This window comes from Mesorhizobium sp. M0923, from assembly GCF_040319365.1.
Classification (GTDB): domain Bacteria; phylum Pseudomonadota; class Alphaproteobacteria; order Rhizobiales; family Rhizobiaceae; genus Mesorhizobium.
In genome coordinates this window covers 1-42970 of sequence record NZ_JAMYNW010000036.1, presented here as the reverse complement: position 1 = coordinate 42970, position 42970 = coordinate 1, and the positions used below count along the sequence as shown (strand labels likewise).

Genomic DNA, 42970 nt, shown 5'->3' with positions numbered 1-42970 from the left:
CGACGCCGGCAAGAAGATCGTCGGACGCAAGCGCCATATCGCAGTCGATACGGATGGGCGGCTGTTGATGGTCAACTTGACGCCGGCCGATATCTCCGACAGCGCCGGCGCTCAGGCGATCTTGGATGGTATCCGCCAGCGCTGGCCCTGGGTGAAGCATCTGTTCGCCGACGGCGCCTATGATCGGCTAATGCTCATGGACAAGGCCGCCTATCTGGACTTCGTTCTGGTGCCATCGTCGTCGTAGCTCCTCCTTGATCTCCTGGAGCTTCGCCCGCATCCGATCCCCGGGTCTCGTCCGTTGAAGCTGGAAGAGGCCGCAACGGGATCGTAAAGGTCTCCGATTTCCCAGCCCGCGTCGCTTACGATTGACCGCCGCAAAGCGACCAAACTCAATCAGGCGGGTCTTGTCCGATGGAGCGTCAGCGTGAACTCCTCAAGCCTCGCATCGCATTGCATCGAGGAAACGACGGGCGTCCTCCTCTCGCTCGAAGCCGACCACCACATCGTCCGCATAGCTCACGATGATCATGTCGCCGGTGTTCTCGCGCTATCGCCAGCGCTTGGCCCACAGGTCGAGAACGTAGTGCAGGTAGATATTGCCAAGGAACGGCGAAATCACCGACCCTTGACCCGTTCCCCTGTCATCGACGGTCATGATCCCGTCTTCGAGGCATACCCGCCTTCAACCACTTCTGGATGAGGCGGATAATGCGTTTCTCGCCGATCCGATGTTCCAGGAAGCGGACCAGCCATGTCTGGCTGACAGCCCCAAAGAAGTTTTGGATGTCGGGGTCGATGATCCAGTTTACCTGCCGCTTGTCGATTGCTGTACACAGCGCATCCAACGCATCGTGCGGGCCTCTGCCGGGCCGAAACCCGTAGGAGAAGCCGCAGAAGTCACCTTCGTAGATGGCGTTGAGCACGATGACGGTCGCCCCTTGGACAATCTTGTCTTCCAGAGCCGCGATCGCTAGCGGCCGCCGCTTCCCGTCCGCCTTCGGTATATGTCCGGCGCGACGGTTACGGGCGATGCGCTCCCCGATGAACTCGTTTTTGCAAATCTATGAGCCGAGGCTCGAGGTCTGCCTCGTAGTCCTGCCACATCATCCCATCCACCCCGGGGGCCGGCTTGCGCCTGAGCGCGAAGAACGCCGTGCGAAATGCATCGACAGTGAGGTGGTGGAGGAGCGCGGTGAGCCAATCCTTCTTCCTTAGCCTTGCGGCTTGTACGCGATCCAGCGACTGGGTCATGCGAGCCCGGCCCTGTGTCTGGTGCATTGCGTTGCTGTTCCGCGTTGCTCTTGGTCCCCGGCCTTGGCTCCACCAACTCCGCCACCGGTTGCCCGGCTTTGTTCGTCCGCTTCACAGCTACTATGCCAGAGTCAGACTTCTCCGTGTCGTGCATCAGCGGCTAAGGGCTCCTCGCCTTTCCGCTGCGGACCAGGTTCTCAAAAGAGGCCATGGCCGACCCGGAGATCTCCCGGTTCCCGTGCAAAGAGCGTCCATGCATGCCAGGGTCCAAAAGATCCGCGCCGGATTGGTGGGGCACTCGCACAGCGCTCATGCTCAAACCGACCGGTTGCTCGGGCGGGGGCGGGCGGGTCTCTCGGCCAATCCCGTTGTCGAGTTCGTCGGTCGGCGGGTTTCGCGGCTCATGTGCCCGTTTGCACCGCCGAAAGCCTCCATTGTCGCCGAGAACGCCACGACTCTTCGGACCACCGGATGGGTGAGGCGGATCTGGATGGTACGGCCGATCAGCCGATGCGGAACCGAGTAGAAGGGGTTGTGATCTCGACGTGGTAATAGGATGCACCTGGCGACCTTCCATTTGACATTGTTCGAACGGTCCCGCCGGCTGGCCTCAAGGCTGCCCGCTCGATCTCCTCAATCAGTTCCCGGCGAGGTTGGCCGACATGGTGCATTGGTCGGCTTTAGCGAGCGGAAAAAAACCACGTTGATGGAGCACCGTTCTCGATGGCCGCGAGCGGGTAAGATTTATTTCCCCTCGCAATGACCATTTCACAGCCCGCGTCCGTGGCAATCCTTGCTGCCATCAACTTTGTCACCATGCCACCCGAACTATGGCGAGCGAGGGAATGACCCGCCATAGCCTCTATCTCGGGAGTAATGCACCGAACCTCTGTCACCAGACGGGCTGCGGGGTTGTCATGTGGGTTTCCCGAGAAGAGGCCATCTACGTTGGAAAGCAGAACGACAACGTCAGCGTTTACCATCTGCGCGACCCGTGCCGCTAGCCGATCATTGTCGCCAAAACAGAGCTCCGCCGTTGCGGTCGTGTCGTTCTCGTTGATAATGGGCACGGCGCCCACTTTGAGAAGTTGTTTAAGGGTTGAAGCCGCATTGAGGCGGCGATGCCGATCATCTATATCTTCGCGGGTCAATAGTATTTGCCCAACGCCAAAACCATGGCGTTTGAAACTCTGTTCATAGGCACGCATGAGTTGAACCTGACCAATAGCGGCGGCCGTTTGCTTTTCCTCAACTCGCAGAGATCTGTCCAGATGGTTGAAGTGACTTGAACCGACCGCGACAGCACCAGAGGTGACGATGATCACCTGCTGCCCGCGTGCGAAAAATCGGACCACATCCTCTATTAGCGTCTCAAGCCAAGGACCGCGTATCTCTCCGGTTTCTGGATCGCCGATCAGTGCTGAACCAATCTTCACTATCAGCCGGCGAGCCGAAACCAATCGGATCGCTGCCGTTGATTGTTGTTGCACTGGAAGTGAAGACACGTCTCCCGATCTCACCTTTCCTGAGCGTCACGGCCTTGGAGCGTATAAGGGCGCACGAGGCGCCCTTTATTTCAGATCGGCTGCCCAAGCCAGCGCTTGCTTCGTGGTCGGGGCTACACAAGCCGCCTTTCGTTATCAGAAGCGGTAGGTGACACCTGCGCCGATCAACCAGGGATCGAGCGCGGCCTTCCCCGTCAGCTTCGCGCCGTCCACCGTGACGTCGAAGTTTGGCTTGAGGAAAAGCTTCTTCACGTCCAAGTTGACGCCCCAGTGTTCATCGACCATGTAGTCGAACCCGACCTGCAGCGCGATGCCGAACGTGTTCTTAACCTTGAGATCGTCGGCGCTGCCGACATCCTGGTTATAGAATATCGTGTAGTTCACGCCGGCGCCGACATAGGGCTTGAAAGCGCCGAAGTTGGTAAAATGATACTGCAATGTGAGCGTAGGCGGCAGCAGCCAAACCGTGCCGATATTGCCCAGCCCGCCGATCGTTCTTTGGCCCTCGATGCTTGCATAGGTGGTGCCGAGTATGAGCTCGGCGGCGATGTTGTCCGTGAAGAAATAGGAGATATCAATTTCCGGTGTCACGGTGTCCGAATAGGAAAGACCGGAGCCGGGCACTGCATTGACGTAGCCCGAATCCTCAGTGATGACTCCCAACGCACGCAGGCGGACCTGCCAAGGGCTTGGGGCTTCCGTAACCCAAGCTCCTGCCTGCGGGCCGCTCGCGGCTTGCTCAAGGTCCGCGGCGACGGCCTGCTGTCCCAACACAATGAGGAATGCCGCCACTGCTACTTCCCGCGCCACGCCCATTTGCTTTTTTGCCATGATATTCTCTCCTTGCTCTTCAGAAATGACGCACTGCACTGTGAAAACTCCTGCTCGAATTGATTGAGGTTGACTGAGCGCCCCTGCTCATTTTGAGTGAGACTGAGCACCCGTTATTTGCGCCCTGCTCGCAATCATCGATCTGTGCTACTTTGTTGAAACGTTGCTCTTGCTGGTCCCGGCCACCTATCGAACGCTGTGGGCGTGCCAGCCGATCACACTGCGAAGGAAATTGGTGCCCATGGCAATGAATGCGGCCCGCTCCCGATTGTTCTTGCCGTAGCCGTGCCCGCCCGCGCCGGGCTCGTAGAAGTAAGCGGGATAGCCAAGAGCCTGCAGCTTTGCGGCCATCTTACGCGCGTGGCCCGGGTGGACGCGGTCGTCCCGCTTGGTGGTGGCGAGCAGGATCGGCGGATAGGGTTGTCCCGGCGTTGCGGCGTGATAGGCGGAGATTTCCTTTAGGAAAATCCATTCCTCCGGCTTGTCGGGATCGCCATATTCGTCAATCCAACTCGCGCCCGCCAAAAGCTTGGTGTAGCGGCCCATATCGACAAGCGGCATTTTGCAGAACAGCGCGCCGAAACGCTCAGGATAGCGGGTAAGCATATTGGCGATCAGAAGGCCGCCATTCGGAGCCGCCGTCGGCGGCAATCCGCCTCGGCAGCGTAATGCTCCTTCGCACGAGGTCGGCGGCAACGGCGGCGAAATCGTCATGGGCGAGACGCTTGCCCTCCCTGCGCCCGGCATCGTGCCAACGGGTGCCGAACTCTCCGCCGCCCCGGATGTTCGCAACCACGCACGTGCCGCCGCGTTCGAGCCACAGCTTGCCGAGCGAGGAGTTGTAGTGGGGCAGGAGCGATATGCCGTACCCGCCGTAGGCGGTGAGGTGAACCGGGGCATCCCCGTTCCCGTTCGCCGGACCGACCTGCGTGTAGGGGATCATCTCCCCATCGGTCGAGACTGCCTCGTGGCGCGTGACCACCAGCCCGAATGCGTCGAAATTCTCCGGGTTGCGCTTCAGGATTACTGGAGCGCCGAGAGGCGGCGCGGCATTGAGGTCTAATAGGAGAAGCTTCCGCGGCGTGATCGGGTCCTGAGCCGAAACGAGGACCTCTCCATTGGTCTCGTGATGTTCCGCATCGAGCGACCGAAGGTGAACAGTCCCTTCGGCGGGCACGGTGTCCAGCGCTCGGCGCGTCCATACCTGGCGGTCGGGGGTGAACATCTCGAAACGTGGATCGAGGTTGACGAGGTAGGAGATAATGAGCTTCCCGTTATTCCAGAAGAATGACTGCAGGGAGCGCCTGTCGCCTGGTTCAAAGAGGATGGCAAAACTGCGCTCGCCGGCAATGAAGGAGGGAAGCGAGATGCCGATCAGCGCGTCCCCGGCATGGGTCATCCCTCCCACTGTCCATGGCTTGCGCGGCTTTACCGCCAGCCAGTCGCCGAAGCCGCTCCACGAGGCGTCCCGAGGAAGGTCGATCCGCATCTTCGGCCCGCTCCTGTCACCGATTCGGCCGATCTTCTCAAAGAAGGTCGACTGCTCGATGAACCAGACGCGCTCGCTCTCGGCGGTGCGGTCCAGATGGCCGGACACGCCGAGGGATTCGGAACCGGTCTCGAAGATTACCGGCGCGGTGAGCGGATCCGCGCCACGCTTCCATAGCCGCACGGTGCGCGCGTAGCCGGAGCGGGTGGCCATGCCAACACCAAGCGCACTAGAAAGCAGAAGCGTGTCAGGGTCGAGCCAATTAACCCCGCCCTTGGCCTCCGCGAGGTTGAAACCGTCGGCGACGAAGCTAAGAGACCCCAGATCGAATTCGCGATGCACGACCGCGTCGCTGCCGCCGCGCGACAGGCGCAGAACGGCTCTTTCCCGTCTCTCCGGCTCAAGGGATGCGCCGCGCCAGATCCAGTCCTCTCCGTCGCTAGCGGCGAGGGCGTCCAGATCGAGCAGTAGCTCCCACTGGGGATCAACTTTCATGTAGGCGGCAAGGGTGGTCCGGCGCCACAGTCCGCGCGGATTTCCGGCATCTTTCCAGAAATTGTAGAGATACTGGCCGCGGCGCCTGCTCAAGGGGATCTTGTCAGGACGATCGAAAATCGCTGTCAGGGCGTCGTGGTCCCGCTCGAATTGCGTTCCACCGAAGTGCTCCAGGGTCCGGGCCGACTGGCTGGCGGCCCAGTCAAGTGCCGGTTCGCCTTCTACATCTTCGAGCCAAACATAGGGATCATCGTCGGGAGCATTCAGCGTTGGGCGGAAATCGAATGCGGTCATCCCCGGCTAACCCGAAGAGTGATGTCGCCTGGAAAACAGGCGCAAAGTCTTCCATCGGCCCGGCAAAGCTCAGTTTTCGTGGCTGCGACCGCATGTTCGTTGCGCATGATCATGGGATGATTTCTCCTCTGTCCGTGCCGCAGCGCGTTTTGCGGACTGCGTTGCACGTGTCGTGCCAAACGAGAAAATCATTTCACAACAATGACATGGCTCTGATTGCGGTGTGTCTCATGTCCGACTTTGTCGAAGATCCGACAACGAATGCAGCCGTGACCGCCTGATAGAACCTCCCGTGCCAGCTCGGTGGGCACTGCGGAACAAGCAGTGAAGCTCACCGCGAAACTGGCCGAGCTTCGGATCGACATCGGCGACGGGGCGATCGACGATCCTTACGTCGCCGGTGTCGGGCGCGGCACAGCCTGAGGAGCTCCGCGGCGGCGATCATCGAATAACTGCGTTTACGCTGGCTCCATCCTGGCCCACCGGTGGGCGCGCAAAAGACCGCTTTGCCGCCTCATCTCTCCGCCTGGATTGAGTCGCAGCGACCGAATGGCGCACGTGCTTTTGGAACCGGCAGAGTGGTCATAACGCAATTGGCTTCCGGCTATATTTCCAGAGATTCGACAATCCAGTTGGTGAAGGCCCATATCGCGCAATCATTGATGCGCTTAGGTCTGGGCATGCGCCCATCCGCCAACCATCTCATCAAGAGCATCCAACACCAACACAGAGAATTGCTTCCCCATGAGAGAGGCCTCGCGGCGGACGTGAGATTGCGTCACTCTTCCATGATCGCGGCCTCCGAGGATGTCGGGATCGAGCCAGTGCAACGGCACGATAGGGCGAAGGATCTGGCAGCTCTTGCAACTGCCGACCTCGATGAACAAGGCATATCGCGATCTGTCCGGCAGAGACACAAGGTTCTGCACTGTTCGTTCATGAAGACGTCGTGCTGGTCTCCATAAGAAAAGTATTTTGGTGCAGAAGGTGCCCGGTTAGCTATTCGGAAAAAGGTGCAAATCGGGCGCCGCCGTGAGGCGTCCCCCTCAATGTCGGATTTCCGACAGGATCGCAAATCCGCCAACCCATTGTTTAACAAAATTTTCCTTCTCTGGCACGGCCCGTGCATGGGACTCTGCGAACGCATCAGCGAGACGTCCTCCATGATCATGCGCACCGAAAATGCCTTCGCCGCAGTGAAGACCGCGCTCTCGCCTGCCATCAAGCCGCCGAAAGGCCGGCGCGCCATGTTTAAGGCGGGCGATTGCGCCGGCTTCAAACACCTGAATGGGCTTGGAAAGCGTCTCGCGTGATGGCGACGCGGGCATCCAGACGGGCGGAAAGGACATAAGTTGTTGCCCCACGTAGCCGGTATGACCCGTCGATTGTCACCGCGCTGGAACGCTCGGGTGTACATTCGACAACCCGGACGCGCAGGACAATTCTCGCAAATCCGGTCGGCACCGGGGCTCGAAAACGCCCGCGAGGGGGAGCCCAATCGCTGTGGCCGATATTCGCCGCGAACAAGCCGCCGAGTCGGAAAAATCTATAGGAGCAAAGCAAGTGGAGTTATCTTGCGTTGGAGTCGGTGCTGGGCCGTCTAATTTGAGTCTTGCGTGTCAGATACACGAGCAAATTGGGCGAGGGGCGCTGTTCCTGGATCGGCAAGTCGACTTCCGTTGGCATCCCGGCATCGCTTTCGATTCCTCAGAGCTCCAGGTGAGCCACTTTAAGGATCTGGTCACCCTAGTGAATCCGCGATCAGCCTACACTTTCGTAAACTACCTGTACGAGAACGGGCGTTTGTACCACTTCCTGAACGCACAGTTCGAGGCTGTGTTCAGAGCTGAGTTTGAGCAGTACCTGAACTGGGCCTTCCACAGGAACCCACTTGTCCATGGCGGCGAGACCGTGCACGAAATCCGCTTTGACGGCGCGTTTCGGGTGCGGACCGATAACGCGGTTCTCGGCGCCAGAAACGTCGTGATTGGCATTGGCAAGCAGGCGCAAATCCCGCCTCAGTTTCAGGGCTGGATTGGACGCAACCTGTTCCACTCATCTGTTTTACTGCACATCCACCCTGAGGTGCGGAGAAAGCATGTCTGCGTGGTCGGCGGAGGCCAGTCGGGAGCCGAGGTGATGTTGCATCTTGTCGGCCTGCCGAAAGAACGGCGGCCTGCCTCGATCACTTGGGTCTCGCAGCGCGAAAACTATCTGCCTCTGGACAACAGCCCGTTCACAAACGAGTTGTTCATGCCCTGCTTTTCGGATCGTTTCGCGGTGATGAGCGAGTCGCAGCGTAAGCTGCTCCTGCGGCGTTTCGTGCTTGCCTCGGACGGCATTTCGGAAAGCACGTTGCGCGCGATCTATCAGGCGCTGTACCGCCACGCATTTTTCGAGCCAAACCGATCCGACATCACACTGCGGCCGGGCTGCACCGTCTCGCACTGCATCAACGCCGGCGCGGGTCACAGGCTGACCCTGCAGCACGGCATGGTCGAGGTCGAAGAAGTCACGGCTGACATCGTCATCCTGGCCACCGGTTACGAGAACGCGGTGCCAGACTTCTTGAAACCCATCGCGCACCGGCTGGAGCAGATCGACAATGAATTAGCTATTCGCGAGGATTTTTCGGTGAGCTGGGACGGACCGCGTGACAGACGCATCTTCGTACAAAACGCGAGCCTCGGGCAGCGCGGCCTGGCCGATCCGAACCTAAGCCTGCTGGCCTGGCGCGCGCGCCGCATCCTCGATAGCCTTCTTGGGCGCGCGCCATGCGCGAACCCCGAGCATCCTGGCTTCATCAGCCATACCTCGATCGAGAGCTGGCCCGCCCCCGCAGCCGAAGAAATGGGCAGCGGGATATGACTCACAGACTTTTGATCATCGGCGGTGGCATCCTAGGAATGATGTCCGCCTCCGCTGCGGCGAAGGCCGGAGGCTTCTCCGAAATCATCGTGACCGAACAAGCCCTTGGACCAAGCGGCGCATCGCATTATTCTGGGGGCGTGCATTTCCCCTACGGTTGTCAAGACCGTACCAGGTCGCTCACTCGAAAGAGCGCCGTGGTCTTGGCGGCCATGGCTGGGTCGGCGGTCAGCGGATGGTGCCGGCCTTTAGCGATGCGTGTCTTGGCTGGACCGGGTGAAGCGATTGATCTGGCCCAGTTTACGGAACCCCTGGACCCGGCTGAGCCTGACATAGGCAGTCTCGCGCCGAGCTTCTGCGGACAATATCCGCCGGAGCGGAACGCACTTAGCATCGCCGTCCCACATGACGTGAGTCCGTCTCCGTGGACCCGCAACTTGACCAGCGCCCGACTGCCCTAATTGGGATGTCCGACCAACCAGTCTTTCCAACAGGAGGCTTTTCGCATGTTGACTGATGCACAAAGAGAAAAGTGGCAGAAAGACGGATACGTCAGGCTCGAAAGCTTCTTCGCTCCAGCGGCTCAGGAAGATATCTCTACTTTTGTCGAAGATATGTCACGCTGGGATGTCAGCGATGATAAATGGCTCATGTGGTTCGAGAAGACGACGGACAATCGAAAGATCATCTCCAAGATCGAGAATTTTCTCGACTTCCATGATCCATTGCGTCGTTTGCTCTTAGAAGATCAGCGCATAAAGTCAGCGGTCGGGGATTTGCTTGGCGAAGATTCGCGCAGGCTCAAGGAGTTGCTGATTTTCCACTACCCCGACAGCGGCGGCTATCTCCCGCATCAGGACATTTATCACATTCCACACAAACTCCCCGACCGGATGGTCCATGCGGTGGTTGCCATAGGCATCGACGACGCCGACCCGGAAAACGGCGGGCTTTTCTTCAGCCCCGGCAACCACAAGAAGGGGGTGTTTCCCATGGATGCCCGTGGGGTGATCGATCCTCAAGTCGCCGAAATGTTCTCTTGGGAACCCGCGGTATGGAAGGCTGGGGACATCTTCATCTTCGACGATTACGCACCGCACTACTCACGACCGAACAAAAGCAATCGTTCTCGGCGGACACTCTACTTGGTGTTCCAGCGTGCTTCAACCGGTGGACCGACCCGCGCTGAATATAACGTGCTTAAGCGCGCCCTTAACCCGCCCGAGGGCAAAGTGGCCGATCTCGACAAACTCAAGCCCCCAAATGGCATCTTCTATCGCGATTGAGCTCACGCAGCCAGGCGGAGGCATGCACACGAAACTGATCGACCGCTCAAAATGCGGGAGAGGATGGCGTTCTGATTTGCGGCTCGCGGAGCATCGACCGCAGCCTGTTAAGACGCTTCGGCACGTGGATTGTGGAGGTTGCCGCAAGGGGATCTTCTGTGGCGCCTACAGCCCGACTAGTGCCCCCCTGGTCGCCCGCTTGGCGACCAGAGCTGCACTATCCTGGCCGGGGCCGCCAACGGGTCTGGCTACCGTTTCTCTCCACGAATTCACGGGAGGCTGTTGGTTGGCAGCCGAACGTCCCACTGCTTCAACAGCTTAGGTTCCTTGTCATGCGCAAATACACGTTTTCTCGAACGGAGCTGTCGCGGGCGTTCGGTATCGACATGGCCACGCTTGGAACGGGAAGCCCTCGCACGGGGTTTTCATTCGGAAAGGTTGGACCCGGCGTCACATCCGAGCCCCATCGGCACGACGAAATCGAGGCCTTCGTGATCCTGTCAGGATCGGGCAAGGTCAGGACCGACCTTGGGGAAACCTCGGTCGAGGCGGGCGATGTCGTTCTGTTCCACCCTTTTGAAGCGCATGTGCTGCGCAACGACGGAAACGAAGACCTAGATTTCGTCGATGTCTACTGGCGAGACGGCGAGGCCGCCCTTGATGCCGCTGCAAAGACCACGGCTCCACGCGGGCCGATCTTCGTCTTCTCCACGCCGCCAACGCCAAATGGCGATCTGCATCTGGGGCATCTTTCTGGCCCCTATTTCGGCGCCGACGTCTATACTCGTTTCCTGCGCATGAAAGGATTCGAAGCATATCACCTCACTGGAAGCGATGACAACCAGAGCTACGTCACGACACGCGCCGATGCCGATCAATCGACGCCTGCAAACGTGGCGCGCTATTACGCCAACGAGATTCGCGCCACGCTTGCACTTCTCGATTGTGACGTCCACAGCTTCCAACCCACAATGGGCGATGACGGTTACGGCGAGTTTCAAGCCGCGTGTTTCCGCAGTCTTCTGAGCAGCACGGCGGTAGATCTGCGCCAGAGCCCTGCGCTTTTCGATGCTGTGACAGGCCACTATCTTTACGAGCCGGATGTTAGCGGCCTCTGCCCCGATTGCGGCGGCTCCGCCAGTGGCAACATCTGCGAGGAATGCGGCGCCCCAAACCTTTGCCACGACTTGGGTGCAGCCCGGTCACGGCAGTCTGCCGAGGCGCCGCTGGTCGGCTCCGTCCGCCGCCCGGAACTTGCCTTGGACCGATGCTACGACAATATCGACCGGCATCTAAGGGCGTCGGGCGTCCCGCTACGGATCTTGGATCTCTTCGCGCGCCTACGCCGACGCGGCAACTTTTCAGTGCCCATTACCCACCCCTCGGACTGGGGCCTGCCGGCCGAAGGGTTCCCGGGGCAAGTGATCTGGGTCTGGCCGGAAATGGCCTTCGGTTTTCTTTACAACATCCAGGCGCTCGGCCGCTTGCTGGGTCGCGACTGGAAGGCGGCCATGCCCGGCAACGACTGGCAGATTGTCCATTTCTTCGGCTTCGACAATTCGTTCTACCACGCGCTACTCTACCCCGCTCTTTACGCCGAGGTCTTCTCCCACTGGACGCCACGCATCCACTATCACGTCAACGAGTTCTACCTGCTCGACGGCAAGAAGTTCTCAACCAGCTGCCGCCATGCGGTCTGGGGCAAGGAGGTTCTGAGCCCAAAGACAGTCGACGTCGTGCGCCTCCATTTGGGCCTGACACGCCCGGAAGGTGAGCGGACGGATTTCACGCTGGACGCGCTGCGCCGCACCGAGAACGAGGTGTTCCGAGGGATTTGGCTGAACTGGCTTGATGCGTTGAACCAGGAAATCAAGCAGGATTTTGCCGGCCGTGTACCCGATGCAGGCGACTGGAGCCCGGTCGACCGCGCCTTCTTTGCTCGGATAGAGATCTATCGCGCGACGATGGAGCGCGCCTATTCGGACGAAGGCTTCTCGGTCCGGCGCGCGGCCGCTCAGGTCTGCGATTTCGTGCGCGATTGCGTGATCTACCGTCGGGCGCGAGACTATGCGGCGGCGCGACGTTTCTATCCCGCCCGCAATCGGACTTCGCTAGCCCTTCAGACGACGGCCGCTGCGATCCTGGCACCGACACTCGCTCCGCTGATGCCCCGATTCGCCAGAACGCTGGCGCGAGGCATCGATGGCGTCTCAACCGAAACATGGCCCCGGTCCGTCCAGCGCCTTGCGCCCGGGACGCGCTTTGATCTCGGACCCGTGTTGGTGTTCTACGCCAAATCCGGCAATCCTCATCTCGATGAGGAGGAAGCACTATGAGCCCAAAGGTGCACCAGTGAGCTATCCCAATCTCGACCAGATCTGCGCAGCAATCAAAGCCGATGATGCCAAATATCTTTACTCGCTGTCACTGGCGACCGAAGCCGCTATCAGACGGTAGAGACCAGATTGGCGGACCTGAATCAACGCATCGTCGACACCCTGGCCCGCGCCTTCGAGGATCGCTCGGCCGATCGCTTCCCAAGCCCTTGCTGTTTCGTGCCGCAAATGCCGTGTGGGCTCGACTGCGCTGACCAACCTCTTCGGCATCGCGGGATTTCCGTCCTCCAGCCGGTCAAGACTGTCATGCGGTTCGAGGCGTTTGGTCAACCTGGCGCGCCCTGGATCGTGCGCCGATCACCGGAAATGTCGAATGCGAATGCCTGCCTGATGGTATCTTCGATTCTGTCCGAGCCTGTACTGGCGCGGCAGTCGGCCGAAGAACAACTGAGCTACTGACAATCGGAAGGTAGCAGGTTAACAATTCTGCCCCAGAAACCGGATATTGCGCACAACCAGCGTTCACGATCGCGATGGTGCACAAGCTTCCAACCAGACCCGCGCAACGACAGCCCGTCGCCTGAAGATAGTCGGCGAGGGCCGCCAAATCCCTCGCAAGCGTATCCTCCGTCACATGCACGCCGTCTTCGCCGACAATGCAGACGCTTGTCTCGTCGAGAGATAAGTCCAGCCAGGGTGCTCCTTCAGGATTGCGTGTTTGCTCGGGTACGGAGCCGCCCCTTATTTCCCAATCGAGGAGCGATCCTACAATTCACATATTTGGAGATCGCTCGCTAGGTTACCCGGTCTGTGAACCCTGCAAGCCGAAAATTCAGATGCCGCCCATGCAGAGATATTTCATTTCGAGGTAGTCCTCGAGGCCATGGCGGGATCCCTCCCGCCCGATGCCGGACTGTTTTATCCCACCGAACGGCGCCGCTTCTGAAGACATCCGGCCGGTATTTACCCCGACCATTCCATATTCCAAGGCCTCGGCCACACGCCAGACACGCTTCAGGTTGGAGGCATAAAAGTAGGCCGCGAGGCCGTAGATCGTGTCGTTGGCCTCACGCACGACCTGATCCGCATCTTTGAAGCGAATAATCGGTGCCAGCGGCCCGAATGTCTCTTCTTGCGCGACGGTCATCTCGCTGGAGACACCGGTCAGGACTGTCGGTTGGAAAAACGTGCCATTCGTGCCGATGCGTTTGCCCCCGCATCGAATTGCGCCGCCTTTGGCGACGGCATCGGCAATATGGGATTCGATCTTGGCCAAAGCGTGCTTGTCGATGAGCGGTCCAATGTCCACTCCGGGAGCGAAACCGTCACCAATTTGAAGTTGGCGAGCCCGTTGCACGAATTTCTCGACGAACTCGTCGTGAACGCCCGACTGGACGTAAAGGCGGTTCGCCGAAACGCAGGTCTGGCCGGCATTGCGGAACTTCGCCTGGATCGCACCCTCAACCGCGGCATCGACATCGGCATCATCGAAGACGATGAAAGGTGCATTGCCGCCGAGCTCAAGGCTGACTTTTTTGATCTGGTCCGAGCACTGGCGCATGAGAAGGCGCCCGATCTCAGTCGACCCGGTGAAGCTGATCTTGCGGACCTTGGGATTGGTACAAAGTTCACGGCCGACCGCGTCACCTTCGGACGCATAGATCAGGTTGACGACGCCTTCGGGAAAGCCAGCCTGATGGGCGAGGGCGAACATTGCTCCCGCCACGAGCGGCGTCTGTTCAGCGGGCTTGAGGACGATCGTGCAGCCCGCCGCCAAGGCTGGCGAGATTTTGCGCGCCACCATCGAGGCCGGGAAATTCCATGGCGTTATCGTGCCAACAACTCCGATGGGCTGCTTGATTACCAGCATTCGGCGGTCCATCGATGGTGCGGAGATCGTCTCGCCATAGACGCGATTGGCCTCCTCGGCGTACCATTGCAGATACGCCGCAGCATGCGATATCTCCGACTTGGCTTCTGCAAGCGGCTTGCCCATCTCCGCGGTGAGAATCTCGGCGAGATCGTCGGCGTGGTCGATGATCAACTGATGCCATCGCCATAGAACGTTGCTGCGCTCACGTGCGGTCAACCCTGCCCATCCAGGCTGAGCGACATAGGCCTTGTCGATCGCAGCGCATGTCTCCTCGACACCCATGTCGGGTAGTTCTGCCAGCACTTCGCCAGTCGACGGGTTGAGGACCTCGAATGTCCGCTCGCTAGTCCGCGTGCCAAGTGCCGGCAGGCGATCAATGGGTCCAAACAGGTCAGGGGATCTCAGGTGACGGATCATCGGCAGGCACAGGGGCAATACCGGATTCCTCCTCAACGCAGCAGGTATATATAGCAGGTGCGGTGTGTACTCCGCGACGTCCGGGTTCCTTATAGGGCCTCGGCCAGACAGCTGGTAGACCACGGTACCAACTGGAAAGGGAGGATACCTGAATACGCTAGAAGATGCCTCGCGGTTCTACTAGTCGAACGATTGAACAACGGACATCGGCTTCGCCAGCCGCGCGGAGTGGATGCTGGTGGCCTGCGCCTACAACCTGCGGACCACGAATCGGCGACTCTATCCACTCGAAGAGAGGCTGGCCTGAGGAGGAGCGCACCCCAATAATGACGCCTCAACCGGCAAATGCCTGGCAAGGCCCGCGAAAACCGCTCCTCGGGGCTTTAACAGGTCCCGTTTACCGGGCGAGCGCCCGCAAGATGAGAAAGAGGATGGAGAGGAACAGGGTGGCGAAGGCGCGCCGAGGGAAGACCCGCCGGCGCATTTGCATGGGGATGGAGCTCGTGATCAATTCCCCGCCTGTTGCTGCGGCAAAAGATAGCCTGTCGTCGAATGGTCGAGCACCAGATAACGGGCGGCGACCGCCTTGACCTCGTCGGTGGTGACCTTGCGGACGCGGTCCGGCCTCTCGAGCACGTCCTTCACATTGCCACCGGTGGTGAGCGTCTTGCCATAAATGTTGGCGATGTGGTCCAGCTCGTCGTGCGCAAAAATCACCGAGCGGATATAGCGGTCTTTGGCCTTGTCCAGCTCGTCGCTGGTGACGCCATCCTTGGCGATCCGGGCGACTTCGGCAACGGCCGCCGCTTCGAGATCGACGAGCTTTGCATCGCCGCCCGGCGAGCCGGAGATGGTGAAATTGGTGTCGTCTAGCATGGTGCCCTGGAAGGAGGCGCCGGCCGCCGAGGCTATGCCTTGCTTGACGACAAGCTCCTGATATAGCCGGCTGCGGTTACCGCCGCCGAGGATCTCGGCCAGCAGGTCGAGCGCCTCGGCCTCGCCGGGCTCTGCCGTATGATAGGACGGCACCACCCATTGAGTGGAAAAGCTCGGCACCGAAACGCGCGCATCGGTCAGCGTCACTGTGCGCCTGGTGTTCTGCTCCGGCTCGACCGGACGGTTGCGCGGGGGCAGGTCCGGCCCGCGCACAACCTTGCCATAGGTCTTCTCGGCCAGCGCCTTCACCGTCTCAGGCTCTACGTCGCCGGCCACCACCAGCACGGCGTTGTTCGGTCGGTAGTATTTGTTGTAGATGGTGAATGCGTCGGTGCCGTTCAGCTTCTCCATCTCCTGCATCCAGCCGATGACCGGAATGCGGTAGGGCTGGTTCTGCCGCAACGTCGCGTTGACCTCCTCGTCCAGCAGAGCATGCGGGTTCGTCTCTCTGTGCCAACGGCGCTCCTCCAGGATCACGTCGCGCTCGGTCTTGATATCATCGTCGTTGAGGATGAGGTTGAACATGCGATCGGCCTCGAAGCCCATCATCTCACCCAACGCCGAGGGCGCCACCGTCTCGAGGAAGGTGGTGTAGTCATAGGCGGTGAAGGCGTTATTGTAGCCGCCGATGGCCGAGACGGCTCGGTCGAACTCGCCGGCGGCGTGGTTGGTCGTCGCCTTGAACATCAGATGCTTGAGGAAATGGGCAAGGCCGGATTTGCCGGGTGGCTCGTCGGCGCTGCCGATCTTGTACCAGACCATATGAGTGACGATCGGCGCGCGGTGATCGGGGATGACGACCACTTCCATGCCGTTGTCGAGCAGAAAATCCGTCACCTTGCCGCCGTCGCTGGCGGCCAGAGCCGGAGAGGTCGTCACTAGGGCCAGCGCGGTGGCAATGAACGCCTTGCGCAGCCAGGTGGACGATCGATGGCTCCGGTTGTGGTGGCTGGTCGAAAGGCAAGGTTCGAGGCAAAGTGATTTGTTCCTCATTTTGATGAAGGCGCTGCGTCCCCGTCTCCCCGCGTGGGAGGATCGGCGGGCAGCGCCGAGCCAGATGAATAAGTTCTTCATGGGGCCAGGCCTTACTCGAGCCTCATCTTTGGATGGAACCAGGAGACTTGCGGCGGTATTTCTTGGTGAGGTGATCATGGGACGGATTCTCCTTGGTCCGCGACGCCTTGCGGATGACCAAGCATGCACCGTGCCAGATCAGAAAACCGTTCGAGGCAGTGGACAAATCGGGCTCTGCCATGTTGCGCATCCGACATTGTCGGACATCAGACAGGGCCGAACGCGACGCGCGCGCGGCTGAGAATATCTTCTTCGTTCGGAAGACGATTAGGCGCGCTGCCGGGGAGGGGTATAGGATGCGCTTCGAATGGCCGCTGCACTGACGGTGAGAATGGAGATGTTGGTCGCCCCAGCGGAACCCTGTCCTCGACAGCTCGATGCTGAAGGGCAGAGGCGTGAGCAGCCCAGCCAACTCGAGCGCGAAGCCTGCTCGCGCGCTAGGACGGATCTGATCCAAAAATCGGCGAGTTGGGCGATATCCGCGAGGCGACGGAAAACGAAGATCGTAAGAGTCGGGCGGGAAAAAACGATGCGGTTGCGCGCTTCTGGCGTAATGCGCCTGCCGCGAGGCCGTTGAGCCTGATGAGTTGCTGCGGGAAAGGGGAGTGTTTGCGCGGGACCTTGGTCAAACGTGAGAAACAACCGTCGAGCTCGCCGTGGATAGGGGGCATGCAGGCACGTTTGTCGCTGGAGGACAGCAGCACGGAAGCTGTCCGCGCTTGCCGTCGTCGCTGGGTACCAAACAGAAGAATTTGGCGGTCGCGATCGAATTCATCTGCGTAAATACCGCCTGGCTGTGCTCGGTTTGCCGGCGAACAGATTTTGCCTTCTTTGCGGCTGCAAACGCATCCCTGGCGGCGTGGTCCCTAAGGTCAAGAGCATCGGGTGAGTAACAGCCTGATCCTGCTCAATCTGATGCGCGCCAACCGCCTCGCCGGATTGTGGAACCGCTCGCGGGTAGCTTCTACCACAAACAGCAAGGTCATGAAATCAAGTAGGAAGTCGTCGATCGCTTGGGCGATTGTTTCTGACTTGCCCTTGAACTGGTCCAGCAAAACGCGCGCGTTATCGATCGCTTCCACGCTGGTGGCATCGATTAACCCCTCGACCCTCTTGAAACAATCCAATTCGAAACTCCTTCAAGTGCTTGCCAAGCCGTTATGCACGAAGGTAGCTCCGTGAACTACCTGGCCTTTGACCTGGCGGCCTTACGTCCCATGCCTCCAAGCACCAGCCATAGACGTGGCGCTGAGGAGCGTTGGAAGGATGGGGCGCTTCCGGCCATGCTCGAGCGGTAGTGTAGGACAGTGCTTGCTGGCGACTACGGCCAAAATGGAGTGCGCCAGCTGATCGGGGCTTAACAATTTTTCGCTTTTTGCTGCGCCCAAGTCTCGGCTATGAGTCGGGCAGGCCTGATGGCCTGCCCACGTTGCAATTGTTAAGGAGGAACACGTATATGCCTACTGGAACGGTAAAGTGGTTCAACAGCACCAAGGGGTTTGGATTTATCCAGCCCGACAATGGCGGTCCGGATGTTTTCGTCCACATTTCCGCTGTCGAACGCGCGGGCCTCTCGACCCTCGCTGACGGCCAGAAGATCAACTATGAGATCGAGCAGGATCGCCGCACCGGCAAATCCTCCGCTGGCAGCCTCAGCAAAGCTGGTTGAAATTTTCTCCTGCGTCTTGGCAAGAGTGGGCGCGTAGGTCCGGAGGTCCTCACGGCCGCTCGATAGGAGCGAGCAAAAACAGAGGGCAGCAGATTGCTGCAGACGTCGCGAATTCCTCATGAAACAAAGTTGTTTGAAAGGAAGGCGGGGTTGGGCCCCGCCTTTTCATATGACGCGCAGATTATGCCGATGGCTGCAACGCTCCAGAACGAATCTCGATCGCCGAAATCAACCCGCGACCTTCTTGCGGGTTCGCTTCGTCGGACCCGGCTCCGGCGCTTCCGGCGCTTTCGGTTTGCGGCCGAGCCCCATCGTCTTGGCCAATGACGAGCGCGCCGCGGCGTAGTTCGGCGCGACCATGGGATAATCCGCCGGCAGGCCCCATTTGGCCCGATATCCATCCGGCGTCAGCCCATAGTGGGTCGACAGATGGCGCTTTAGCGATTTGAATTTCTTTCCGTCCTCAAGGGAGATGAGGTAGTCCGGTGTCACCGACTTCCTGATCGGGACTGCAGGCGTAAGGGCAACCGGCTCTTCTGCAGAGACACCTCCGGCCGTCCCTTTCAGAGCCGCGTGCACTTGGCCGATGAGGGCAGGGAGATCCCCCACCGGGATCGGATTGTTGGAGACATAGGCTGAGACGACATCGGCCGTGAGCTCGATGAGGGTGTCGATGTTTTTTTCGGCTTCTTCTGTCATGAAACTCTCCAGGCGGCGTGAAACACAGTCGGCGAAGCGTCGCTTCATAGTGGCGGTCGCCGCTGAAAGCAACAAACGTCTCGACATGATTATTGCGATGCTCGTCCAGCGAGATCTATGGCGCGGTATCCGCCGTCGTGACCTTTGATCCGCCCGTTGTTGGCGACCTGCCGCGGTCCTTGCGCGTTTTCAGGCGTCTCGGCCGTAAGCTTTGCCCCGAAACGACCAGTAATCTCGAAACGAAGCGGGCTGTTTCTGTTCGCCATCCTCTTTTTGGCTGTGAAATCGGTGGCAGAGCAGTGGCCGCTTCCTGGTGGCGCGTAGAGGAACTATCAAGCGTTGATTCGCAATGGTCGAAACGATGTAGATTCATCCGGTGAGCCGCTCTCGCAGCAGGATGTTAGGGATTGGCCCGCTGGTAAACCGAGGACATCACGCCGCTGCTTTGCTGTTGAACCCCTATCGCTGTGACAACACATTCCGCAATGGTGGGCGCGTGTAGAGGAGGCGCCTGTTCACGCAAAGTAGCGGTTCAGCAGGTCGGGAAGAACGAATGAGCTCAGGGACTTTCAGCAGCCCACTTTTCGTAAGGCGTGCAGCGCACATCGTGCAAGAGATTGCCAGTCCTGCGGATGCTATCGATTTTCTCAACGAATGGCCAGAACATCGCAGAGACCGGATCTACGAAGCCGCCCCCAGGGCGTGCTTTGATGCATACAACGGACGAATACCTGCGAGCGCAGCGCGCAAGACTTTTCCCGCTTTGGGGAACAGGTCGCTATGTTGGAAGATGCAACCTCCGCGATGCAATGGCTCGCTGCCTGCATGTCGGGCAGTGGAAAAGCGCAAGTATAGGCGTCGCAGTCGTATGTGAGGCTGGAGCGGGTACGCCGACGAGGTTATTATATCGAGATTTCGCCGGCAGCTGGAGCGTACTATAGCGAACAAACAATATTTTGCGCCCTTTGGCGGTGTTAATCATCTTGTTGTATTTGTAAATCAGCTTCTCGCGACAGGACTGCAACGCTTCCGATGTTAAATCACTGCGTGGGACGTGGTTCTCTAAAATTCATGATGATAATTGCCGTGTAGTATTGCAAAGCAGTTGTCCTATTGAAGCAAGATGATAAACGAAGCCAAAATTGTGCTCCGTCGTCTGCCAATATTCGCTCGATGGAGGCTATAGGCCTCACAAGTCAATCAAAACAGCTACTCGGGCGCCCTTTGAAATTCGTTTAATTTCGCTCAGCCCAACGGCCCTCCACAGTCGAAAATAAGATTGTCCCGCAAAGGGTGCTACAAGACGCGATCGCGGATCGATTTCGGCCAACGTCGATCTGGCGAAGGCACGCCGGAAATCGAGCAGGACCTGCAGCGGAACAGATAACCCGAACCGAAATCTGACACGGCGGCGGACCCGATTTCTTCATGGTAGAAGGCGCAGAGAGAACCGGAGCACGGCTCCGGCGCCGCCGCTTGCCGAGCAGCGATCCTCCGCCTCCCTGAAATCCAATCGAGAAGAGCGTTCAATTCCCGGACGGTCCAAGCTCTGCCGCGAAAACAGGTGTCAGACCCCGGTCCTCTCCCGCAGCTGATCTAGCGCAGGGCGTTCATGGGCTGCGCATCCCAGAGTGGCTGCGTGGACGACGCAGGGAGATCATTTATGAAAATCCTATTCAGTACGATGGCTGTCCCCTTGCTGGCAGCCACTGCTTTTGCTGCGGATTCGATCCCCACAGACCTCAGAGAAACGGCACTGGCCACCTTCAGGGCTTTGCCATCCACCACGCCGGCAGTCGCCAATAACCCGATCACCCCGGAGAAGATCGCTCTCGGCAAGGCACTGTTCTTCGATCCACGCGTCTCGGCGTCAGGCGTCTTGTCGTGCAACTCGTGCCACAACTTGGCCACCGGCGGCGACGACAATCAAGAAACCTCGATCGGCCATGGTTGGCAGAAGGGACCGCGCAACGCGCCGACTGTACTGAACGCTGTCTTCAACATCGCCCAGTTCTGGGACGGTCGTGCCGAAGACCTGAAGGCTCAGGCGAAGGGACCGGTCCAAGCCGGCGTCGAAATGGCCAATACACCGGGTCAAGTCATCGCCACCCTCAAGTCGATGCCGCAATATGTCGATTGGTTCGATGCAGCTTTTCCGGCTGAAGCCGATCGGGTCACCTTCGACAACTTCGCCAAGGCAATCGAAGCCTTCGAGGCGACACTGGTCACCCCGGCCCCCTTCGACAGCTTCCTCAATGGTGATGAGGCTGCCATGACTTCCGAACAGAAACAGGGCCTGGCGCTTTTCATGGACAAAGGCTGCTCGTCCTGCCATGGCGGCATCAACGTTGGTGGGGAAGCCTATTACCCATTCGGCCTCGTGGAACAGCCCAGCGCCGAGGTCCTGCCGGAAAAAGACAAGGGCCGATTTGCGGTCACCAATACTGCCGACGATTCCTATGTTTTCCGCGTGGCGCCGCTGCGCAACGTTGCACTCACCGCGCCATACTTTCATTCGGGCAAGGTTTGGGATCTGAAACAGGCCGTTGCCATCATGGGAACCACCCAGCTTGGCGTGGTACTGGCGGACGAAGAAGTCGACCTGCTTGTTGCCTTCCTCAACTCGCTGACCGGAAAGGCACCCGAGCTCGCCTATCCCATTTTACCCGCCGAAACGGCGACAACGCCCCGGCCTGTAACGCAGATCTTAGGAAAATAAGCGGCCAGCTGGCGCGGAACGTCGCATCGACAATGATTGCGACTTTTACTGGGACGAGACGATCGCGACGTCCATGAGGACGCAAAGGCCTGGCTCGTTTTCAAAGTGCAGACACTGCTTCCGTCACCATCTCGTTGCGGTGGAACCATGTTTGGGATCTGGCGTGCGACATGCCAAGGAAGGCGTCGGACGTTTGAGGCTTGCGCGCTGTCGATACCGCGCGGCGGCCGGCTGTCGCGCTGGCGGCCGAATAGCCGCGCGCCGGAGTGACCGGCCCCCTCAGGGTGATGGGGCAGCCACTCCGTCCTCCATGTCCAGCGATTCTTCGACTGCTTCCGGATTCCGGGCGATGGTCCAAAGGAGAGTATTCGCCGCTACATCCGGTTTCGAGCGACCTTGCTCCCAGTTTCGAAGCGTTGCCAGATCGAGGCCATACCTCACGGAGAATGCCTCCTGAGAGAGCTTTGTGCGATCCCGGACTTCGCGAACACTTATCGGCCGCGGCGCATGAACCTTCGCGATCACGCCTGCGGACGACAGTTCATTCTTCAGTGCCAACAGGTCGTCGACGCAAGGAACCGTCACGAACGCCTTGCCGTGATCGACCACCTCCGTGAGTATCGCGTGGGCCGTCCTGAGCGGCAGCTGTCTCTTAACGAGAATGCGGGCGGCCTCAGGAGTATTCGCGCCGTGAAGAAAACCGAGGCTCAGTCGGACGGGAGAGCCTGACGACACCGGCACGACGTCCCGGGTTCGCACCCGTTGTCCGAACCGCTCCATGAATTTCGATTTAGTCGACATTAAGCTTCTCCGCGATCACTCGACCGAGCTTGGCGTAATTTGGACCATCCAACACTGGAGGGCATCGCGGTAAAAGTACGCCAAACAACGCTAAGGGAGAACAAGCGGTGATCTGATTTCGTTCGACGCTCGTTTTCGAGAGCCGTTCTGGGTCGTTCGCAATCAACTGTGTAGGCCAGCGGAGCGAGCAAGGAGCGCCAGATCCGGACAGGGCTGAGTGGGGTGTTTCTCCGAAAGGTGGGGCCATACCCTAAGGAACACGAGATGTAGTGGACTCGTCGATTCGCGCGGTTTCGATTCGCGCACCCGGGCACAACGCTTGGATAAGTCCCATCAGATGCTCTCCGGTGCCCGTCATCTGTTTAGCTGACATTGGGCCGAGGGCTTCCAGCACGAGCCACATGGCGCGGGTATGGACCGTGACCATGGTGCGCCGCCCCTGCCGCCAGTTCCAGCGGCGGCACGTGACACCGGCATCATCGCACCAGATGACTTCGCCCGGTTCGGGATGCTCGGCTACCATTTCACCTTGCTGGATCGTGTCGAATGGCTCCGCTCCCTTCGCAATTAAAAGTCTCGGGACCCCCTGGTAAAGATCGAGATCCTCCCCGCCAATCGGAACGCCATACAACACGCTGACGGCATTGTAGGCATCAACCAGTGGGGATATCCGCGGGAGAGAGCCATCTTTCCGCACCCGCTTGAGAAGCGCGGCGGCCGAGCACGGCGTTCGATTGGCCTTTGTGCCGAAAGCCTCGTAGGCAACGGCCCACGCCGCAAGATGCGCGTCCCTTTGGGCGTCATCGCGAAGCGCAGCCTGTTCCGCCGCCGCAATCGTGTCGTTCAACGCCTGTGCATCCGGCACGTCGATTTCAGCGTTCCGCACCACAATGCTGATCAGATGAAAATCCGGGTAGCGGGCCTTGATCTCGGGGGCAACCAATGGCGTGAAAGACATGGGATGCTCTTTTCTCATGGGGAGGCTTTGCGCTGCGGGTCGTTCGGGAAATGTTTGAAGAAAGGTGCTTGTCGAGCGTCCAGATCTTCTGGCATCGGCATGGTGCATGCCGCACCATGCGCTGGATAATTCCATCATTCGGCCGTGGACAAGCCCTGGTAGAGATCGTCGATTATGTCTTGCGGGTGCTCGAGCCCGCTCGGCCGGCAACAAGCTACGCCTCCGCCAGATCCTCCATTTCATAAAAGGCAGCGGGCGCGATATGGATGTGAAGCAGTTTTCCTTGCCGCATGCATCGCTCTCGGAAATTCGTCTCGCACGAAAAATCTGCCGCCAAACTGGCGTGATCAACAGCACCAGTTGCATGGCGTATTCCCAGTCCAGTTGGCTTTGCAACGAAATGCGGTTCAGCCCAAGGGTCGGTTTCCTCGCCAGCACGCCACGTCCCGCCGTTTTAGCCACCGTGTCCCGGCAACGCGTCTTGCACCTGCTTGACAACCGCTCGCAGGATCTCAACGCCCTTCTCGATTTGCCGAATGCTCAAGGCGGCATAGCCCATGACAAGCCCCACGCGATCGATGTGGCCTTCGTCCGATTGCCGCTCGTAAAGGGGCGAGATCAGGTGCAGCCCCAGGCCCGCGTCTCGGGCGGCTTCGACCAGGGTCGTTTCCCGCGATCGCGGCAGTTCGTCGAACCAAACGACGACGTGCAGACCGGCCTCTGCTCCCTGGACAGCGATGCGATCTCCGAAGCTGCGCCGCAAGGCGCCCAACAACGTCTCCCGCCGCTCGCCGTTCAGCCTGCGCACACGCCGCACATGGCTTTCGTAGCCGCCACTCTCGAACAAACAGGCCAGAGCCTCCTGTTCAGCCACCGGCGAATGCCGGTCCGCGAATTGTTTGGCGGTAGCGAAGACCTCCTGCAATTCCGTCGGGACGACGAGGTAGCCTATGCGCAGCATCGGCGAGAGCGTTTTGGAGATCGTGCCGAGGTAGATGACAGCCCCGTGGTCCTCGAGACTGTGCAGCGGAGGGACCGGATTGATGTCGTAGCGATATTCGCTGTCGTAGTCGTCCTCGATCACATAGGCGTTGTTGTGCCGCGCCCATTCCAGAAGCTGATGGCGGCGCGCGATCGGCATGACGCCGCCCAGCGGAAACTGATGCGATGGCGTGACATAGGCCAGTCGCGCCCCGATCCCCGCCAGCAACTCCGTCTTCATCCCGTCCTCGTCGACGGTGACGGGGATGGGCAAGGCACCCGTACTGGCAAAGACCTGACGCGCCATCCTGTAGCACGGGTCCTCGATGACGAAGCGGTCGGCACGATCGAGAAGCAGGCGAGCGCACAGATCGAGGCCCTGCTGCGAACCGTTGATGATGATGATCTGCTCGAGGTCGCAGCTCAGCGTTCGGGCGCGCCAGAGATAGCCCTGGAGCGCCTGGCGCAGCCGGCGCGAGCCGCGAGGGTCGTCATAGGCAAGACGCAACGGGCGCTGCCCCATCGCCTCGTTCATCGCACGTTTCCAGACCAATGCGGGGAAGTCTGACGGCGCCAGGTCGCCATAGCGGAAATCGACCTTCAGTCCAGTCGGCAGATAATCCGGCCAGGGCGGCGTGACGCGCAGTCGTTCGCCATAGGCGGACAGATGAACCGGGCCGACTCGTTTCGCGACAGTGCGGCTCGTCTCAGGACCGATCAGCGAGGATGCAACGCGAGGTCGTGCGCCTTGACGGACTTCGATGAAACCTTCCGCGGTCAGTTGGTCATAGGCGACCGTCACCGTCGTTCGCGAAACCCCAAGGTCATTTGCCAGGCCGCGGGAGGACGGCAGCTGACTGCCGGTTTCATAGACGCCGCCGAGGATTTGCTCGCGAAGAGCCTCGTAGATCTGGCGTGCACCCATCGCGTGCGAGCGACCTGCAGAACCGGCACTTGAAGACTGGACCATTTCATTCATTGCCAACTGGATATTTCACATCGGCCAGTTTGCCGTCAATCTTTCGGAAACCCAAGAAAGATCTAGAGGCCGAATGACCCGTTCCTATCAATCCGAAACCGATGCTCTCACGCGGTCGCTCCACGACACCGGTCCCGGATTCGCCACTCGGGCGATCCATCATGGCTACGATCCCGCCGGCTTTTCCAATGCCGTTCAGCCGCCAGTCTTCTTGACCTCGACCTATGGATTCGAAAGCGTGGCAGCGAACGAGGCCGCCGCCGCCCTTGGCGGAAGGCTCTATGCGCGCGAATACAATCCGACGACGGAGATCCTCGAGCAACGGCTCGCCAATCTGGAAGGAGCCGAGGCAGGTCTGGTCGTTGCCTCGGGGATGGCGGCTTTCGGGACGCTGATCCTGTCGCTCCTGTCCCAAGGCGATGAACTCATCGTCCACAGGACGCTTTATGCGAACACGCGTGCCATGGTCGAACAGGCGGTCCCCCGCTTCGGCATCAAGGTCGTCGCGGTCGACCTGTCCGATCCTCACAATCTCGATGCCGCGATCACCGAGCGGACCCGGCTTGTTTTCTTCGAGACGCCGGTGAATCCGCTGAGCCGCATCCTAGACATCGCTGCCATTGCCGAGCGCGCCCACGCGCGCGGTGTAAAGGTTGCAGTCGACAGCACCTTCGCCTCCCCCGTGCTCCAGCGGCCGCTCGAACATGGGGCCGACCTCGTGCTCCACTCGCTGACCAAATACATCAATGGGCACGGCGATGCCCTTGGTGGGGCGATTCTCGGCGACGCGCAAACGCTCCGCACGCTGCACGAAACGGGCCTGCGCTACATCACCGGCGCAGCGCTCTCGCCCATGTCAGCCTTCCTGATCCTGCGCGGTCTGAAGACGCTCACGCTGCGCATGGAACGGCACAGCGCCACGGCACTTGCGGTGGCTCAGGCGCTCGAGGCGCACCCGGCGGTGGCATGGGTGAGTTATCCCTTCCTCGACTCGCACCCTGATCAGGTGACGGCGCGAAAGCAGATGTCCCAAGGGTCGGGCATGTTGGCCTTTGGCCTCCACGCTGGGTTCGAGGGCGCGCGGCGGATGATGGACCGGCTCAACCTGATCACCCGGGCTGTCAGCCTCGGCGATGCCGACAGTCTCATCTATCATCCGGCAAGCCTGACCCGTGCTCGTCAGCCGATCCGCAAGGATGCGCATCTGGCCGATGGAGTCGGCGAGGACCTCATGCGTCTCTCGGTGGGTCTTGAAGACGCCGATGACCTAATCGCCGACCTGCGGCGGGCTCTGGACGCCTTGTGATGACCTGTGGTCCGGCCAGTCCCGCGCTCGCGTACAAACCCGGAGCCTTGCCATGGCATTCCTGAGCGGCCTTTCCGCGTTTCCCATCACGCCGACCGATCGTGACGGCCGTGCCGATACCGTTGCTCTGCGCAAGCTGATTGCCAGGCTTTGCGCCGCTCAGGTCGATTCCATCGGTCTTCTCGGCAGCACCGGCACATACATGTATCTGACGCGCGAGGAACGGCGACGGGCGCTCGCCGAGACCTTGAACGAAACCGGGGGACAAATGCCGGTCGTGGTGGGTGTGGGCGCGCTGCGCACCGACGAAGCAGTGAGGCTCGCGCAGGACGCCAAGGCCCTTGGGGCTGCCGCGGGGTTGCTTGCCGCCGCCTCTTACACCCCGCTCACTGATGACGAGGTGTTCGAACATTTCTCCACGGTGGCGCGCGAAAGTGGCCTTCCGATCGTCATCTACGACAATCCAGGAACGACGCATTTCCGTTTCACCCCAGCACTCGTCAGCCGCCTGGCAAAGGTGCGGGGGATCGTCGCTATCAAGAATCCGACAGACAAGGGCGATGCGATCAAGAGCCATCTGGCCGACCAGAGGCGCACTGTGCCGGAAGGGTTCTCGATCGGCTACAGCGGCGACTGGAACGCCGCAGAGGCCATGATCGCCGGCGCCAACACATGGTACAGCGTCCTCGCCGGCATCCTGCCCGAGGTCTGCACAAAGATCGTCACGGCGGCGCAACAGGGCGATGCGGCCGAAGCGCGACGGATCGATGCCACGCTTGCGCCGCTCTGGAGCCTCTTCAAGGAGTTCTCGAGCCTTCGCGTCGTCTATGCACTTGCCGAATTGCTCGACATTTGCCGTGCCGACCCCCCGCGTCCCATCCTGCCTCTGCCCTCAGCAGCGAAGCGCCAGATCGCCGCCGCGTTGGAACGCTTGCCATCGGATGTCAACCGGTGAACAGCGAACCCGGCGGCCAGTGAAGGAACCTGTCATGTATGTACCCGCGCATTTCGATGAACCGAGCCGAGAAGTCCTTTACGAACTGATCGAGAACAGCGCACTTGGCATGCTGATAACCCATGGCCGGAGCGGTCTCGACGCCAATCACATCCCCTTCGAACTCGACACGTCACAGGGAGAAAACGGTACCCTTTACTCCTGCGCGATTAATACACGTGCCGAAGGAAAGTGCACATTCTCGCTCGCGTGACTTATTTCAAAAGATGTGATCGCGTTTTGGCACATTCACGGCCGACATGCGGCAGCCGGTCACTCACCACATGGTGAGCAACCAGGAAACCCTCCGGCCTACACTTTCTACCGGAGCGCACGTGCTGCATCGACCATGTTCATCAGGGCAGGGCGGACCTCCTCCCATTTGCGTGTTTTGAGGCCACAGTCCGGGTTTACCCACAGTTGGGAATCCGACAGTCGCTCGCGGGCAAGCATGACGAGATCCGAAATTTCGCCGACTTCCGGGACGCGTGGTGAGTGAATGTCGTAGACTCCGGGACCGATTTCGTTCGGATATTTGGAGCTCGTGAAGGCGTCCAGCAGTTCCATCTTCGAGCGCGACGTCTCAATCGAAATGACATCCGCATCCATTTCAGCGATCGCGTCGATGATCTCGTTGAACTCCGAGTAGCACATGTGGGTATGGATTTGAGTCGCGTCCTTTACACCCGTTGAAGCGATCCGGAAGCATTCGACAGCCCAGTCGAGATAGTCGTTCCAATCAGACTGGCGCAGTGGCAATCCTTCGCGAAACGCGGCCTCATCGATCTGGATCATCCTTGCGCCGGACCATTCGAGATCCGTCACCTCGTCGCGGATGGCGAGCGCGATCTGGCGGCATGCTTCGGAGCGGGGTACGTCGTCGCGAACAAAAGACCAGTTGAGAATGGTCACCGGGCCTGTGAGCATTCCCTTCACAGGCTTTTCCGTAAGCGACTGGGCGAACTGCCACCAGCGCAGCGTCATCGGATTGGGCCTCGATACGTCGCCGAAGATGATGGGGGGGCGCACGTAACGCGACCCATAGCTCTGCACCCACGCATGCTGGGTGAAGGCGAAGCCGGACAGCTGCTCGCCGAAATGCTGTACCATGTCGTTTCGTTCGAACTCACCGTGCACCAGCACGTCCAGCCCGATCTCTTCCTGCCAGCGAATTGCAGCCTCGATCTCCTTCTTCAGGAAGGTCTCGTAGTCGACATAGCTCAGCTGGCCCTTCGCATGAGCGGCCCGCGCCCTGCGTACCTGCGGCGTCTGCGGGAAGGACCCGATGGTCGTCGTCGGGAACGGCGGCAGCCCGAGCGTGCCGGCCTGGACTCTGGAGCGCTCGGCAAAAGCGCTCTCTCGTCGCTTCATGCTGTCGTCAATGCTGGCGATCCGCCCCTCAACCAGCGGGTCATGGATCTTCGTGGATGTCACGCGAGTGGCGGCAGCCTCGGCAGACGCTTTCAACGCGCCTGCCACCGCATCCCTGCCTTGGGACAGGGCCCGGGCAAGCAACACCAACTCGTCGGTCTTCTGGGCCGCGAAGGCGAGCCACGACCTGATGTCCGCGTCGAGTTCCGTCTCCATGCGGAGGTCGATCGGCACATGCAGCATCGAGCAAGAAGGCGCGATCTCGACGCGGTCCAAGGGCCAGCCGGCGACGATCGGTTTGATGCGGTCGAGAATGGCGGGCAGGTTCGCACGCCAGACGTTGCGGCCATCGATCAAGCCAAGCGAGAGCACCAGATCCTTCGGTGCGAGCCGACCCACCGTTTCCAGCTGCTCGGGAGCGCGCACGAGATCAATATGCAGCCCGGCCAGGGGCAGAGAAACCGCGGTTTCGAGATTGTCTCCCAGCGGCCCGAAATAGGTAGCCAGCATGATCTTCAGCTCGGGCGCGGCTTTCGACAGCTGGCCATAGGCGAATTCGAACGCAGCTCGTTCGTTCGGGTTCAGATCGAGGACAAGCGCTGGCTCATCGATCTGCACCCAGTCGGCTCCAGACAGCTTCAGCCTCTGCAGGAGTTGCTCGTAGACGGGCAGCAGCCGCGGCAGGAGCGCGATGGGATCGAATCCTTCGGCAGGCGATTTCGCCAGCTTGAGGAAGGTGATCGGTCCAAGGATGACTGGGCGTGTGTGAACGCCGAGAGCTTTAGCCTCGAGGAAGTAGTCGACCGGTTTCGTCGACGAGAGGGCGAACGTCTGATCATCGTCGAGTTCCGGCACAATGTAGTGATAGTTGGTGTCAAACCACTTGGTCATTTCCATCGCGGTTACATCAGGCCGATGAGCCGCCTGCTGGTGACCAGCGTGTCCACAATCCTCCGTCTGACCCTGGTTGCCCCGCGCCATTGCGAAGTAGATGTCAAGTGGGACCTCGCCGCTATTCCAGCCGTAACGGGATGGAACGGCGCCGACCATGGCTGCGGTGTCGAGCACATGGTCGTAGAGCGAGAAGTCGTTCGACGGGATTTTCGACACGCCGCGATCGTGCTGCTCCTCCCAACTAGCGGCACGGAGCGCCTTCGCCGTCGTGAGAAGGTCGGCGGCGGAAGATTTTCCGGACCAGTAACTTTCAAGCGCGAGTTTCAGTTCTCGCCGACGACCGAAGCGGGGCACGCCGAGCGTTGCTACAGGAATTTGCTGAGAGACAGTCATGCCAGACCCCGATGGTTGGGGCGTCGGTGACAAGGAAGGCGCTAGCAGGCCGGCACGAACGCCAGGCTGCAGCGGCCACCGAGACACCCCGCCCGTGGACGTAATTCGCCGTGGCAGGTCTCCTGGCTCGCGGGGTCATAGCCTCTACCCGTCTTCCCAAGGCTATTCGCCTCAGTGACATGAGTGGGGTTGGCTCGCCGCTAACAGTTGCGGGGGCAGCGCCGGCATCGCACCGGCTTCCCTCTTAGCTCCGCTGCGGCAGCGCCGTACGGAGAACCACGACGCGGGAGACAATTACAGCAGTTCGCTTCTTTGTCAACGCCGCATAAAGAAATGTTTATGTCGTTATGTTAAATTTCCGTTGGCATGTTGCAAAGGTCGCCTCGAAAGCGAAAACTGTGGAAGCCTTGAGCGGCCGGTAAATCAAACCAATGACGCACGGCGCCCTTGTCCAGGAGGATAGGAGTTCGTCGGCTGCCGGCAGCAAACATACCGGCAAGCGCCGTGGTGCTGCTTAGCGCATCATGCGAACCACCTCGGCGTCGAACTTCGGCTCCGAGGTTCCGACCGCTTCGTTGGTGATCTGCTCGCGACCATATTCGGCTCAATGGCGAGGCTGTTGCCCATGTGGAAGCTGTTGGCCGTGATGCCCTCGGTGATATGACACAACGATTTCGGGGGGAGCACACCGAGGCCAGGCGCAGCGGCGTGTTGCGAAGTGATCGAGGCCAATGTCTCGAACTGCTTGTTCGCAGCCCACCGGCTCAAGGTAACCCGGCTCAAACCACCGGGCCAGCTCAAGTCCTGTCCAAATGAGGCCTGAGCGGCAAATCATCGTGCACGCGCACGGTTTGGCGTTCGATCTTGTGATGCGTCTTGGGCGGACAATCGCCACGGTGCAGCGCGCAGAGGCGGTCCCCAATTGGGAAGCCGAGGGCGGTGAGGGCAAGCCAGCGCCACAGGCGGAAGGGGACTTGGACCTGTTTGCCCTGCTGGACCACAAGTTCGCGACACAGGGCCTCACCAAGAGTGATTATGCGCGGGACCTCGCCAACTTCATCAAAAGCAGCGGGCAGTCAAAGTTCGGCGCCGATTGACATGGAGATAGCCATAGCGGCGGACCGGAATACAACCGGGTGCAGGCGGCCAAGCTCGTCCACAAGATGGCGTCGGGCACACACCGGCGATGGGAGAGCGGACCGTGGAGTGCAGGAACTTCACGCCTATCCACGCTCCCGTGGACGTGTCCTGCGGCACATCGGCAGCGATATTGAGGAGGCAGTTTAGCTTCTGGTCGAGCACTCTTAGCTGCCACTACCTACGCTTAACGTCATTTCGTACTGAAAACGCACCACGCAAGGTCGAGATGTAACATCGCCCTTCGTGGATGGTTCTAAGCTTCCTCGGGCGCGGTCAATCTGTGATAACGGTCGCTTGGAACCTCCATCACCGCGACGCGATCAAGGTTGGCGTATCGCGCTCGGTAGTAACCTTCTTCCTCCACTTCGGCGAAACTACACTGGGGAACGTCAAAGGTCGCAGCTTCCAATCCGAAGAAAGTCGTAGCGGTTTCTTCATCCAAGAAGTTCCACTCATCTTCTCCGTCGTCATATGTGACGCGAACATAGGAGGCCATGCGCACGGCTTCCTGATCACCCATCTCTGCGATGATGGCATCGCATTCTTTCTTCAGCTTTCCTGAAACCTCACCCTTATCCCAGTCATCCAAAGCCCGATAGATTTCTGGATGATAATACTCTGGCATCTCCTCTACATCTTCACCGATAAGCTCAATGGTGCGGACATATTGCGGATTTATCAAGAGTATTTTGTTGTCAAGGCTCCAACAATACAGCCATGGCCTAACTGTGTTATTTCTACGAAGATTATGAAGTTCCTTCAACTGACGTAAAATCGATTCACGCGCCTTTTCATCGATAGGATATTGGCGGCTGCCAACAGTCGTCTTGATTCTGAGCGTGCCGTATCGCGTTTCGGCATCGGCAATTGCAAACGGGCTCGTGCGCCACTCCTCGACATCAATCTTCCAGCCCAGCAGCTCCTCGACCGTGCATTTCAACGTGAGACAAAGGTCCTTGATCTGCTCGACGTTCAACTGCGTTTTGCCTGTTTCCCAACGGGCCACAGTCTGTTGCGTCGTTGCCATCTGCTCTGCCAAATCTTTTTGAGTCATGCCCAGTCGAACCCTAAGCTCTTTCATGTTCATAACTCACCTCGCGTGTTCAACACACGCATTGTGGATGAATTAATCTAATCGTCAAGCGTGTTCAAAAATCGCAGCATGTGTTTTTAGGGCGTCTTCGAGGCTCCGGCAGCCGTTCGTGACCACTTGCGCAAGACACAGGGCTGGTACACAGCACGAATGGGCGATCAAAAATTACTGCTGAAATTCAGATAATTATTGTGGGCGAGTCTGGATCTCTCTGATCGACACGATAGTCGACCATCACCATGATCGGACCGCTTCGTGGCCGCAGCTCAAGTTGCAGCGTCGGTTCGCTGAACTTGTTGGTCGGATCCAGATTGAGCGTTTCAAAATCCGGCTGACGCAGAAGGATGCCCATCAGTCCCCCAATGACAAGAACCAGCTGGCGGACGAGCAAGGCTCCCGAAACACCTTGGACATCCGCCAGTTAGCCAGCTTCCCGCCGCCATGCCGCCGTATGTGGCCGTCTGATAGAGAGAGGGCGCGTCCAACCACCCACCGCGGCGCCGAAAGCTGCACTGTGACGTTAAACAGCGAGAATGATTGAATCCAGGCCGCACCGGCTGGCATGAGGTTGAGACAGCTCAGCCCAACGTGCTCGCTCCATGCCCGAAAGAAGCAGCTGATCGCCAATACAAAGAACGCACCGCGAATGACCCATTCGTTGGAGAGAACTTCTCGGACCCGCCCGATGAGGAGCGCGCCGCAAATCGCTCCCAGGCCGAAGAAGCCGAGCATCACGCCGTAGGTGACTGCGGTCCCTTTGATCTGTTCGCGAGCGACCAACGGCAGGAGAGCCAAAATGACAACGGCGGTGAGGCCGAAAATGAAACTCCGGCACATCACCTTGAGAAGGTTCGGCGACAAGAGCACGTAACGGAAGCCCGCCGCCATCGCACTGCCGAAAGCCTCCCGCGGCAGCGCTTGTCGTGCCCGTTCGGCTTTCCATCGCAACAGCGCAGCGATCAGAGCGAACTAGCAAAGGACGTTGAAGAGGAACGCGAAGGCCGCACCGGCTGTGGCCACGATTATGCCGCCAATCGCCGGCCCGATGCTGCGCATGAGATTGTAGCTCATGCCGTTGAGCGCAACCCCGCTTGGCAGGTGTTCGCGAGGCAGGATATCTCCCATGGAGGCTTGCCAAGAGGGATCGTGCAATGCCCAACCACAGCCGATTAGGAAGGCGAGACCCAGAAGGGTCCAGGGTGTCATTCCCCGCATAGGTCAGGAACGCCAGGAAGGCGGATACGCAGACCATCAGCAGTTGCGCAGTCAACATGATCCGGCGACGGTCAAACTTGTCCGCGAGCGCTCCCGCCGCGAGCGAGAAGATCATGTAGGGGAGGGTGGTCGATGACTGGACGAGCGCCACCATTCCATGGGAGGTGGCGATGCTCGTCATCAGCCAAGCTGCCGCCGCACCTTCCACTAGGGTGCCAAGGTTCGAAATGAGTGCAGCCGACCATAGCGAACGGAAGGTCTTGTGCTGAAAAGGAACCAGTGAAGATGTTCTCTTCGCCATTGTGGGAAGCTTCGGGATCGACCGCGGGGCTGGATTTGGTTCACCTCACTCAACCATGGCCTCGCCATACAAGCCAAGCTGCCACAGTGGCGCGCCTGCTAACCCAGAAAACTTGGCGGCCTTAACTACCCCCTGAGGAGTGTCTCTCGACATTCCTCAGGGAACTCGACGCGAATGTCTGCAATATCCGCTAAGCGGGCAGAATTTCTGCGACAGCATTTGCTGAAACCCTACTTTACAACAGTGTGGCGCTTCCGGCCGAGCGAAAGCCGGATCGGGAGGTCTTGGGAAGATATCATTGTATCAACCTCGACAACGTTGCCGTTGATCCGCACACCTCGTCCCGAGATCGCCCTTCGCGCTTCCCCTTTGGAGGAGGTCAATCCGGCGCGTACCAGCAAATCCACAAGGGCTACTCCGGCCAACCCCTCGGCGTCATTTAGATGAAGCGTCGGTAGCCCCTCTGCGGCTTCGCCCTGCCCAAATGCTTGGCTAGCCGTGGCCTCCGCCTGTTTGGCGGCGTTAGTTCCATGTGCCAGGGCCGTAGCTTCGTTGGCGAGACGTTCTTTGACGGCGTTTAGCTCGGTTCCTTCAGCCTGTCCAAATCGCTCGATCTCGTTCATCGGCAGATCGGTGAAAAGCTTCAGAAACCGAACGACATCAGCGTCTTCCGTGTTACGCCAGAATTGCCAGTAATCGTATGGCGAAAGGCGATCTTCGTTGAGCCACACAGCTCCGGCAGCCGTCTTACCCATCTTGACACCTGAAGGAGTCTTCAGAAGCGGCGTAGTCACTCCGAAGACTTCCTTTCCATCCGTCCGCCGTATCAAGTCGATGCCATTGATGATGTTCCCCCACTGGTCGGCTCCACCCATCTGCAAACGGCAACCGGTCCGGCGGGATAGCTCAAGGAAGTCGAACGCTTGGAGGATCATGTAGTTGAATTCTAAGAAGCTCAGATTCTCCTGCTTTTCCAGCCGCGACTTCACACTGTCGAAAGAGAGCATCCGATTGACGGAGAAATGCCTGCCGACGTCTCTCAGCATGTCGATCCAACGAATGCTGTCCAGCCAGTCGGCATTGTTCACCATCACGGCATCCGTCGGGCCGTCTCCGAAGACAAGGAGACGGTCAAAGATCTTTCTGATCCCTTCAATGTTGGCGGCGATCCGCTCGTCCGTCAGCATCGGCCGCGCGTCCGAACGGAAGCTGGGATCGCCGATGCGGGTGGTCCCACCCCCAATGAGAACGATGGGTTTATGGCCAGTCTGCTGAAGATGACGAAGCGCCATGATCAGAAGAAGATGGCCGACATGAAGACTGTCAGCCGTCGCATCGAAACCAGCGTAAGCGGGTACGATGCCTGCTTCAAAGGCGGTATCGACACCCGGCAGGTCGGTCCCTTGATTTACATAGCCGCGCTCAATGAGCGTCTTCAAAGCCGCCGAATATGGTTTGGAATGACCGGTTGATAAATCGGGAAGTGCCATAGGGAATCCTCCTGGTATTGCCGCCAGGGGGTCCTCTCAATGAACAAAGCCGCCTGACGGCGGCTTGTTTCAAGGCATGATCGAAACGCGCCGCTCCTTATGGAAGCGTCGCATAACAGATTGCAGCGATGAGCGCGGACTTGATCATGTGCCGATGCATAAAGGACTTTATCCGCACCTGCAAGCAATCTGAAATGGCTACTTCGGGGAGCTGCCGAGCCTCTGTCGCGACGATTTGCAACTGACTTTTGCACCTCGCAGAACTCAACTCTTGCGCAACATTTCCTGCTTCCCGCTTTCCTTCTGATGTCGAGCCCAGCGCGCTTCACCTGCGCTTCGCTGCAGCCGGTCAGCTTTGCCGTCCTGCTGATACTGTTGCCGCCAGACCGGAAGACAATAATGCGTTCGTGTGTCACCAAGTCAGCTTGGCCTCCGGCGGGGCGGCTTATCCGGATGACTGCACGCGATCAGTTGCTGGTTCAAGACAGGGAAGAAGGCCTGCATCGCCTTTGCCGATGTTCAAGGTCAGTTCAATGTGGGTAATTTTCCGACGCCGTATTGCGCCACCGGCAAAAACGGCGTGAATCCTGAAACCTACGCCTGCAATTGGTGTGAAGCAGGCGAAAAGGGCTGCAGTGGCGGCGATTTCATCGAGGAAGGTTTGCGGCGGCGGCAGCGACACCGTTTTCTCGCGTCAGCAAATCCCGCCAAACCATTACCACCCCAATTGCGACCACGATATTCAGGGGCCGTACCGGAACCACGAGGGTCCTTACCAGGCGTGTCTCGCCACGCAAACCACCACCCACAATGGCATGGTGTTTGCCCTTAGAGCCTGACCCGAAACTCGGTTTTGGGGGTGGAAGCGGTTGAGTGGCCCCGTCCGTTGTGATTCGCTTGAGTTGTCTAGACTTGAACGGGATAACGACATGGGTTGGACGGAGACCACCCGCCGGCGATATTGCCGCGCGGGGCAGCGAGATGCAAACGCGTTGACGGACAGGGAATGGGCGTTGCTCGAGCCGTTCCTGCCGGGAACGAAGACAACGGGACGACCGCGGACGACAGAACTTCGGGCGGTCGTGGACGTGCTCCTCTACATCGCCTGGACCGGCTGCCAATGGCGGTCATTGCCGGATCGGTTCCCGCCGGTCTCGACGGTTCAACGCTATTTCTATGCCTGGCGGGACAACGGGCTGTGGAAGACCATCAACTTCCACTTGGTGGCTGCGGCACGCCTGGCGCTTGGTCGCGAGGCGAGCCCGAGCGCCGGTGTCATCGACAGCCAATCGGCAAAGACCACGGACGTTGCCGGTTTGCGTGGTTACGACGTCGGCAAGAAGGTCAAAGGCCGCAAGCGCCATATCATTACTGCCACCGACGGACACTTGGTCGGGCTGACGGTGCACACGGCCGACATCCAGGAAGGCAGTCGGCGTCATCGCCTCGATTCGACGGCTTTCTCCCTGGTTGCGGCATCTGTTCGCCGACGGCGGCTATGCCGGAGAAAAACTGTCGCAGGCACTGGCCAATCTCGGCACATGGACCATCGAAATCATCAAGCGCTCCGACGCGGCCAAGGGCTTTGAGGTGCTGCCACGACGATGGGTCCTCGAGCGAACTTTCGCCTGGCTGGGACGTTGTCGCCGGCTCGCCAAAGACTTCGAGGCGACCATCGCCAGCGCCGAGGCATGGATCTTCATCGCCTCGATCCGCCTCATGCTTCGCCGCATGGCAGCTCCACGTCGTGCGTCGAGTTTCGAGTCAGGCTCTTACAGGCATGCGCAGGACGCGCGAAGCCGCTCAAATCTCCCCAGATGGGTCAGCCATCGAAGACCGGCATCACTTGCCCGTTGAGCGGCTATACGATAATGCTCCGCGCTAAGCAGCAAGCGCCAAAAATTCGAGCGGCGACTTCATTCTCCTATTCAGGAAGGAACTATGAGGCGGCAGACGCGACCATTCACCGTGGAAGTCAAACAAAAGCGCAATTATCAAAAATCCGCACGTTCCATCTGGGGCAATTTCGACATCGCCGCGGCGATGGCCGAGACAACAAAGGAAGTCGAGCCGTTAAATCGTCAGCTTGTTGACTCTACTGTAGTGGCCCTTGATGCTGAACCTTTGCAAAAACCGCGAGTGGAGCATTTCATGGCCAATCCCCTGGAAACCGAGTCAGCAGTAGTTCCTAGCGCACCGGCAGACAAAGCGGAAACGCCAAAACCGAAGACGAGAGCGCGGCGGTCGAGGAAGCCAGAAGCTGAGGCGAGCGCGCCTGCCCGCAAGGAGGGCGCCAAGCCGATATCCGCGACCACTGAAGCACCGCCGTCAGCGCGAACAGGCCGAAAGAGCTACTCCGCGAAGGATCGTGCCCAGAAGCTGGCGCAGATCGAGACCTCGATCGGCGGCGGCGCTACTCTCAAGAGCGCGGTGAAGCAAGCCGGCATCTCGGAACAGACATATTATCTTTGGAAGAAGGCGGCGGCGCCGGCGGCGGACAGTGACGGGCTGAAGGATCTCGTCGCCCTCGAGGAAGAAAACAAGCGGCTAAAGAGCCTGCTTGCCGATCGTCTCCGCAAGGAGAATGCGGAACTGAAGAAAAGGCTCGGGCTGGATTAAGGAGGCTGGGCAGCTGGTTCTTGGCTCGCCACCTACAGCAATCCCACCTGCTCCGCCTCTCGGCGCAGATTTTGCCGTGGCCTTGGGCCGATTTGCTGGATGACCAGCCCGGCTGCCAGCGAGCCGAGATCGCCACAATCCTTGAGGCTGCGGCCTTGCGTGTAGCCGTAAAGGAAGCCGGCGGCGTAGAGGTCGCCGGCGCCGGTGGTGTCGACCAGCTCGCGGATCCTGGTCGCATTGATGGTCACGGTGTCGTCGCCGCGCACGATCACCGAGCCCTTTTCCGAGCGGGTGACGGCGGCGATCTTGCAATCCTTGCGGATCTGGGCCAGCGCCTCGTCGAAGGACGCGGTCTGGTAGAGCGACTTGATCTCGTGGCTGTTGGCAAAGACGATGTCGACGGTGCCGGAGCGCATCAGATCGAGGAATTCGTCGCGGTAGCGATCGGCGCAGAACGAGTCCGACAATGTCATCGACACTTCGCGCCCGGCGGCGTGGGCGAGCTTAGCCGTCTGCCTGATCGCCTCCTTGGCGCGCGGCGGGTCCCACAGATAGCCCTCGAAATAGGTGACGGCCGCGCCCGACGCCTTGTCGGCCTCGACGTCCTCCGGGCCGAGCTCGACGCAAGCGCCGAGATAGGTGTTCATCGAGCGCTCGCCGTCCGGCGTGACGAAGATCATCGAGCGCGCTGTCGGCGGTTCGCCGTTAAGCGGCCTGGTGTCGAAGGCGACACCCTGGGCATGGATGTCATGCGCGTAGATTTCGCCGAGTGCGTCGTTGGAGACCTTGCCGAAGAAAGCGGCGCGACCGCCGAAGGAGGCGACGCCCGCCGCCGTGTTGCCGGCGCTGCCGCCCGAGGCTTCAATGGCCGGGCCCATGCGGCTGTAGAGCAGTTCGGCGCGCCTCGTGTCGATCAAATTCATCGCGCCCTTGATGATGCCGTTGGTCTCCAGGAACGCCTCGTCGCACTGGGCGATGATGTCGACGATGGCATTCCCGATACAAAGCACGTCATAGTCCGGCATCAATTCATGTCTCCGCCAAAAACCCACCGGCTTTCTGCCACGCCGGGCGCGGGCGGGTCTGGCCAGTGGGAATGGGCTTTGCGCTTGCCAATCCGTTCGGCGCCAGCCCTCACGGGGCGGCAAGTCCTGCCTCGCGACGCAATTCGTCGGCCCTGTCTGTCTTCTCCCAGGTGAAATCAGGCTCTTCACGGCCGAAATGGCCATAGGTCGCGGTCTTGCGGTATATAGGGCGTAAGAGATCAAGCATCTTGATAATGCCCTTCGGTCTGAGATCGAACAACTCAAGAATGAGGCGCTCGATCCTTCTTTCCTCAACCCTCGCTGTTCCGAACGTGTTGACCATGACAGAAACCGGACTGGCCACGCCGATTGCGTAAGCAAGCTGCACCTCGCAGACGTCCGCAAGTCCGCTAGCGACGATATTCTTTGCGACATACCGGGCCGCATAGGCAGCTGAGCGATCAACCTTGGACGGGTCCTTGCCCGAAAAGGCGCCGCCGCCGTGACGACCCATCCCACCATAGGAATCGACGATGATCTTGCGTCCAGTGAGACCGCAGTCGCCGCGCGGCCCGCCGACTACGAACCTCCCCGTCGGGTTGACCAGAATTCTGATGCCTTCCGTCTCCAGGTGGGTCGGCAGGACAGGTTTTATGATTTCCTCAATGACGCCCTCGCGGACCGTCTCTTGCGAGACCTGCTCGTCATGTTGGGTCGATACGACGATGGTATCAAGGGCGACCGGGCGCAACCCCTCATAGCGCACTGAGACTTGGGACTTCATATCAGGACGCAACCAGCCAAGCTGTCGTGCTTTCCGGACATCTGCCTGTCGTTTCGTCAAGCGATGCGCGAGCTGGATCGGCAAAGGCATCAGGGTATCGGTTTCGCGGCATGCGTAGCCGAACATGAGGCCCTGATCTCCCGCTCCCTGCTGGAGGTCCTGCCCTCGTCCCTCGTCAACGCCCTGGCTAATGTCGGGCGATTGCTCGGTGAGTGCATGAACGACGGAGCAACGCCGGCCGTCAAAGCCGACAGCCTCATCGTCGTATCCAATATCGAGAATCGTATCGCGCGCAACTTGGCTATAATCCACCCGCGCATGGCTAGTAATCTCGCCAGCCACAACGACTATCCCTGATTTTACCAACGCTTCACAGGCGACGCGTGCCTTGGGATCGGTGCGGAGGATGGCGTCGAGGATGGCATCCGAGATGTTGTCGGCCAACTTATCCGGGTGTCCCGCGCCAACCGATTCGGAAGAGAACACGAACTGCCTAGCCATGAAATGCCTCGTTTCGGGTGTTGGAGTTGTATGGTGCATTTTGCTTAGCCCACCTTACCTGTTGGTGATGCCCGGGACCTCGAACGCAGCGCACAAATCGGCAACGTCTCTTCGCAGGCAGGCATGGAGATCTTCGTCATCAGGCCGCCGGAGGACGCAGTCAATGAAGCCAGCAATTTGCAGCATTTCCACATCGCGCATGCCCATTGACGTCACTGCTGGCGACCCCAGGCGAATTCCGCTTGTGACCGCCGGATCCCGCGGGTCGCCAGGCACCATATTAAAGTTTGTGATGATGCCTGCCTTTGCTAGCCGCTCGGCATAGGCCTTGCCCGATAGTGGTCGATCGCGCAGATCAAGGATCAGCATGTGATTGTCCGTCCCCCCGGTAACCAGGTCATACCCTCGCTCGATCAGTGCCTGTGCAAGAGCCTTGGCATTCTTGACGGTCTGTTGGCCGTAGCTTCGGAAGGACGGGTTCGCGGCTTCGTGCAAGGCAACTGCTAGCGCAGCGATGGCATTCATATGAGGCCCGCCTTGCAGGTGAGGAAAGACCGCCCGGTCTATTCGTCTGGCGAGATTGTATTTGCTCTTTGTATGATACAGGGCCTGATAGCGATCTTCGTTCCTGGACAAAATGAAACCACCGCGGGGACCGCGGATCGATTTGTGGGAGGTGCTGCTGACCACGTCGCAATGGCGCACGGGATTCGGGTGCGCTCCCGCGGCAATCAGTCCGCTGATGTGCGCAATGTCGGCTACGAGATAGGAGTTCGCTTCCAGGGCGATTTCTGCCATTGCCGCGTAGTCAAAGACACGCGGGTAAGCAGTTCCGCCGACCCAAATGAGCCGCGGCCGTTCCCGCTTGGCTGTCTCGCGCAAGCGGTCATAGTCAATCTGCTGTGTCTTTTCATCTAGTCCATAGGGGACGCGTTGATAGTCAGTTCCGGAAAAGTTGATGGCCCAACCATGAGTCAGATGGCCCCCTTCCGGGAGGGGCAAGCCCATGACTTTGTCACCGGGGCTCAAAAGCGCACGATAGACAGCCTGGTTGGCCGGCGAGCCGGAATAAGGCTGGACGTTGGCATGCTCGCTGCCAAATAGTGTTTTCAAGCGCTCAATGGCTAGATTCTCAAGCTCATCAACGATCTCATTTCCAGCGTAGTAGCGCGCACCGGGGTACCCCTCGGCGTACTTGTTCGTGAAAATCGAGCCGTTCGCTTCCAGCACGGCCGAGGACGCAAAGTTCTCTGAGGCGATGAGCTTAAGGGTCGTCCGCTCCTGCCGCTCCTGTCTTAGAAGCAGTTCGTGAACGCGGCAATCAACCGCGGCCAATCGAGACCGTCCGTAAGTGTCGCGCGGCGCGATGGCGCCGTCGGCGGAGTTGTACATGGTGGTTTCGCGCTCCAATTGGACTGATCTATTTCACAGTCAAGCATGCGATCCCCTTCGACGGCGCGTCTTGTGTGGCTTCGAGCCGTTGAAGGTCTCGTTTGTGATAGCCATCGCCGTGGGGCAGGAGATCAACCAACAGTTGAACCAGCCCGCCGTCCTTACCTCCTGCTTTGAGATGGTACGAGCACCACGGACGTTGTTCGTTGCAGTAAAGAAAGTCGGCTCTGGCCAGCAGCCGGACGTGTCGTACAACGTGCTCACGACGCAGACCCAGAATCTCCGCTAGCTGGCAGACAGTTAGGTCCGCATGCGCGCAAAGGCCCAGGATTCGAAGGCGATCTAGATGCGCTGCCGTCCGAAGGCGACTGACCAGTGTCAGCATTGGGCAGGACCAAGCCACTTGGAAAGCCTGGGCACTCGTCCTACTGAATTTGTCATTTCGCGTTCTCCACAGATGTTGCAGCTTTCGAACGAAATAATATGGTTGCTTGTCCACCGACCGGACAATCTCGGTGGCCGTGAAGATACTGTTTTGAGCCAATATGGCTGTGTCGAACAAACAAGATGGGCGCTGTTCTTGCCATTGCCTTTAGCCGAAATTGCACGCAGTTCGGCGGGTCGGAGAATAAGCCACGGTTCGGACTCCACTGACTCAAACGTTGCAATAAGCCTACCATTCACAGCGAACCGGAGTTGCTAAGAGTCTATGAATTTCCTTGAAGGATCTGTTGCAACGTTTGCGCAGCCCGGTCTTGCTCCCGGCTTGCAGCGGTCAATCTCGTGCAGACTGACCGTGATGCAAAGATGACAAGGAAGGTTCGCTTTCAATCCGATCTTCTTCCTGGCCAAGTGGTTCGTAGTCTCATAACTGTGGCCTAGACAAAAGCTGATGGGGTGGACGCCCCCCGACGGCATCGCTGTGCCAGAATGGAGTGTTGCAACCATTCGAAGGGAGGCGTCCGTGCCTGAGGTTACCACGATCGGT

31 protein-coding genes, 4 pseudogenes and 1 riboswitch are annotated in these 42970 nt (G+C 59.5%); of the genes and pseudogenes, 16 read left to right on the top strand and 19 right to left on the bottom strand.

Going from position 1 to position 42970, the window contains the following annotated elements:
• Positions 1–229, top strand: a pseudogene (locus NKH89_RS33890) (transposase); the annotation flags it as partial.
• 415 nt (positions 230–644) lie between these two features.
• Here NKH89_RS33890 and NKH89_RS33885 read toward each other — a convergent pair.
• From NKH89_RS33885 to NKH89_RS33870, 4 genes and pseudogenes are all read right to left on the bottom strand, one after another.
• The gene (locus NKH89_RS33885; RefSeq protein ID WP_352911632.1) at positions 645–950 is read right to left on the bottom strand and encodes an RNA-dependent RNA polymerase family protein; all 306 of its coding nucleotides are present in this window, start codon (positions 948–950) and stop codon (positions 645–647) included.
• 984 nt (positions 951–1934) lie between these two features.
• Positions 1935–2759: a glutamate 5-kinase gene (gene proB, locus NKH89_RS33880; RefSeq protein ID WP_352911624.1), complete on the bottom strand. Its 825-nt coding sequence runs from the start codon at positions 2757–2759 to the stop codon at positions 1935–1937.
• Positions 2760–2894: 135 nt separating this feature from the next.
• Positions 2895–3575, bottom strand: a complete 681-nt coding sequence (locus NKH89_RS33875; RefSeq protein WP_352911630.1) for an OmpW/AlkL family protein — start codon at positions 3573–3575, stop codon at positions 2895–2897.
• Positions 3576–3776: 201 nt separating this feature from the next.
• A pseudogene (locus NKH89_RS33870) lies at positions 3777–5868 on the bottom strand (prolyl oligopeptidase family serine peptidase).
• Here NKH89_RS33870 and NKH89_RS33865 point away from each other — a divergent pair.
• The 6 genes from NKH89_RS33865 (at position 5859) to NKH89_RS33840 (ending at position 12817) form a co-directional block, all read left to right on the top strand.
• Positions 5859–6149: a hypothetical protein gene (locus NKH89_RS33865; RefSeq protein WP_352911622.1), complete on the top strand. Its 291-nt coding sequence runs from the start codon at positions 5859–5861 to the stop codon at positions 6147–6149. The pseudogene NKH89_RS33870 and the gene NKH89_RS33865 overlap by 10 nt on opposite strands.
• Positions 6150–6917: 768 nt before the next feature.
• Positions 6918–7181, top strand: a complete 264-nt coding sequence (locus NKH89_RS33860; protein ID WP_352911620.1) for a hypothetical protein — start codon at positions 6918–6920, stop codon at positions 7179–7181.
• Positions 7182–7371: 190 nt separating this feature from the next.
• Positions 7372–8736: a lysine N(6)-hydroxylase/L-ornithine N(5)-oxygenase family protein gene (locus tag NKH89_RS33855; RefSeq protein WP_352911618.1), complete on the top strand. Its 1365-nt coding sequence runs from the start codon at positions 7372–7374 to the stop codon at positions 8734–8736.
• 506 nt (positions 8737–9242) lie between these two features.
• Positions 9243–10022 (top strand): phytanoyl-CoA dioxygenase family protein, encoded by a 780-nt coding sequence (locus NKH89_RS33850; RefSeq protein ID WP_352911615.1) that lies wholly within the window; start codon positions 9243–9245, stop codon positions 10020–10022.
• A gap of 332 nt (positions 10023–10354) precedes the next feature.
• Positions 10355–12358, top strand: coding sequence for a class I tRNA ligase family protein (locus NKH89_RS33845; RefSeq protein ID WP_352911613.1), 2004 nt, complete (start codon positions 10355–10357; stop codon positions 12356–12358).
• 129 nt (positions 12359–12487) lie between these two features.
• A complete protein-coding gene (locus NKH89_RS33840) occupies positions 12488–12817 on the top strand; it encodes a hypothetical protein (RefSeq protein ID WP_352911610.1) in 330 nt (109 codons plus the stop codon).
• A 373-nt stretch (positions 12818–13190) separates the two neighbouring features.
• Here NKH89_RS33840 and NKH89_RS33835 read toward each other — a convergent pair whose 3' ends face one another.
• The 3 genes from NKH89_RS33835 to NKH89_RS33825 form a co-directional block, all read right to left on the bottom strand.
• Positions 13191–14648, bottom strand: coding sequence for an NAD-dependent succinate-semialdehyde dehydrogenase (locus NKH89_RS33835; protein WP_502896982.1), 1458 nt, complete (start codon positions 14646–14648; stop codon positions 13191–13193).
• A gap of 507 nt (positions 14649–15155) precedes the next feature.
• Entirely contained in the window at positions 15156–16577 is a 1422-nt protein-coding gene (locus tag NKH89_RS33830; protein WP_352911604.1) for a M16 family metallopeptidase, read from the bottom strand.
• A 953-nt stretch (positions 16578–17530) separates the two neighbouring features.
• Complete coding sequence (locus tag NKH89_RS33825; protein WP_352452611.1) at positions 17531–17785, bottom strand: hypothetical protein; 255 nt, start codon at positions 17783–17785, stop codon at positions 17531–17533.
• Positions 17786–18114: 329 nt separating this feature from the next.
• Between NKH89_RS33825 and NKH89_RS33820 the strand changes: the two genes are divergently transcribed.
• Positions 18115–18327, top strand: coding sequence for a cold-shock protein (locus NKH89_RS33820; protein WP_023679670.1), 213 nt, complete (start codon positions 18115–18117; stop codon positions 18325–18327).
• A gap of 228 nt (positions 18328–18555) precedes the next feature.
• Here NKH89_RS33820 and NKH89_RS33815 read toward each other — a convergent pair whose 3' ends face one another.
• On the bottom strand, positions 18556–19026 hold the full coding sequence (locus NKH89_RS33815) for a Ros/MucR family transcriptional regulator (protein WP_352911601.1): 471 nt from the start codon (positions 19024–19026) through the stop codon (positions 18556–18558).
• A 553-nt stretch (positions 19027–19579) separates the two neighbouring features.
• On the opposite strand from NKH89_RS33815, the gene NKH89_RS33810 reads away from it, so the two are divergent.
• Together NKH89_RS33810 and NKH89_RS33805 are read left to right on the top strand one after the other, a co-directional pair.
• Positions 19580–19900, top strand: a complete 321-nt coding sequence (locus NKH89_RS33810; protein WP_352748646.1) for a DUF982 domain-containing protein — start codon at positions 19580–19582, stop codon at positions 19898–19900.
• A 789-nt stretch (positions 19901–20689) separates the two neighbouring features.
• Positions 20690–21745, top strand: coding sequence for a cytochrome-c peroxidase (locus NKH89_RS33805; RefSeq protein ID WP_352911598.1), 1056 nt, complete (start codon positions 20690–20692; stop codon positions 21743–21745).
• Positions 21746–22024: 279 nt separating this feature from the next.
• Here the strand turns inward: NKH89_RS33805 and NKH89_RS33800 are convergent, their stop codons facing one another.
• The 3 genes from NKH89_RS33800 to pdxR form a co-directional block, all read right to left on the bottom strand.
• Positions 22025–22546: a helix-turn-helix domain-containing protein gene (locus NKH89_RS33800; RefSeq protein ID WP_352515951.1), complete on the bottom strand. Its 522-nt coding sequence runs from the start codon at positions 22544–22546 to the stop codon at positions 22025–22027.
• Between the two features lie 250 nt (positions 22547–22796).
• Positions 22797–23870 carry a B3/B4 domain-containing protein gene (locus NKH89_RS33795; protein ID WP_502896981.1) on the bottom strand — a complete coding sequence of 358 codons (1074 nt, stop codon included), beginning with the start codon at positions 23868–23870 and terminating at the stop codon, positions 22797–22799.
• Between the two features lie 88 nt (positions 23871–23958).
• Positions 23959–25455 (bottom strand): MocR-like pyridoxine biosynthesis transcription factor PdxR, encoded by a 1497-nt coding sequence (gene pdxR / locus NKH89_RS33785; RefSeq protein WP_502896980.1) that lies wholly within the window; start codon positions 25453–25455, stop codon positions 23959–23961.
• An 82-nt stretch (positions 25456–25537) separates the two neighbouring features.
• Here pdxR and NKH89_RS33780 point away from each other — a divergent pair, with 82 nt between their 5' ends.
• From NKH89_RS33780 to NKH89_RS33770, 3 genes are read left to right on the top strand one after another with little or no spacing between them, the layout of a single operon-like run.
• Entirely contained in the window at positions 25538–26770 is a 1233-nt protein-coding gene (locus tag NKH89_RS33780) for a trans-sulfuration enzyme family protein (RefSeq protein ID WP_352911594.1), read from the top strand.
• Positions 26771–26822: 52 nt separating this feature from the next.
• Positions 26823–27725 (top strand): dihydrodipicolinate synthase family protein, encoded by a 903-nt coding sequence (locus NKH89_RS33775; protein WP_352911592.1) that lies wholly within the window; start codon positions 26823–26825, stop codon positions 27723–27725.
• 34 nt (positions 27726–27759) lie between these two features.
• On the top strand, positions 27760–27978 hold the full coding sequence (locus NKH89_RS33770; RefSeq protein ID WP_352542147.1) for an FMN-binding negative transcriptional regulator: 219 nt from the start codon (positions 27760–27762) through the stop codon (positions 27976–27978).
• Between the two features lie 107 nt (positions 27979–28085).
• On the opposite strand, the gene metE is transcribed toward NKH89_RS33770, so the two are convergent.
• On the bottom strand, positions 28086–30422 hold the full coding sequence (gene metE, locus NKH89_RS33765) for a 5-methyltetrahydropteroyltriglutamate--homocysteine S-methyltransferase (protein ID WP_352911589.1): 2337 nt from the start codon (positions 30420–30422) through the stop codon (positions 28086–28088).
• A gap of 95 nt (positions 30423–30517) precedes the next feature.
• Positions 30518–30718, bottom strand: a riboswitch (cobalamin riboswitch).
• A gap of 555 nt (positions 30719–31273) precedes the next feature.
• On the opposite strand from metE, the gene NKH89_RS33760 reads away from it, so the two are divergent.
• The gene (locus NKH89_RS33760; protein WP_352911587.1) at positions 31274–31519 is read left to right on the top strand and encodes a hypothetical protein; all 246 of its coding nucleotides are present in this window, start codon (positions 31274–31276) and stop codon (positions 31517–31519) included.
• 296 nt (positions 31520–31815) lie between these two features.
• On the opposite strand, the gene NKH89_RS33755 is transcribed toward NKH89_RS33760, so the two are convergent.
• The 4 genes and pseudogenes from NKH89_RS33755 to NKH89_RS33740 form a co-directional block, all read right to left on the bottom strand.
• Positions 31816–32649, bottom strand: coding sequence for a helix-turn-helix transcriptional regulator (locus tag NKH89_RS33755; protein ID WP_352911584.1), 834 nt, complete (start codon positions 32647–32649; stop codon positions 31816–31818).
• Between the two features lie 211 nt (positions 32650–32860).
• A pseudogene (locus NKH89_RS33750) lies at positions 32861–34171 on the bottom strand (MFS transporter); the annotation flags it as partial.
• A 230-nt stretch (positions 34172–34401) separates the two neighbouring features.
• Positions 34402–35661, bottom strand: a complete 1260-nt coding sequence (tyrS, locus tag NKH89_RS33745; RefSeq protein WP_352911581.1) for a tyrosine--tRNA ligase — start codon at positions 35659–35661, stop codon at positions 34402–34404.
• A gap of 445 nt (positions 35662–36106) precedes the next feature.
• Positions 36107–36343, bottom strand: coding sequence for a hypothetical protein (locus NKH89_RS33740; protein ID WP_352691541.1), 237 nt, complete (start codon positions 36341–36343; stop codon positions 36107–36109).
• Positions 36344–36590: 247 nt separating this feature from the next.
• Between NKH89_RS33740 and NKH89_RS33735 the strand changes: the two are divergent.
• Positions 36591–37398, top strand: a pseudogene (locus tag NKH89_RS33735) (IS5 family transposase); the annotation flags it as partial.
• A gap of 204 nt (positions 37399–37602) precedes the next feature.
• Entirely contained in the window at positions 37603–38280 is a 678-nt protein-coding gene (locus NKH89_RS33730; protein WP_245274818.1) for a transposase, read from the top strand.
• Positions 38281–38312: 32 nt separating this feature from the next.
• Here NKH89_RS33730 and NKH89_RS33725 read toward each other — a convergent pair whose 3' ends face one another.
• The 3 genes from NKH89_RS33725 to glyA form a co-directional block, all read right to left on the bottom strand.
• Positions 38313–39305: an adenosine kinase gene (locus NKH89_RS33725; RefSeq protein WP_352911578.1), complete on the bottom strand. Its 993-nt coding sequence runs from the start codon at positions 39303–39305 to the stop codon at positions 38313–38315.
• A 109-nt stretch (positions 39306–39414) separates the two neighbouring features.
• Complete coding sequence (gene metK, locus NKH89_RS33720) at positions 39415–40590, bottom strand: methionine adenosyltransferase (RefSeq protein WP_352911575.1); 1176 nt, start codon at positions 40588–40590, stop codon at positions 39415–39417.
• A 54-nt stretch (positions 40591–40644) separates the two neighbouring features.
• A complete protein-coding gene (gene glyA / locus NKH89_RS33715; protein ID WP_352911573.1) occupies positions 40645–41982 on the bottom strand; it encodes a serine hydroxymethyltransferase in 1338 nt (445 codons plus the stop codon).
• Positions 41983–42970: the final 988 nt, after the last annotated feature.

Coding starts and splice junctions, on each gene's coding strand:
- NKH89_RS33875 (WP_352911630.1), bottom strand. CDS start 3,575: ATGGGCGTGGCGCGGGAAGTAGCAGTGGCGGCATTCCTCATTGTGTTG.
- NKH89_RS33865 (WP_352911622.1), top strand. CDS start 5,859: ATGCGGTCATCCCCGGCTAACCCGAAGAGTGATGTCGCCTGGAAAACA.
- NKH89_RS33860 (WP_352911620.1), top strand. CDS start 6,918: ATGTCGGATTTCCGACAGGATCGCAAATCCGCCAACCCATTGTTTAAC.
- NKH89_RS33850 (WP_352911615.1), top strand. CDS start 9,243: ATGTTGACTGATGCACAAAGAGAAAAGTGGCAGAAAGACGGATACGTC.
- NKH89_RS33845 (WP_352911613.1), top strand. CDS start 10,355: ATGCGCAAATACACGTTTTCTCGAACGGAGCTGTCGCGGGCGTTCGGT.
- NKH89_RS33835 (WP_502896982.1), bottom strand. CDS start 14,648: ATGATCCGTCACCTGAGATCCCCTGACCTGTTTGGACCCATTGATCGC.
- NKH89_RS33830 (WP_352911604.1), bottom strand. CDS start 16,577: ATGAGGAACAAATCACTTTGCCTCGAACCTTGCCTTTCGACCAGCCAC.
- NKH89_RS33820 (WP_023679670.1), top strand. CDS start 18,115: ATGCCTACTGGAACGGTAAAGTGGTTCAACAGCACCAAGGGGTTTGGA.
- NKH89_RS33815 (WP_352911601.1), bottom strand. CDS start 19,026: ATGACAGAAGAAGCCGAAAAAAACATCGACACCCTCATCGAGCTCACG.
- NKH89_RS33810 (WP_352748646.1), top strand. CDS start 19,580: ATGAGCTCAGGGACTTTCAGCAGCCCACTTTTCGTAAGGCGTGCAGCG.
- NKH89_RS33805 (WP_352911598.1), top strand. CDS start 20,690: ATGAAAATCCTATTCAGTACGATGGCTGTCCCCTTGCTGGCAGCCACT.
- NKH89_RS33800 (WP_352515951.1), bottom strand. CDS start 22,546: ATGTCGACTAAATCGAAATTCATGGAGCGGTTCGGACAACGGGTGCGA.
- NKH89_RS33795 (WP_502896981.1), bottom strand. CDS start 23,870: ATGCAACTGGTGCTGTTGATCACGCCAGTTTGGCGGCAGATTTTTCGT.
- pdxR (WP_502896980.1), bottom strand. CDS start 25,455: ATGGTCCAGTCTTCAAGTGCCGGTTCTGCAGGTCGCTCGCACGCGATG.
- NKH89_RS33780 (WP_352911594.1), top strand. CDS start 25,538: ATGACCCGTTCCTATCAATCCGAAACCGATGCTCTCACGCGGTCGCTC.
- NKH89_RS33775 (WP_352911592.1), top strand. CDS start 26,823: ATGGCATTCCTGAGCGGCCTTTCCGCGTTTCCCATCACGCCGACCGAT.
- NKH89_RS33770 (WP_352542147.1), top strand. CDS start 27,760: ATGTATGTACCCGCGCATTTCGATGAACCGAGCCGAGAAGTCCTTTAC.
- metE (WP_352911589.1), bottom strand. CDS start 30,422: ATGACTGTCTCTCAGCAAATTCCTGTAGCAACGCTCGGCGTGCCCCGC.
- NKH89_RS33755 (WP_352911584.1), bottom strand. CDS start 32,649: ATGAACATGAAAGAGCTTAGGGTTCGACTGGGCATGACTCAAAAAGAT.
- tyrS (WP_352911581.1), bottom strand. CDS start 35,661: ATGGCACTTCCCGATTTATCAACCGGTCATTCCAAACCATATTCGGCG.
- NKH89_RS33730 (WP_245274818.1), top strand. CDS start 37,603: ATGAGGCGGCAGACGCGACCATTCACCGTGGAAGTCAAACAAAAGCGC.
- NKH89_RS33725 (WP_352911578.1), bottom strand. CDS start 39,305: ATGCCGGACTATGACGTGCTTTGTATCGGGAATGCCATCGTCGACATC.
- metK (WP_352911575.1), bottom strand. CDS start 40,590: ATGGCTAGGCAGTTCGTGTTCTCTTCCGAATCGGTTGGCGCGGGACAC.
- glyA (WP_352911573.1), bottom strand. CDS start 41,982: ATGTACAACTCCGCCGACGGCGCCATCGCGCCGCGCGACACTTACGGA.